Raw genomic sequence first — 57,671 nt, forward strand, 5'->3', positions numbered from 1 at the left:
GTCCTTTTATGAGCAGTTGCGCACAGTTTATGCTCGCATGACAACTTCTTTTGATCGGTTAGGCATTTTTTATGCTCGGATGGATTTCTTTGATTGGATAACGTCCTTTTATGAGCGGTTGCGCACCGTTTATGATCGCATCGCATGCAATCATTGATTGGATTCCAACTTGGCTCAGATAGTGTCCTATAGGAAGAGGAGGACCTTCTTGACACACATGCTCCATGCCTTTGCTAAAGTGTCGTTCCAATATAAAAAAGATCCAAGTCAGAAGAGTTATTCTTCAGAGCTTGGATCTTTTTTGGGATTAAAAAACTCAGGAGTCTTTTCCATTTGGTCTAAGAAACTTTGAGACTTTAAACGGATTCCAACTTGTTCACTATAAATCGTGCGCACAATTTTTTTAATGAATCCTTTCGTTTCTTTTTTCAGTGTTAGCTTTCCAACCTGACTTATTGGAACTGTATAAAAAGTACGAATTAGCTTTACCTGTGCAGGCGTTAGCCGTATTAAATAGGGATCTACGGAGAAGCACCTGTGGCAAAGAAAGCCAATTTGTGCAAAGGAAAATGCAAATTCTCCATCTGTTGCACCACAGTTGGAGCATTGATGTAGAACAGGATAGATCCCTGCAATCGGAAGCATTTTCCATTCGACAAATAAACTAATCGCTTCTGGGTCGTATTCCTCCGAAATTGCTTCTAGCGCTTCTTGCAAAATGGTAAACACATATGGCTTTGGAGACTCATCTTCTATTAACTTATCAACAAGTTCCATAATGAAGCTGGCATATGCAGTAGTAAAAATATCCTCTCGTATCACACGCATTGAGTCGATAATTTCCCCTTGTTGCAAGGTCCCCATGCCCTTTCCCTGCTGAATCAAAAAATACGCATAGGTGAATGGCTGAGATATAGAAGACAATCGGCTCGTTGGTTTTTTAGCTCCACGAGCCATTGCTGCTCTCTTTCCTAATTCACGGGAAAATATCGTTACGATTTTATCCGTTTCTCCGTATGGTGAAGTCCGTAAGACAATCCCTTCTACTTTTTGAAGCAAAAGCCTTCCCTTCCTTCTGACTGTCCAACTACATGATTAATACTCATCTTCTCTAAATCCGTAGTCTCGTAAATGTGTAGATTTATTACGCCAATCCTTTTGGACTTTTACCCATAATTCTAAGAACACTTTTGTACCTAACAACATTTCGATGTCATGGCGGGCTCTTGTACCAACTTCTTTTAATAACGCACCTTTTTTCCCAATGACAATTCCTTTTTGGGAATCTCTTTCTACAATGATCGTTGCCATTACTCGGATCATATCTTTTTCGGTATCTTCTTCTTTTTTAATTTTATCGATAACTACTGCAATCGAATGCGGTATTTCTTCACGTGTTAAATGCAGTACTTTTTCACGGATTAATTCAGAAATAATAAATCTTTCTGGGTGATCCGTTACTTGATCTGCTGGGTAATATTGTGGTCCTTCTGGCAAGTACTTTTGAATCGTTTCCAATAAACGATCGACATTATTTCCTTGCAAAGCAGAAATCGGAACAATCTCTGCAAAATCATACTTGTCTTTATACGATTCGATAATTGAGATCAAATCATCGGGATGTACTTGGTCGATTTTATTGATAATTAAGAAAACCGGTGTTTCATTGTTTTCAAGCATATCAATAATGAATTCGTCTCCTTTACCTCTTGGCTCTGTCGCATTGACCATGAATAAAATAGCATCCACTTCACGAAGTGTATTTTTAGCTACTTTCAACATGAAGTCGCCAAGCTTGTGCTTAGGTTTATGAATACCGGGAGTATCGATAAAGATCATTTGGCTTTGCTCTAATGTTAAAACACCTTGTACTTTGTTACGAGTCGTTTGGGGCTTATCACTCATGATGGCGATTTTTTGGCCAATGACTCTGTTTAAAAAAGTGGATTTTCCTACATTTGGACGTCCAATAATCGAGATAAATCCTGATTTAAAGTTTTCATTGTTTTGCTGCATAATCTAAATCCTCCGTCGTAAATGCACCCGGAAGCAATTGTGCAACCGTTGTTTCTAATACATTTCCTTTTAAATTTGTTAAGTATACGGGCATAGTCGGCTCACAGAATTCTGCTAGTACTTGTCTACATGCTCCGCATGGAGAAACTGGTCCTTCTGTATCGCCTGAAACTGCGATAGCAGCAAATTCCTTTTTCCCTTCAGATACCGCTTTAAAAATTGCCGTACGCTCCGCACAGTTAGTTAATCCAAATGACGCATTTTCAATATTACATCCTTGAATAACCTCTCCATCCTTCGTCAATAATGCAGCTCCAACAGGAAATTTCGAATATGGCACGTATGCTTTTTCTCTTGCAGTTATGGAAGCTTCTAGTAACATTTCTTTGTTCATCTCATTCACCTCTAAAATATAATTCCCGACCATTTCGGGATAAATATGATCAAACCAACGATTGCTGTGCAAAATGCATACACTAGACAAGCTCCGGCAGCTATATCCTTTGCTTGTTTTGCCAGAGGGTGTAACTCAGGTGATGCTAAATCCACGACACGTTCAATCGACGCATTTACTAATTCTATCATGAACATACCGCAAATTAACATCACAACGATTATCCATTCCCACTTAGATAACCCCGTTAACATGCCCGCGATTAAAACGACGACCGCAGCCAAAATATGAAAGCGAAAGTTTTGTTCCGTTTTGACGACATGGATAACACCTTGGAACGCATATATAAATGATTTAAAAAATTTATGAAAGTTCATGGCCTTCACGCTTTAAACCAAAAGCTTGTAAAATCTTTTCTTGTAAACCGAACATTTCTTTTTCTTGTTCCTTTGTACCATGATCGTAACCAAGTAAATGTAAAAAGCCGTGGACAGCTAGAAAGCAAAGTTCTCGTTCGAATGTGTGTCCATAAGCTATAGCTTGCTCCGTTGTACGTTCAACCGAGATAATAATGTCCCCAAGCATTGGAGGAATATCGGCATCTTTTATCTCTATTTCTCCTTCTCCCATCTCCTCCATTGCAAAGGAAATAACATCTGTTGCTACGTCTTTATGACGGTATGTTCTATTTATTTCTTGAATTGCGTCGTTTGTTACAAACGTAACACTTACTTCACTATTTTCTTTTACTGCTAATTGATCAGCCGCAGAAATTAATACTTTCTCAACTAATGCCATCGTTTCTTCAGATATTGTATTGGTTTCATCCATTAAATCTATTTCTAGCATTCAGTTCACTCCTCTATTTGGGATATTCAATACGAGAATGGAATGTACCATTCATCGTGGTACAGAAACTTTCTTCCATTTTTTTTATTTCTTTTAATGAAAGGTCACATTCATCAAACTGTCCATCTAATAATTTGTCTTTAATAATAGATTGGATTAGTTGTCGAATTTTTTCTGCATTTGGTTCTTTCATGGAACGTACAGCAGCTTCTACACTGTCCGCAACCGAAATAATAGCAATTTCCTTCGTTTGCGGTTTTGGCCCCGGATAACGAAATTGTTCCTCTGAAGTTTTTTCATCCATTTCTTTTGCTTTATAGTAAAAGAACTTTAACAAGCTTGTACCATGATGTTGTTCAGCCACATCAACTATTTCTTTAGGCATTTTATACTTCCGCAATATTTCAGCACCATCTACAGCATGTGCAATAATAATATCACGACTTGATTCAGGTGGTAAATTATCATGCGGGTTATAACCATTCATTTGATTTTCGATAAAAAAACCTGGCCGTTTAGTTTTACCGATATCATGATAATAACAGCCTACACGCGCAAGCAAACCGTTAGCTCCGACTGCTTCACATGCCGAGTCTGCTAAGTTTGCTACCATCAAACTGTGATGATAAGTGCCGGGAGTCTCCGTTAATATTTTTTTCAATAACGGATGATTCGGATTGGATAGCTCGATAAGTCGCATGGTAGACAAAATTCCAAAGACCGATTCGAAAAAAGGTAATATCCCAATTGTTAATGCTCCAGATAATATCCCGGACAAAACCGCTGCTCCTACATAAAACATAATATCGGTAAATTCATACGTCGTTTTCGTCATTAATAAATAAAACATAATAAATAGCATATTCATCAATGACACGACAAAACTGGCTCGGAATATTTGGGAATTATTATGCGTTCGCTGCATCGCAAAAATACCCGCTATCCCCCCAAATAATATGTATAACGAAATTTCCATTTGAAACACATTTGTATAACCTTCTTGGAATATAATCCCTGCGTACGCAGACACAACAAAACTAGTTATAAATGCTGCACGCTCATTTACTAATAGATAGACAAACATTGAAACCATTGCAGTAGGAAAGATAAATGCAATTACTACATCAAAATTATAGGATACAGATTGGATCACTTTCATTATTAACACAGAAACGATTAAGCTAGAGGCAACAACAGTCAAATTTTTTGCGTTATTAATTGTTCTCTCTCTTCGACGAATCGTTTGTGCAAATAATACCCACATCGTCAGAACGACAAACAAGCCAACCCCTATGAGCGGTTTGTAGGAGGCCTTATCTGTAAGCATACCTAGTAATTCCAGCTGTCTGAATACTTCTTTATCTATTAGTTCTCCTTTTTGCACAAGAATTTGCCCCTGTAAAATTCGAGTAGGCTCTACACTTGCCCTTGCTTGTTCGATACGTAATTTTGTAAGCTCTCCATTTTCGATTTCTGTCGCTACAATTGCACCGCGCGCTAAATTAGTGAGCACATTCATATATTCTTTTGAAAATGAGAATGTTTTTGCAATCTGCGCAGCTATTTTTTCACGTTCTGCCGCAATATTTTCTGATCGTATCGGTTCATCCAGTATCTCTTCTAAGGCAGAGGATAATTTCCCCTTTGACTCGCTCAAAACGGATGGAGACTGTTTTAGTAATACAGTTAACATTTCATCGTTTAATGGAATTATACTTGCATTTTCCGCTAAGACTTCCATTTCTTCTTTTAGTTTTTCAAGGGATGAAACGGTTTCCTCTTGTTCTTGGTTACCCGGCGTACTTTTTTTAACTTCTAGCACACTATCAAAAATTGATTTGATAATGGCAGCCTGATTATCAGCAGTTTCGTCTTGAAACTGATAAACTGGTAAAACTTCCGATTCTACTTTTTCACGTTCTTCATCTGTCTTCACAGGATCTTCCATTGTTTTAACAGAACGAATCGTTTCTGGTGAGAGCTGGAATCGTTCAATATCATATTTACTTTCTTTCACATTTCCGATTAATAAAAAGAACATACATAACGCTGTTAAGAGAATGATAACTAAAGGGAGATATTTGTTATCGCGCCATTCTCTCCATTTTAACAAAATGGTTTTCACTTAAATTTCAACTCCTTCACAGCTTGTCCTTTTATTATACCGTAAAGTTAGAACTATTCATTAATGATTCCTTAAAATTAACAAAAGCAACAGTCTTTAGTGACCGTTGCTTTTATTTAATACAATACTAAGACACATCTTTTCATTCCATCAAAAATGAAGAACAACTGTTTCGGTTCTCTTTAGGGAGAGTGCGTTCTAAGGAAGTGTCCGCTTGGATTTCCGCTGCAGGACGGACGCTTTTTAGTGGGGTGAGTGATGAGCCTTCACCGCCCGCTTAGACGTTCGTTGTGAAGTCTCCTCTTACTTACTTGATCCCACTGGAGTCGCCGTCCTTTTCGCTCCAATCCATCCAAATAGACGCTTTTATCTGTATTTATTAGCCATTAAAAGTTAGGAAATGGCTTAGCGAGACCAATTAGCTCGTGAAAGCAACCAATTCAATTGGCAACGCAACCAGTTAGAGCTTGAAAGCAATCAAATAGGCAACGAGCGCAACCAATTCTCCACGAAAATGCTAAAGGGTACTAATTATTATGCACTTTCCATGAAGATCCGCTTAATTTAAATGGAGCCTTTGTTCCGCTGTGAACAAATGAGACACCCCAACGACGCCTAAGCGGCGAGGTGGCTCATCGCTCACCCGGCGGAAATCGTCCGCAAGAAGAGAAAATAATAGCGGTCACTCAAAACGCACTTTCCCTATTAGCGGCACACATTAATCTTATTATATTGTCCAAGTTTGAAAATTTATGATCATAAACTACCGTGCTATTAGGGTTGTTCTTCGTATGCTTGAATAATTTTAGCTACAAGAGGATGACGAACAACATCTCCTTGCTCTAAATATTGAAAATGGATTCCAGAAACATTGTGTAAAATCTTCTCGGCAACAATTAAACCGGACTCTGCGCCTTTTGGTAAATCTATTTGCGTTTTATCACCAGTAATAACCATTTTAGAACCAAATCCTAAACGTGTTAAAAACATCTTCATTTGTGCTTTAGTCGTATTTTGTGCTTCGTCTAAAATAACAAAAGCATCGTCTAATGTTCGACCGCGCATATATGCAAGCGGAGCAATTTCTATTGTGCCACGTTCCATTAAGCGATCCGTCTGTTCCGTTCCAAGAACGTCATGTAAAGCATCGTATAACGGTCGTAAGTAGGGGTCTACCTTCTCTTTTAAGTCACCGGGTAAGAAACCTAAACTTTCCCCCGCTTCCACTGCAGGACGTGTTAAAATGATTTTTTTGACATGCGCATTTTTTAATGCTTGTGTTGCCATCACAACTGCTAAATACGTTTTTCCCGTTCCAGCAGGTCCAATACCAAAAGTTAAATCGGTATGACGTATTCCTTGAATATATTCCCGTTGGCCGATGGTTTTCGCACGAATTGCTTTGCCTTTTGTATTTCTTGCAATTTCTTCATCATACAGACTTGAAAAGTATTCAATCGTTCCATTTAAACTCATTTCGATCGCAGAGGAAACATCCCGTAAGTTTATATTTATCCCTTTGCGAATAACTGAGAGAAGTTGTACAATTAACTTTTTCGCATCTTCTACATTTGCTTCTTCCCCAATAACTTGAATCTGTTCTCCTCTTGTGATGAGTTGTACCTTTAGTTCCTCTTCAATAAGCTTGACATTTTTATCTGATATTCCGAGAAGCATTACGGCTTCCGTAGGATCTTGCAAATTTATATCTAGTTGTGTTTGTTCGCTCATGCTTCGTCTCCTTGGGGTATAACTTGTGGTATTGCAATGTTTTCATTTACTAATAATAAGATCTTCCCTTTTACTTTATCATTTTGTATAGATACCTGCAAAACTTTATCTTCTAATATTTGTGTACCTGCGGGCAAATCATTAATAATTTTTTGAAATAATAGGGGACGTATTAATCGTTCAATCGACTTTTCATTTAATTCGAATGACTCTTCTATATTTTTTTGAACATATCCGGCTTCTACATACTTTTGAAGAAAAGAAGGTAGCGCAATTTCTTTCCAATAGGCTAATTTTTCTTTGCCCTTTCTTTGAATGATTAGCTCTCGTTCATTTGGCTTCATAATCACCACTTTTTTTGGAAGTTCAAAACTGAGTTCAATCCAATAGCTCGCATATACCTTTCCTTCTGCACTCGTTATAATTCTTTTATCTCCTTGCGTTACAAACCCATTTACAAGGGTGTCCCCTTTTTTTACAGAGATATGTTTTCCTACTGCCCTTACTCCTTTTACTATCTCAAAATCTGTTATGATACCACTTCTTTTCGCGATTAAATGAACTGGAGGCCCTTCTTTTATCTCTCGTTCGGATTGAATTGGCGCCAACATAGGAGAAACTGTAAGCGTAGATCCTGATTGAGTAAAATGCACCCATGAATACTCTTTGTACTTCAATAAGATCTTTTGCCTTATTTCTTGTTCAGATGGTAAGGAAGAAGCAAGCATTTTCTCTCGGATATTCATCTCTTTTAGTTGTTCATATAACAAGACATTGCTCTCTGGCGAATCGGAGTCAATATGAATTGTCCAAATAAATTGTGACAAAATGACTGGTATAATTAAAAATAAAGCAACCCCTATAAGGGAGAATGAATAAAGAGAAATAATACCCTTTTTTGTTTCATCCACTAAATGAACAGGTATTTTCAGCGCTTTTCTAACTTTTCGGAAGGCTTTTAAATCCTTCCTTTTAATGGAGAAATATAAATACTTATCGCTGCTATACACACTATATATTTCAATGTTTACAGCAAATAAACGTTGAAACAACATATGTTGGTCCGTTTTCACCGGGATTTGAATTCGGATAAGTTGAGCCATTACGTACGATCCTTCCTAGTTAAATTGAAAAAGTTAAGCTGTTCTACCGTCAAATGGAGTCGATTAGCCGATAGTGATTTTATTTGTAGGCTATCGGCGTTAATTTCCAATAAATAATTATCATACGAACACACTACGCTGTTTTCTTTCAAGCTAAGAAGGGTAATTTCGTAGTCTAAAATAATATCACTAAAATTTTCAACCATAATACTCGCATGGAGTGGAAATAGCTGTTTCATAAAAAAACACCCCTTTACATGAATTTATGCATGTAAAGGGGTGTTCATGAGTTATCTTTTCGATTTTGGAGGTGCTAATATTTCTGATAATATAATAGCTCTTGCCAGCTCTTCTTTTGTATCTGGTAAAACGCTATCCATAACGCTTTTCGAAGTGGTTAACTCCCTTTTTTTCCCTTGATGAACACTTAAGCGTCCTGAAGATCTTGGCACGCCTTGATCTCTACTCACTTCACGTTGAACTTTTTCCTCGATTACCGGAACAACAGGCTCTTCCTTCAGAATCGGAACTCTGCGTTTAAGCTCTTCCTGCTGAGCTTGTTTAAATTCCTTTGCCAGTTCCCCTAAATTCTTGAAAGGATTGTCTGTAAAAGGTTTTTGCTGTGGAGCTCTTTTAACAGGCTTTGGAGCTTTTTGTTCTTGTTTTTTCTTCCCAAAAATTGTACTGATAATTAAGGATATAACTACTAATATAATACCTTCCAAGGAGAAGACCTCCTTTCCACTTTATGACTAGTCTTTCAACTCTTCAGTAGAAGGTTTATCTCCTCCAACTTTGCTGATAGAGTCTCTCATACCAGTATCCGCTTGGATATTTTTATAGTTCATATAATCCATTACACCAATATTTCCATCTCTCAAAGCTTCTGCCATCGCAAGTGGAACTTCCGCTTCCGCTTCTACTACTTTTGAGCGCATTTCTACTACTTTTGCTTTCATCTCTTGCTCAGAAGCCACAGCCATTGCGCGACGTTCTTCTGCTTTTGCTTGTGCAATTTTTTTATCTGCTTCTGCTTGCTCTGTTTGTAATTCTGCCCCAATATTTTTACCTATATCAACGTCCGCAATGTCAATCGATAAGATTTCAAATGCAGTTCCAGAGTCAAGACCTTTAGCTAGAACTGTTTGAGAAATTAGATCTGGGTTTTCCAATACTCTTTCATGGCTAGTACTAGAACCGATAGTAGAGATAATCCCTTCCCCAACACGAGCAACGATTGTTTCTTCCCCTGCACCACCGACTAAGCGGTCAATATTTGCACGAACAGTAATACGCGCTTTCGCTTTTACTTCAATCCCATTCATAGCAACCCCAGCGATAAACGGAGTTTCAATTACTTTAGGATTTACGGACATTTGAACAGCTTCTAATACATCACGTCCAGCAAGGTCAATTGCTGCAGCTCGTTCAAATGTCAGTTCGATATTTGCACGATGTGCTGCTATAAGTGCATTTACTACACGGTCTACGTTACCACCTGCTAAATAGTGGCTTTCTAACTGGTTAATTGCCACTTTCAATCCGGCTTTATGTGCTTTAATAAGTGGGTTTACAATACGTGATGGAATTACCCGACGTAATCTCATCCCTACAAGTGTGAAGATACTTATCTTCACCCCTGCTGCTAAAGCTGAAATCCAAAGTGTAATTGGGAAAAACGTGAAGAATACCGATAGCACGATAAATGCTAAAACGATAATTACAATTAATCCAATAGTGCCTCCTGTAAAAACCATTATGTTGCCTCCCCTTCTACGACTTCTCGTACGACAATCCGAGAGCCTTCTACTTTAATAATCTTGACTTGTTTATCCTTCGCCACAAAACTTCCATCGGAAACCGCATCAATTCGCTCATTGTCGATACGTATAGTTCCAGCCGGTCTAAGAGGTGTCATTGTAACGGCCACTTTTCCTATTAAATCAATCCGATTTTCATTGGACACATAACCTTGTTCGGTCGTTGTAGCATCCGACAATATGATTTTGTTTAAAGCTTTCATCTGTTTTCCAAAGAACTTCATAATAATCACCATTCCCACTATAGCTACTGTTAAAGCAATTAATACAGCAATACTCATTTGCACAATATTGCCTCCTGCTAGTATTATACTAAAAATAATAGCACCCGCACCTAATATACCACTAATTCCTCCAGGTAAAAAGAACTCCGCAATAATTAACAGAACCCCAATAACAAATATAATAACTGTTTCATAGCCAGCGAGACCGGCAAAAAGGTGCCCAAAAAAGAATAGTCCGAGTGAAATAAGACCCATAGTTCCAGCAACCCCAAAACCAGGAGAGTACAGTTCAACTATCAAACCTAAACTTGCAATCGATAATAAAATTGGCACGATAATCGGATTGGTTATAAATCTTGCAACCGATTCCATAAATGTTTCTTCTGTTTCAATGACTTTTGCATTTGCAAGATTCGTCCGCTCTAGTAATTCCCCGAATGATTTTACTGTTCCGTTAGAATAACCTACTTCTAAAGCGTCGGCAGAAGTAAGCGTTAATAATTCTCCTGGACCTGCTCTAAATTCGGATAAATCTACGGAATCATCTACCATTGCTTGTGCATATTTTGGATTCTTACCTGTGAGTTCGGCGGCATTGATCATCTTCGCCTTCCAAGCACTTCTCGCTTTCATATCCGCAGCATTTCCGCTGCCGTCAATAACAGCAGCTGCCCCCATTGTTCCGCTTGGAGACATATAAATTTCATCTGTATGTAATGCTAAATAAGCTCCCGCAGATAATGCTTCTGAATTAATATAAGCTATTTTACGTATCGATGTGGCGTCAAGTAGGTTAGTAATTTTCTCTGCAGAATCTACAAAGCCGCCTGGTGTATTCAATTCAAATATAATGGCTTCTGCTCCTGATTCTTCTGCTTCCTGAATAGAACGTTTTAGAAAAGCATACAACCCTTTCTCCACTTCCTTATGAACTGGTATCTTATAAACAGTCGGTATATCTGCAGTGAAAGAAGGAACTACCATGAAAAAGGAGACTAACAATAAACAAAAAGAAATAATGTACCGAGACAATTTCATCCTTAAACCTCCCTTCTTCTATATGTATATTATTCTTTACGGAATAGAATAAAAAAAGTTTCATAAAATTAAAATAAACCGAGAAAATAAATTTTCTCGGTTTACATAATTGTAAATGTTAATCATACAGTACGTGTTTTGAACGTAGGGATGGTTGGGATTAATTTACCACTTACGTTTACGTGCAGCTTCTGATTTCTTTTTACGTTTCACGCTTGGTTTTTCATAAAACTCGCGCTTTCTTACCTCTTGAATTGTACCACTTTTAGATACAGTACGTTTGAAGCGGCGAAGAGCATCTTCAAGCGATTCGTTTTTACGAACGACAGTTTTTGACATCTCTTTTTCCCTCCCTCCGAACACACGTCAAGCACATAACCTAGTGTTATGTACTAAAAAATTATACCGTATACTTTTCACTTGGTCAATACTTTGACTTAAAATTTAAATTGATTTAGTATAATTTAAAATCTATACGGAAATACGCAAAGATTTAAATTAATAACTAGAGTTACTTTCTAACCCTTGTACAATTTCTACTCCAGAACTTGCACCAATTCTAGTCGCTCCAGCTTCCACCATTGCTTCTAAATCTGCTAGGCTGCGTACGCCTCCCGAAGCTTTAACCCCAAGTTCTGGACCAACTGCCTCGCGCATTAATTGTACTGTTTTTACAGTAGCTCCACCAGTAGAAAAACCTGTAGAAGTTTTAACAAAATCTGCGCCCGCTTTTTTGGATAATTCACTAGCTTTTGTAATTTCTTCATCTGTTAAAAGACAAGTTTCTAAAATTACTTTCACTATTGCTTTTCCTTTTGCAGCTTCTACAACTGCCTCAATATCTTTTTGAACTAAGTTATAATCTTGATCTTTTAATGCTCCTACATTTATAACCATATCAATTTCATCAGCACCGTTTTCAATGGCGTTTGTTGTTTCAAATGCTTTAACTGCTGATGTATTAGCACCGAGAGGGAACCCGATAACAGTGCATACTTTTACCGGTGAATCTTTTAAAAGGTCCGCGCTCAATTTAACCCAAGTCGGGTTAACACAAACCGAGGCAAATATAGTTGTTTTTGCTTCCTCACAAAGTTTTTCAATTTGTTTTTTCGTTGCATCTTGTTTTAATAATGTATGGTCGATTAATGCTGCAATATTTTCAGTCATTAGAAAAGCTCCTTCCAAGTTGTACGTACCTCTTAATCATAATCTGAAACGAGAAAAAAAGCCAGTGAGAATCTCACTGACTTATACTAACTCTTCTACTTGGTCCAATACACGTACAAATTGGCCTTCATTATACGGATATCCAGACTTCGTAATTTTCACGCGAACTAATTTTCCGATTAAGTCTTCCGTGCCAGGGATAATAACTTTTAAATAATTATCCGTATAGCCTTCATATAAATTAGATGTTGAATCTAGTTTATATTTTTCTTCAGGAATAATCTCTAATACTTCTCCTTCAAAACGAGAAGCATACTCTACAGCAAGTTGATCGTTTAATGTGATTAATCGATGAACCCGTTCATTTTTTATTTCTTCCTCTACTTGATCTTCCATTCTAGCTGCTGGAGTACCAGTACGTTTAGAATAAGGGAAAACATGAAGCTCAGAAAATCTTTGGTTGCGAATAAAGTTATACGTTTCCATAAACTCTTCTTCTGTTTCACCAGGAAAGCCAACAATTACATCCGATGTGATGGCTAAATCGGGAAGTGCTTCTCTTAAGCGATCTAATCGATTTGCAAAAAACTCCATCGTATATTTTCTGCGCATTCTTTTTAAAACAGTATCTGAACCCGATTGAATTGGAATGTGTAAATGTCTTACAACAATTTTAGAGTCTCTTAAAACATCGATTACTTCATCCGATAATTGACTCGCTTCGATGGAACTAATACGTAAACGTTTCAAGCCTTTTACTTTTGATTCTATATCTCGCAAAAGTTGAGCCAAATTATAATCTTTTAAGTCTTCTCCGTACCCACCAGTATGTATACCAGTTAAGACGATTTCTAAATAACCGGCATCTACAAGTTGTTGTGCTTGTCGAACAACTTCCTCTGGATCTCTAGAGCGCATTAAGCCACGAGCCCATGGAATAATACAAAATGTACAGAAATTATTACAGCCTTCTTGGATTTTTAAGGAAGCACGTGTACGGTCGGTAAAAGCTGGAACATCTAATTCTTCGTATACACGGTTTTTCATAATATTACCGACTGCATTAATCGGTTTACGTTCCTTTTTATACTCCTCGATATAGCCTAACAATTTCGTACGTTCCTGTGTTCCCACTACAATATCTACCCCTGGAATTGCCATAATTTCAGCGGGGGAAGTTTGTGCGTAGCATCCAGTTACACAAATAACGGCATCTGGGTTTTGGCGCACTGCACGTCTAATCACTTGTCGGCTTTTTTTATCGCCAGTATTTGTTACAGTACATGTATTTATCACATATACGTCTGATTGTTTTTCAAAATCGGTACGATCATAGCCATTTTCTTTAAATAATTGCCATATAGCCTCTGTTTCATAGTGGTTAACTTTACAGCCTAATGTATGGAATGCAACGGATGACAAGTCCTCACACCTCTTTCATTCATATTCATAGGAAATCGCAGCAAGCGCATATAACGGTGCTGTTTCAGTTCGTAAAATCCTCGGTCCAAGTGCAATAGGTTGAAATTCATTTTCAAGCAGTAGTTGTACTTCTTGTCGTTCTAGTCCACCTTCTGGACCGAATACGATTAGTATCGATTGTTTATCATACACCTTTTTTAATTGGTCGGCAAATCTTTGTCGCTCTGAAAGCTTGGCATCTTCCTCGTCTGCAACAAATTTAACATCGTAGGATTTGGAAATGTCCAATAGCTCCTGTAAAGTAACAGGTTTATGTATTTGCGGTATAAAGTTTCGATGTGATTGTTCTGCAGCTTCTTTTGCAATTTTTTGTAACCGTGTTATTTTTTTTTCGTTTTTTTGCTTGTCCCATTTTACAATAGATCGTTTCGCTTCAAACGGGTAAAGTGTATGCATGCCCAGCTCTGTTGCTTTCTGGGTTATCAATTCTAGCTTATCCCCTTTTGGAAGCCCACAAACGATGGAGACTTTTACCGGCAATTCAGTAGATTGACCATGTATTTTTTGTATGCGCAAACGAACTATTTGGGATGTCCCTTCAACGATAGCCATTGTATAAGTTTGGCCTTCAGATACTACATAAACTTCGTCACCAGGTGACATGCGCATCACTTGAATCATATGATGCGCATCATCACCACTAATCGTTATTGTATTATTTTCTTGGATTGGTTCATTCGTAAAGTAACGTTGCATGAAGAGAATCTCCTTACTTAACTGGTTTTTTTGAAATGATTGTTACCCAGTCTTCCATCATCATCACTTCTTCGATTTCAAATCCTGCTTGTAGCAAGGAATTTCGAACATCTTCTTTTTTCGTTGCTATAATACCGGAAGTGATAAATAGTCCGCCATCTTTCACGATAGAATATGCATCATTCGTAAAGGTCATAATAATCTCTGCTAATATATTCGCAACAACAATATCCGCCTGTTCCTTCACATTATCTAGCAAATTACCATGTGTAACTTGTACGACATCCTCTACTTTATTTAATGCAATGTTTTCTTTGGCAGATTTAACTGCTACTTCGTCCAAATCTAGTGCATGAATGGAAGTAGCCCCTAACTTTGCGGCTCCAATAGATAGTACGCCAGAACCTGTGCCGACATCTATTAGTGTAAAAGATGGTTGCACTGTTTTTTCAAGTGCTTGTAAGCACATAACAGTGGTAGGATGAGTTCCTGTTCCGAAAGCCATACCAGGATCTAATTCGATGATCAATTCATCTGAATTTACCCGTTCATATTCTTCCCAAGTTGGGACAATTGTAAAACGATTTGATATTTTTACTGGATGATAATATTTTTTCCAGGCAGTAGCCCAGTCTTCTTCATCTACTTCTTGTACAGTTACTCTATTATGACCAAGATCGATATTAAAGTTTTGTAAGTTGTTAATCGCAAGTTTGATCTCTTCCACTGTTTCCAATAGAAAACTAGTTTCGGCTAAATAAGCTTTTACACGTACCCCATCTACCGGAAAATCATCTGGATTCAAACTATAGATTTCTCCAAACACATCTTCTCTTTCTCTTAATAATTCTTCTGAGTCTTCAATTACTACTCCACTAGCACCCGCCTCATGCAAAATATTACTTATTGCTTCGACCGCTTCATTCGTAGTATGGATGGATAGTTCGGACCATTTCACTTGCGCCAACTCCTTTATTCGCCTTTTATCGTTCTTTTGATTTTGTCAAATAATGAACTGCCTTGCTCTTCTGGGATGTCTCCGCTGATTTCTGCGAATTCACGTAGTAATTGTTTTTGTTTTTCCGTTAGCTTCTTCGGTGTTACAACTTTAACAATTACATGCTGGTCTCCTGTACCATAACCGTGGACATTTTTTACCCCTTTTCCTTTTAAACGGAATTTCGTTTGAGATTGAGTTCCAGCAGGAATTTTTAGTTTCACTTTTCCTTGAACGGTTGGTACTTCGATTTCATCACCTAGCGCTGCTTGGGCAAAAGTTAATGGCAACTCGTAGTAAATATCATCACCATCACGTTCAAACCGTGGATCTGCTTTTACGCGGAATACGATATATAAGTCTCCAGCAGGACCGCCATTCACCCCTGGTTCCCCTTGCCCACTTACACGAAGTTGTTGACCATCGTCCACACCTGCAGGAATCGTCACTTTAATTTTTTTGCGTTTATTAACTGAACCTTTACCGTGACAAGTTGAACATTTTTCTTTAATGATTTTCCCAGTACCTTCACAGTAATGACAAGCACGTTTTGTTTGAATACGACCAAATGGTGTATCTTGTGTCACATTCACTTGGCCTTGGCCATTACAATGCGAACATTTCTCTGGATGAGTTCCAGGTTTAGCGCCTGTTCCAGAACATGTGTCACATGTTTCTTCTTTTGCTATTTCAATTTCTTTTTCCTTACCAAATACGGCTTCTTCAAACTCAATAGTCATTGAGTACTGAAGGTCATTTCCTTTTCTTGGGGCATTAGGATCGCGTCTTCTCGAACCACCGCCTCCTCCGAAAAACGAGCTGAAAATATCTTCGAAACCGAAGCCATCTCCGCCACCAAATCCACCAAAGCCTTGGTTAGGACCCGCATGACCAAATTGATCATACTGTGAGCGTTTTTGTTCATCACTTAACACTTCATATGCTTCGGAAATTTCCTTGAATTTGTCTTCTGCACCAGCTTCTTTATTGATATCTGGATGGTACTGTTTAGAAAGTTTTCGATATGCTTTTTTTATCTCATCTTGAGAAGCGCCTTTTGCTACACCAAGCACCTCATAATAATCACGTTTATCCATTGTTCACTCTCCTGCTCTGTTAAACTGCACGTAAAAACTATTGTAACACGTATAAATAATCTAGTCTAAACAGTTACAAATATGGAAGCCTAGACGTAAGAAAAGCCAAAGCCGATTACGGTCTTTGACTTTTCCTTACCGACTAACTTACTTGTTGTCTTTATCGTCGTTTACTTCTTCAAATTCAGCGTCTACTACACCGTCATCAGATGGTCCAGCTTCCCCACCGCCATTTGCAGCAGCTTCTGCTTGAGCTTGCTCATAAAGCTTCATCGTCAATTGTTGAACGATTTCATTTAACTTATCTTTTTTCGTTTTAATTTCTTCCAAGTTTCCAGCTTCAAGTGCAGCTTTTAACTCTTCTTTTGCATCTTCAGCCGATTTTTTCTCGTCATCAGAAACTTTATCTTCTAAATCTTTTAATGTTTTTTCAGTCATAAATACTAATTGGTCCGCTTCGTTTTTCACTTCAGCTTCTTCTTTACGAACTTTATCTGCTTCTGCGTTCGCTTCTGCTTCTTTAACCATACGATCGATTTCTTCATCAGATAAAGATGAGTTCGATTGAATCGTAATATTTTGTTCTTTCCCAGTTCCAAGGTCTTTCGCTTTAACATTTACGATACCATTTTTGTCGATATCGAATGTTACTTCGATTTGTGGAACACCACGTGGTGCTGGTGGAATGTCCGCAAGTTGGAAACGACCAAGCGTTTTATTATCCGCTGACATTGGACGTTCACCTTGTAATACATGAATATCCACTGCTGGCTGATTGTCTGCAGCTGTTGAGAATGTTTGAGATTTTGAAGTTGGGATTGTCGTATTACGCTCGATTAACTTCGTGAATACTCCACCCATCGTTTCAATCCCTAAAGAAAGTGGTGTAACGTCAAGTAATACAACGTCTTTCACATCTCCAGTTAGAACTCCACCTTGAACAGCGGCACCCATTGCTACAACTTCATCAGGATTTACACCTTTATGTGGTTCTTTCCCAGTTTCTTTTTTAATTGCATCTTGTACAGCAGGAATACGAGTAGATCCACCAACAAGGATTACTTTATCGATTTGTGAAGCTGATAACCCAGCGTCTTTCATCGCTTGACGAGTTGGTACCATAGTACGCTCTACTAAATGAGCAGTTAAATCATCAAATTTCGCACGAGTCATTGTTACTTCTAAGTGAAGTGGTCCAGCTTCTCCTGCAGTAATAAATGGTAGTGAAATTTGAGTAGATGTAACACCAGATAAATCTTTTTTCGCTTTTTCAGCAGCATCTTTTAGACGTTGTACGGCCATTTTATCTTGTGATAAGTCGATACCGTTTTCTTTTTTGAATTCTTGTACTAAATAATCCATTAATACTTGGTCAAAGTCATCTCCACCAAGACGGTTGTCTCCAGCTGTTGCTAGAACTTCAAATACTCCATCTCCAAGTTCTAGGATAGATACGTCAAATGTACCGCCACCTAAATCATACACTAGAATTTTTTCATCATGATCCATTTTATCTAAACCGTACGCAAGAGCAGCAGCAGTAGGTTCGTTGATAATACGTTCTACTTCAAGGCCAGCAATACGACCAGCATCTTTAGTAGCTTGACGCTCTGCATCATTGAAGTAAGCTGGTACTGTAATTACAGCTTTTGTTACTTTTTCGCCTAAGTATTCTTCCGCAAATCCTTTTAAATACTGAAGAATCATCGCAGATACTTCTTGTGGTGTATACTCTTTATCTTCTGCAGATACTTTTTCATTCGTTCCCATTAAACGTTTTACAGACGCGATTGTGTTTGGGTTTGTAATAGATTGACGTTTTGCTACTTCTCCAACTTGACGCTCGCCATTTTTAAAAGCAACTACAGATGGAGTCGTACGATTACCTTCTGGATTTGGAATTACTTTTGGTTCTCCACCTTCTAATACTGAAACACATGAGTTTGTTGTTCCTAAGTCAATACCAATAATTTTAGACATAAATAGTTCCTCCTAATTTGTAACTGAGCACAGTAATTATTTTATAGTATCTATGAATGCTTCCTTCAAATTGGTAGAAAGTTATTCGTTTACTTTCACCATCGATGGACGAAGAATTCTATCTTTTAACTTATACCCTTTTTGTAATTCTTGAAGCACGATCCCCGACTCTTTCGTATCGTCTTGTTCTTGCATCACAGCTTGATGAAAGTTTGGATCGAACGGAACGCCTTCTGCTTCAATAGGTTCAAGGCCTTCTTTAGAAACCGCATCTAGTAAAGATCGATATACCATTTCTACACCCTTTGCTAAAGAAGCAGCCTCTTCAGAAGTCGCTTCGACTGCTAAAGCGCGTTCGAAATTATCCAGCACTGGCAAAATGTCTGTTAAAAGAGACTGAGCGCGGTATTTATAATCCGCTTCTTTGTCTAATTGAACTCGACGCTTATAATTTTCAAAATCTGCACGAAAGCGAATCGCCTTGTCTTGTTCTTCTTCTAGCTGTTGTTTTAGAAGTGTGACCTCGTCGATTTCTTCCGTCACTTCCTCAACTGTTTCAGCTTGTTCTACATGCTCTTCTAAGTTTTCAGTTTCTAGTTCTTCTACAATCTCATCTTTTTTTTCTGTCATTCCTAGCAACTCTCCTTATCCATGGGGGCCATGTAAAATTCTCGACAATTCTCTCGATAAATCGCCACTCATCACATCTAGCAATGAAACAACACGTCTGTAATCCATCCGAGTAGGCCCAATAATAGCAATCGAACCCATTTGTTCCGCTCCAATTTCATAGGAAGCTGTTATGATACTACAGTCTTCCATAGCTAGATGGTTGTTTTCAGAACCGATACGAATTTGAATCCCCTTTTTATCTAAATGAAATAATCCAGGCATTTGATTTACATGATCCATCCAGTACATGATACTTCGTGCTTTTTCTACATCATTAAATTCCGGTTGATTTAACAGTTGCATTTTCCCACCGTAGTAAACTTTATCTTCATGTTCTATTGTCATTGCTTTGTTTAATGATCCAAACAAGTCATTCAAACGGCCATTATTTTGACGTACAACAGCTAATGTGACAGCTTCTAATTTTGCAGGCAGTTCATGTAAATGAACACCTACTAAACGTTCGTTAATCAAATTGACCATTCGTTCAATATCCGATGCGCTAAAGTTTTCAGGTATGGAAAATACACGGTTTTCTACATGTCCACTATCTGTCACAATAATAGCGACAGCGGAATCATCCGTTAATGGTACAACGGAAAACCGCTTGACACGATGTTTTCTCACATCTAAGCCTAACATAATAGAGGTATAATTCGTTAGTTCGGACAAAATTGCCGCAGATTTTCGAATTATTTGTTCCGTCTCTACCATTCGTTCTTCAAAAATAGAGCGAATTTGTTTAATCTCGTTTTTGGATATCCGTTGGGGAGTTAACATATTGTCTACATAATAACGATAGCCTTTTTGTGAAGGCACACGACCAGACGAAGTATGTGTTTTTTCTAAAAAGCCCATTTCTTCTAAATCCGCCATTTCATTTCGAATAGTAGCAGGACTAAATGGAACTTCCTCCTTTTTCGAAAGCTGACGAGATCCAACTGGTTGAGCGGTTTCGATAAAATCATCTACCGTTACTTGCAATATTAATAATTGCCTGTTAGTTAGCATGACTATCACCTCTGTTAGCACTCGTTAATAGAGAGTGCTAATACTTATATAGAAAATTTATCAAATCTCTAGAGAACTGTCAATGATAAAGCTTAGCTTTTAAGAAAATATTGAAAAACTTCATTTCCGACAAAACGTCCACGGTGTGTAAGCTTGATAAAACCATTTGCAATAGTAACGAACTCTTTTTCTAAGAGCTCTTCAATTTCGTTTCCGTAGACCTCTTGTAAGGGCTGTCCATATCTTTGTTCGAAACGACTCAATGAGACACCTTCATTTTTCCGTAGACCTAAAAACATTTCTTCTTCCATTTTTTCGACTGGTGAAACTTCTTTTTGCATCATGATAGGTTTTTCATTTTGTTCGATTGTATCCATATATTTTTTTAATGGCCCGTGATTGGAGTACCGAACACTCTTTAAATACCCATGTGCTCCCGCTCCAAATCCAATATATTCATCATTGTTCCAATAGAGCAAATTATGTTTTGACTCTTTTCCATTATGCGAAAAATTGCTAATTTCGTATTGTGAATAACCATTTCGCATCATCTCATCCATCAAATAACTATACATTTCGGCTTCTAAGTCTTCTCCCGGCAATGAAAGTTTCCCTTTGGATAATAAATTGTAAAAAATAGTTTTTGGTTCGACTAACAAAGAATATGCCGAAATATGGGGAATTTTTAAGCGAAATGCTTCTTGGAGAGAGATTTTCCACTGTTCCATCGTTTGATTCGGCAATCCATACATAAGATCAATACTAATAGACGGAAAATCCGTTTGTTTTGCATATTCAATCACTTCATAAACATGTTCATTGGAATGTGTTCTTCCAAGCACTTTTAGCAATTCCTGGTCAAACGTCTGCACCCCCATACTTAATCGGTTTACACCATATTTACGCATAAGCTGCATCTTTTCAAGCGTTAATTCATCTGGATTTGCTTCCGATGTAAATTCAACAACATGCTTCATTGGTATATGTAGATGAATTAATGTAAATAAACGATCCAATTGCTCAACAGATAAAGAAGTCGGTGTTCCACCACCGATGAATACTGTTTCAATGGATGCTTCTTTTAAATCATTTGTCCATAAAGCCATTTCTTTACCGAGCGATTCAATATATTCATCTACTGGTTGATTATGAAAAAAGAATTTATTGAAATCACAGTAATTGCAGATTTGATGACAAAAAGGAATATGAATATATACACCTCGTACCATAATTATTCCTACTCTCTATATAGAAAAAAGGAGGCTATAATTCCATTGCCCCCTACCTTCTGTTTATTTATTCGGCTAGTCCATCTTCAGTAAAGATATGAAAGCTTTTAATGGGTAAGTCGTTCCTCATTGTAGTTTAACGGTTTTTAGTTTTACTTGCAAACCTTTATCATATGTATGTTTATAGTAGTTTAATTCAAATATTATTACTCTTTATGTATATGTATTGTTTGTAAAGAACAGCGTGCAGGCCGTTCATATCTTTTTCGACTAATGGTGCTATTTTAGTTTTAGTTCTTCCAATTAATTTTAGTACATCCCTTAAAACTAATTTTCAAACGAAGTAAAAGCACCTCCGAAGAGATGCTTCCTCCATTTGTTTAGATATATAAATATTAAAAGTTGTATTATGGAGCAATTAGACAAGGGGCTTTAGTGCACACTGGTGGCTTAGGGCTCGAACCACCACCATCACCTATTGGTACTGGTAATGAGAATGCAGCACCTGCACCGCTAGCAAAAGACAAACTTAGCAATAAAACAGCAAAAATAGATAACAATGATTTTTTCTTTTTCATAATCTAATTCCTCCATTTTCCGCATTTTTTGATATTTTCTAAGTACATAGAATAAATTCTTTGAAGAATGATTTTAAACGCAATTATGGCCTTTCTGGACAATTCCCTTTACTATCACATTTCGGCGGCGGCGGTGGTCCGTCACCTTCACTCACGTTCATGGCACTTGCTCCGCTAGCCGATGAGAAACTCAAAATCAATAAAATACCCAAGATTGAAAACATTGACTTTTTCTTTTTCAAAAATTATCCTCTCCATTTCCTAAATATTTTGTTATACACTGTTATATTCTTCACTATTTGCTAAAATCCTTTTACTTTTTTAAAAATTTTAAATTTTTCACAAATTATCTGTATAATATAGTAACAACCTATAGACAAACTCATCTTTTATACGGAAAAGTGTGAATTTGACTCGGCAAGGTCCTTCATTCACTTTCTGCTGTTCTGCCTCAGGACGTGGTTTTCTTAGTTTATCTTTCTCCTGCTAAATTTTTATAAAAATGAATAGTTTATACGAACTTTTTTAATATACTTTTGTCGTCAAGCTATAAATCTTTATCTAAAGTCTTCTCCATTTTCAATATAAAGGCATGCTCCATTTCAAGTATGAGTTTAGAATGTCCAAAGCTCCAAGTCCTAGTTGATAACAAGCATAATGTTAGCTTCAAAATGAAAGTAAAAAAAGACCCTCACTATTTGTGAGGATCTTACAAAATTATGAATGACATTAAATGATCTTGCCAGCATTTTTATATTCCGGTGGCAAGACGGTGGCAAACTGCTAATTTTAACTAAAATGAATAATTGAAAAAGTCGTTCCAACCATTGGTATTGTTTATTTATTCGGCTCGTCCATCTTCAGTACAGCCATGAATGCTTCCTGAGGAACTTCTACTGAGCCTACTTGTTTCATACGTTTTTTACCTTCTTTTTGCTTTTCAAGAAGTTTTCGCTTACGAGAAATATCTCCACCGTAACATTTTGCTAATACGTTTTTACCGATTGACTTAATCGTAGAACGAGCAACAATTTTTTGTCCAATTGCAGCTTGTACTGGTACTTCGAACTGTTGTCTAGGAATTAAGGCTTTTAACTTCTCTACAATTACTTTTCCACGCTCGTATGCAAAGTCTTTATGCACGATAAAACTTAAAGCATCGACTTTTTCGCTGTTGAGAAGAATATCCATTTTCACTAGTTTCGATTCTTTATATCCGATTAGTTCATAGTCAAAAGAAGCGTATCCTTTTGTACTAGATTTTAATGCATCAAAGAAGTCATACACTATTTCTGAAAGTGGAATTTCATAAATAATATTAACGCGAGCAGAAGATAAGTAATCCATCGTGATAAAGTTTCCACGTTTGCGCTGACATAGTTCCATAACCGAGCCAACGTAATCCTCTGGAACCATGATAGAAGCTTTTACATAAGGCTCTTCTATTTTGTCTACTTTTTGTATTTCTGGCATCATCGAAGGATTATCTACTTTGATCGTTTCACCACTTGTTAACTTCACGTCATAAATAACACTTGGCGCTGTAGTGATTAAATCAATTTTAAATTCACGTTCAATACGCTCTTGTATTATTTCCATATGAAGCAACCCTAAGAATCCACAACGATATCCAAATCCTAATGCTTGGGATGTTTCCGGTTCGAATTCTAATGCTGAGTCATTCAGCTCTAATTTCTCAAGCGCATCACGTAAATCGACATACTTAGAGTTATCGATTGGATATAATCCACAGAATACCATTGGATTCATTTTACGATAGCCTGGAAGGGCTTCGGCCGCCGGATTGGATGCTAATGTAATCGTATCCCCTACACTAGAATCTCCTACATGCTTCATGGATGCTGTTAAAAATCCTACGTCTCCAACTGTAAGTTCAGAACGCATAGTAGCTTTAGGTGTAAATACGCCTGTTTCCACTACTTCAAATTCTTTGCCAGAAGACATCATTCTAATTTTATCCCCAGGTTTCACTGTACCTTCAACGATTCGAATATAAACGATTACCCCTCGGTATGGGTCAAATAACGAGTCAAATATCAAAGCTTTAAGCGGTGCTGAAGGATCTCCTGTTGGCGCTGGGACTTTCTCTACGATTTGTTCTAAAATTTCCTCAATCCCTATTCCTGCTTTTGCGGAAGCGTGTACTGCTTCGGATGCATCGAGACCGATAACCTCTTCCACTTCTTTTTTTACACGTTCTGGGTCGGCAGCAGGTAGGTCTATTTTATTGATGACTGGCAAAATTTCCAAGTCATTATCCAATGCTAAATAAACATTAGCTAAAGTTTGAGCTTCAATTCCTTGAGCAGCGTCGACTACTAATATGGCCCCTTCACAAGCAGCTAAACTTCTAGAAACTTCATACGTAAAATCGACGTGACCTGGTGTGTCGATTAAATGGAAGATGTATTCCTCTCCATCTTGCGCTGTATATGTCAATTGAACAGCATTCAATTTAATTGTTATTCCGCGTTCTCGTTCTAGGTCCATCGAATCGAGTAATTGACTTTGCATTTCTCGAGATGTTACCGTCTGTGTTTTCTCTAATATGCGATCCGCAAGTGTTGACTTCCCGTGGTCAATGTGAGCGATAATCGAAAAGTTACGTATTTTTTTCTGTCGTGCTAGTCTCTCTTCATGATTCATACTTGTTCACTCCTAATTAAACTACTTGCATTATAACAGATAAAGATTTGTTTAAAAAATATTTCTATGTACACTCTAAATCATTTTATTTTATAAAAGTGGCTCTACGAAAAAATATATATTTGGCAACTTATTGTTTAATATAGGTTGTGAGCTAGGAAAGTTAATATTAATAATTTTTGCCAGAATTTAATCTTATCAAAATCCCGTACATAATACAATCTACCAATAGATTTTCCATACTAAAAAAGAGGTAAGCCATTTAAAATTTGCCTCACCTCTTTCTAGTATATTTATGATGGTAAATCTTCATTTAACATATTGGATAACGCTTTTGCTAAAATCGCAATTGATCGATTTATTTCTTGCTCGTTGTTATCTATACCACCAAGTTCTACATTAAGTAAATTTGGGGAAAGATCTTGATTGTATACACCATCTACTCCTTTACCTTCTTTAGGTAATATCCCTCGCGATATTCCGGGTACTAATTTATTTAATTGGTTTGAGAGATTTTGGGCAAGTTGCTCGTTCCATCTATAGTTTGGGTGCTCTCGGCCAATAACGAATATAAATTTAGCATAACTTTCTTCTCCACTTTTAAGCGTCGTCACATTTGCTTTTGCAGAATCTCTGTGAATATCTAAAATAATATCATATTTATTTTGTCCTATCGCATTTTGAACTAAAGGACGTATTGAATTATAGTCATCCATTTCTTTCTTATTGTAGTTTTCTAAAAAAGTAGCCTCTAATTGCTGAAAAGCAAACTGGAGATTAATTTGTTCTTGGAAAGTAGTAATATTACTAATTGGATGATAAATTGCGATTTTTTCACCTTTGGCCGCGAGTATAGGCTGAAAAGCTTCTTGTGAATGAGTAAAATAAACAAATGCTTTTTTTGGCTCTATTATTTCTTGAACGACTGGTTGTTTATCCAATTGGGCCGCGTACACTACTGGTATGTCTTCTTTTTTCTTTTCTTCCTGTTCCGTTTGACCAGTTAATAGAGGCGTTTGGATAGTAGCAATAATAATAGGGGCTAAAAATAAGAGTATTAAAATGCTTGTTAAGTTCTTCAGGGATTTAGACATGGATTCCACTCTCCTCACACAATCGTATGTGGGAAAGTGGAATTTTAGAACGACATCATCTACTCGTTATCCATGTTTCTAAGCTGTTAGATAATAAATGCGCATATTGTTCTACCCATGCATCCGTTTCTTTTGGTGTTACAAATAGAGATGGATTTTTTCCTACAAAAACCTCTTCAAATAATTTTCTTTTTTCATCTGTTGGCCAAGTGACCCATTCTCCAAAGATTGGTTGTAACACTTTTTTGTCAATTGTTGGTTTTTTACTAGAAACCATCGGAGTGACGGCTAATGCTGAGGACGGACTTCCCTTCTCTTCTATCTTTGATGCAATATAGTGAATAACTTGTTCCATTGCATCTGCATATAAAACTGGGCCGTCCACAACCATTGGTATCCCAACTGCAGTAACAGGAACGCCGTATACTTCCTCAGAAACTTCTTTACGTTGATTTCCAACTCCTGATCCAGGATGTATACCCGTGTTGGTAAGTTGAATTGTTTTGCAAAGTCGTTCACTATTTCTAGCAGCAAGCGCATCTAAAACAATGATTAAATCGGGCTTAAATGTATTACTTATTGCTTCTATAAAGTCGCTAGTTTCTAAACCAGTTTGACCTGTTACACCAGGGGCATACATAACGACCTTTATATGTTCTTCTGAAGTCAACGCGGAGTTTTGTAATATCTCAATAGCTTTAGGACCTATTGCATCTGGTGTGATCAATGCATTACCAAGTCCAATTATTAGGATTTTGGATGACTTCGTTAATTTAATATCTTTATGCATTTCTTTTAACTTATCGATGAATATTCTTTCCAAGTGTTGAAAGCTTTGATCATCATCTGGACTAACAGTTAAGTCCGTTAATGTAATATATTTTCCTTTCTTCTTTCCTAGTTCCTTTTCTCCGTTTTCGTCTACTTCAATAGAGGTTACTAGTACTGCCCCTTCCCTACTTTCATCAAATTTAATACCCTCTGATTTTTTTAATGTATTCTTATCTTCTTTTGAACGATGTCTAACCATTTCATCCGATTCATCTAATAAATCCGTTCTTCCCCACATATAATTCACCTCCAAATTAGTTTGGACGATGTGTCAAGTAAATATTCTTGCATTTATATATTGCAATTTGTTTTTTCGTTTGTTAAAATAATGCTTGTTGTATTAGACAGTTTCAACAAAGAAAAGTATCATCTCGAGACTATTTTAGGAGGTGAAAGATATGCCAAATATTAAATCTGCAATTAAACGTGTTAAGAAAAATGCAACTTTAAACGCTCAAAACGCAACTGCTAAATCAGCTATGCGTACTGCTGTGAAAAAAGCGGACACTGCTGCACTTAACAACGACGAAAACGCAAAAGAACTTATTAAATCTGCTATCCAACAATTGGAGAAAGCGGCTTCTAAAGGTTTAATTCATAAAAACGCAGCTACTCGTAAGAAAGCTCAATTAATGAAAAAAGCGTAATAATAAAAGACTGCCCGAATCTAATCGGTCAGTCTTTATTTATTTTATCAAGTAGTTTGTATTGATTTATTTCATCAAGAAAAGTTCTAATATTCGATCTCGATTAATATTTAAAGTTTTTAACTGCAAATCTACTGTTGCTAAATTGTTTAAAGTTTGAAGTAATTTTTGCTCATTATGCAACATCGGATTATCAAATAACAATTTCACCCGATAAGGATGAACTTTTAGTTGATTGGCGATTTGTTGTGCATGATAGCCTTTTTTCTTTAAATGCCCTACCTGTACCATTAATCTTACTTGGGTTGCGATTAATGCATTTAATTTTAATGGATCTTCTTTGCGTTTTAAAAGGTCATGGTAAATTTCGATTGCTTCGCTTTTATTTCCCGCAAGATAAGCGCTTCCTAAAGTAAAAACATCTTGTTCTAGTGTACGAACAAGTAGTTTCCTTACAGTCTCCGTATCAATTTCTTCTTTCTCACCTACGTACGTTGCTATTTTTAAGAGTTCTGTTTGTAAATGAACTAAATCGGTGCCACCAAATTCGATGAAACGATCAATTGTCTCTTCTGACATTGTTTTGCCATGAGTAGAAAGTTCATGTAAAACCCAGCTTTTTAAATCATGGGCTTGCAAACTGGTTGCTTCAATCACATTTGCAGTTTGTTTCATTGCTTTTGTTATTTTCTTTCGCTCATCCAATTTTTCATATGGTGCAATAAAAACAGTAACAGCGGTAGGCGAAGGACTTTGCAGCCACTGTTCTAAACTAGCTGTATCATGCAACACTTTTTCTTTTCCTTTTTCAGTCGCTTTTAAAAAAAATGCATTCTTTGCAATAACAAGCTTTTTTTCAGTGAAAAAAGGAAATGTATCCGCTTCATACATTACTTCATCCACATTTTTTTCTTCCAAATCGAAGCTTATTACTTCTACTTCCCCGTTTTCGTTTAATTGTCTTTTGAGTCTTTTTAATGTTTCTTCGATAAAATACGCTTCTGTTCCATATAATAAATATACATCTGATAAATTATTATTTGCTATTTGCATCCATTTTTCTGAAATCATCATAGATCTCCTTGCTACTTTAAGTCTGATTATAGTATAACGTAAAATTAGTGTATAATTTGTGACATTATTGAAGTATATGAAAAAGCAAAGATTCCGTGTAGATTTTTTATAGGGTATCCTATATAATTAGGTTGAAGTAGGAGGGGTAATTATGAATGAATTTGAACAAAATGTACAGTCTAAGCGTAATGACGCAATCGACTCAGGTGTAGGTTTTGGTGTCTCCTTTGGATTTTTTACAATTATGTTCGCTATTGCAGTAATTATTGAGTTTGTTGCTCGATAATAACGGATAAGGGTTTTGTCTAAATTGGACAAAACCCTTTTCTCTGTTTACGGAGCTGTAACAAGCATTTCCCCATTTTTCGTCCATTCGACTTCAATAGTACCATCTTTACCAGTCTGTAAAAAAGGAATGTGAAGGGAATTTAAGCGTCCGACCACATCCGAATGCGGGTGTCCGAATCTATTTCCAAATCCAGCACTAATGATAGAAATCGTAGGATTTGTCATTTCTAAAAAACTCTGTTCACTCGAAGTTTTACTACCGTGATGTCCAATTTTTAGTAGTGTAATATCCTTTAGGGAGCTCGGATACCTCTTTACCAATTCCAATTCTCCTTCTTTTTCCAGGTCTCCAATAAATAATCCATGAAAATATTTATTTCGCATTGACAGGACTAGTGAATCATTATTTCCCTCATAAGTTGTATCCATCGGAGATAAATAGTCAAACTGAAAATAATCGGATTCTATTCTATCGCCACCTCCTTTTTCCAATATAGGAATCTGTTGTTTCTTTGCTTCTTCTATTAGATCACGCATTACATTTTTTTCAAAAGAGCCTGGGGAGATATGGATTTCTTGGACTCGCACTTCACGAAGTATTTCCTCTGCTCCTTCCATATGATCCGCATCTGCATGGGTAATAATGAGCATATCAATTTTTGTAATTCCTTTTCCTTTTAAAAATGGTACGACAACTTGTCTGCCAATTTCATATGGTTCATTCGCAGCTTTCCATGCATCCTGTTCAAAGCGTAATACCCCTCCTGTATCAATCATCATTACCTCACTTCTATAAGGCATTTCAATTAAAATACAATCTCCTTGTCCCACATTAAGGAATGTTATTTTTGTCGAGGTCTCTAAATAAGGGTTGATATGAATCATTCCAACAGTCAAAAAAAGAAGACTGCTACTAAAAATAAGTCCTCTTTTCCGTTCCAACGAAATGAAAAATACAAAGACTGCTATATAAGCTATAATTACCAGTTGGAGTGATGGCTGCATAGGGTTCCAAACCTGATAAGGCAATTCTCCTAAGTAAAATATAAAATCACTTAATAATTTGCGAATTGGTTCATACAATCGAAAGAAAAAATTGCTTGTAGGGGCAGAAATATACGTGATTATTAAAAACAATAGATTAATAGGTAAAATGATAAAAGAAAACAAAGGGACGAACACTAAATTTGCGAGGAAAGAAGAAATGGATATTTCATAAAACTGATAGATTAAAATAGGATAAACTATGAGCTGACAAACAGCTGTAATAATAAAAGATTGGAAAATATAAGACTGATTGTTTTTTAAAATTACACTTGAGTATATAAGAGAAAATGCGGCTAAATAGGACAATTGAAAACCTATTTGATAAATTATCCACGGCGTAAACAGGACAAATCCAATAATGCTTACTGAAAATGCATCATCTATTGCAATCTTTTTCTTGATTAACAAACTGATTAGTACAATTTCCGTAACAGAAACAGCTCTCCAAACAGATGGGGCCCCTCCTGCTATAAAAGCGTAGAGAGGAAGAGAGAATAGTAATAACCAATTGGCCGTTTCTCTACGAATTCCTATTCTTATAAGAATCTCATAAAAGAGCAACACAACTAAAGCAACATGGAGCCCTGAGATGGCAAACAAATGAGTAATTCCTAATGTTCGATAGGCGTCTTGCAGGTCTGATGGCATTTGCTCTCTACTTCCGATTAATAATGCCTCTGCCTCTGATTGCAAAGAAAGCGGAAAAGTGTTTTGAATATGCTGTTTCATTTTGAAGCGCTTTTCCGCCATAAATGTAAAGAAGTTTGCTTGTTTCTCAGTTATCCTATAATTGTCTACTTCTAGTTGACCGACAGCACCATTACTTTTTATATATAGATCCATATTAAAGGCATATTGATGTGATGTAGGTCTTTTTTCCACATGCTTGGCTTCCACTTGAAATACCATGCCAGCAAGTGGGGTATTCAAAAAAAAGCGTTTTTCTTGTTCAGTGTTGATTTTCAATTGAACATACCATTTTTCATGTTCTCCTGACATAGCAAAACCTCGTATATACTGTCCATTAATTCGATAGATATCTGTCCAAGTTATTTCCTTTACACGATTTTCACTTACTTGCTGAGGTACAACAGTTTGTATATAGAAATAAGAAAAAATCCCAAAGACAACAAAACCAGCAATAAATAGTACATGCTTTTGTTTGTATATTAACCAAGCACAAAGAATCACAATTAAAAACAGCAGCCTTACCGATTCATAAGCACTAATTGCAGCGATTACAACAGATAGGGCTATATATATAAGATTTCCTTTAAATACTATACTCCAAATAACTCTGCCACCTTCGTTTCATAAGGTGCCAATTCTTCACTGCTTGCTCCCTTCTCCCGTAACTTTGTCATAAGCTCCACGTAAAGGGCAAGCTTTTCATCGCCTAAAAAGTCAATTTTCCGCTCGTCAAACGGAACTTGAATAATTTCTACACCCGATTGTTTGAGCAATTCGATTGCATATTCGTTGTTTTTATAATCCTCCGCGTAATAGAGTCTTTTAATTCCTGCTTGAATAATGGATTTTGTGCATGGTAAACAAGGAAAATGGGTCACATATAAATCTGCACCGCTTACTGATACACCATATTTAGCACATTGCAGCAATGCGTTCATCTCCGCGTGGATTGTTCGAACACAATGATTATCCACGACATAACAGCCGTGATCAATACAATGATCGCCACCTGAAATAGAGCCATTATATCCCCCTGCCATGATCCGTCGATCACGAACAATCGTTGCACCAACTGCTAATCGAGTGCATGTACTTCTTAATGCAAGTAAATGGCTTTGCGCCATGAAAAATTGGTCCCATGTAATTCGCTCCATATAACTACCTCCAAAATATATTCTTCTTATAGTGTAGTAGTTTGTTACATGAACAGTCAATATAGTCCCTTTTCACTTAACGTCGATAAGAGATTCTAATTTTTCAAATGTCTTTTGTCCAATACCAGTAACTTTCATTAAGTCTCTTTTTTCTTTAAACACAGCAGTATCTTCTCGGTAAGCTATAATAGCTTCTGCTTTTGCCTGACCAATTCCAGGTAAAGTCGTTAGAAGGGACACATCTGCCTTATTAATATTAACTAAATTAGAACTTGTCCCGTTCGAAGTTGCAACATCTTTTGTTTCTTCTATTGCTTCGCCTTCTTCCGGGACATAAATGACCATTTCATCTTCTATTTTTTGAGCATGGTTGATACCTTTACTATCGCTCATAGTCAAATACCCCCCTGCAAGTTCAATCGCTTTTAAAACGCGATCACCTTGGGAAAGTTCATATACTCCAGGCTTCTGGACAGCGCCTTTTACCTCTACAAATATAGCTATGTCCTCTACGTATTCAGTTGTTTCTTCTTGCTCTAAAAAGGGATCATTAAATGGGATAGGTTGTATACTATCAGCTGTGGGGGGTGCTGATTTGAATTGTGATTGTATGACGAAAAATAATAGTAGCATGATGACTGTTGTTGGGAGCAACAGCTTTTTCTTGTATTTCTGAATGAATGAACGAAACAGAAATATCATCCTCTCGTAATAAGAGGTAAATTATATGGAGTTATAAAAACTATACTAAATTTACCTCTCTTTGGAAAGGACTATTTTACTGCATGTATAAAATAACGCTCGATTTCTGCCTCTTCCTGTTCTTCAAAAACTGATGTAGAGAAAGTAATGGAAGAAAATCCAATTTGTTTTAATAGCGCAGTGTATGACTCTAATGGATATGTTCGTTGGTAATGAGTCTCCTCAAAACGCTCATAATAACCTGATTCATCTCGCACAAAAAACGTAATATCATGATAGATAGAATGGTCTTCTTCTCCTGACTCAGTATGCCATATATACGCAACATCCTCATCTTCATAGGTAAAGGGACCGTTTGGATAAATAACATCCATTTTATAAAGGGAATGAACATCAAAAAATAACTGTCCACCCGGAGTTAATACATCAAAAATTCGCTTAAAGGTTTGTTTCACTTCATCGAATGTTTCTAAATAGTTTAACGAATCAATTGCGATGACTGCTACATCCACTTTATCGATACCATCTATTTCCGCCATAGACTGGCAAATAAAAGAAATGGATGTACCTTCCTCCACACTGCGGTTTTGAGCAATTGTCAGCATGGATTCGGATAAATCAATACCAAATACTTCATAACCCGCCTTCGCAAATTGCACGCTCAAAACTCCAGTACCGCACCCGATATCAACTAGTCGTTGCCCAGCAGATACCGGTGCAAATGTTTGCACCCATTCTGCATACTTATCATAAGCTATATCGGACATGAGTGAATCATATATATTAGCAAATCGATCGTACATGGTCATTATGCATCTTGCCCTACTTCGATCATTGGTGCATCTCCCCATAGACGCTCTAAGTTATAATAAGCTCGCTCGTCTTTGTGGAATACATGTGCCACAACATCACCCATATCAACTAATATCCATCTAGCCTCATCGAAACCTTCTAAACGTTTCACATGGTAACCTGCAATCGTTGCTTGCTCTTCTAACTCCTTTGCAATCGCCTGTACTTGACGATCTGAGTTCGCATGGCAAATTAAAAAGTAATCTGCTAGCAAAGATACCCCTTGCATATTCAATACAACGATATCCTCCGCACGTTTATCGTCTGCTGCTTTAAAAGCAATTTCTACTAATGATTTTGTAGTGGTCATTCGTTCACTTTTCCTCTCTTTTGTATCAAATCATTGTAACAATGAAATGAATCCGGAAATACCGGTTGTTTTTTTTCTATTAAAAATGTCACACTATGCTGGATACAGCTTAACATTGCATCCTCTAAGTCCTTTTCCGCTTTTTCTCTTAGTAAGTCTACTCCTGGAAAATTACGGCTAGGTTCTATCATATCGGAGATATAAATAATTTTTTCAAGTGGTGACATTCCTGCTCGACCTGTCGTATGGTATTTGATAGCTTGCAAAATATCTTCATCCTCAATTTGGAACTCAGTTTTTGCTACGTAACTACCGACCGGTGCGTGCCATAGTTCATGATGGAAATCTAATAAAGTAGGATCCATTTTTTCGGAAAGTATAATGTTTCTTAACCATTCTTTCCCTGCATATTTCACACTATCATGCAAAATACCCGCTATTTCTGCTTTCTCAGTATCTTCACCATATTTTTTTGCTAAATGAATCGCCGTCATCGCTACACCCCTTGTATGGATATAGCGTTTTTCTGGCATCCTGCTTTTCATCTGGTCCAATAACTGCTCAAATTTCATACAACTTCTCCTTTTGGATGAAATCCTTCACCTTATCAGGAATTAGAAACTTGGTCGTTTCACCATTCCCCACTCGCTTTCGTAAAAGTGTGGAAGATAATTCAATTTGGGGGATCTCCAATATACTAATAGGATATGCAGTTTCAATCGTCGTATTTGGTCTAGGTACTCCTACAAGTTTTACTTTTCGAACTAGCTCATCAATACGATGCCATTTCGGTAAATACTCCACTTGGTCACCGCCGATGATGAAGTAAAATGTAACATCTGGCTCTCGCTGCCGTAATATCTCCAACGTATCAAATGTATAAGAAGTACCGCCACGCTCTAGTTCAATTGTTTCCACTGACATATTAGGAACTCCTTCAATTGCAAGGTTTACCATCATTAGTCGTTGTTCTGCTGTTATACGCTCGTCCATTTGTTTATGTGGAGGGGTTGCATTTGGCATTAATCTCACTTCATCAAGCGCTAATGCATGTAATGCTTCATTTGCAATGATTAAATGACCAACATGCGGCGGATTAAAAGTCCCACCTAAAATCCCTACTTTTTTTCTCATGCACGACTCGCTTTAGGAAGCTCAATTCGTTTATTATTCTTTGATGCTTTATACAATACAACCGTTAAACCGATCAATTGTACTAATTGCGCAGAAGTTCCTTTTGCTAGTGCTTCAGCCACTTCATGCTTCTCTTCTTCACAATTTTGTAAAATGCTTATTTTTATTAATTCACGAACTTCCAGAGCTTCGCCAATTTGTTTAATCATTGCATCGTTGACTCCACCTTTACCTACCTGGAAAATTGGCGATAAATGATGCGCCTGACTGCGTAAAAATCTTTTTTGTTTACCTGTTAACATAATTTCCTCCTAATTGCTCGGTTAAACGCTCCACCATTCTGTCCGTATTAGGCATTATGCCGTTCCAATAAGAAAAGGCAATTGCCCCTTGGTGTACGAGCATTCCTAGTCCATTTATCGTGCGGACCTCGTATTTTTTTGCTTCCTCTAGAAAAGGGGTAACTAAAGGATTATATACAATATCAGCAACAATTGCATGGTTTTTTATATGATTTAGCTGAATTGGCAATATTGCTGTATTATTTTTCATTCCTTGCGGAGTGGTTTGAATGATAATGTCGAACTTACCTAGACCTGCTTCTGCTTCTTGTAGCGTTATTGCTTCCCCATATTGTAATTCTTCCACAAGTTTTTCGGCATTTGCATACGTACGATTTGCTATTGTTATATTAGTAAAGCCTAATTGTTTAAATGCATGTACGATTCCTCTTGCTGCGCCACCTGCTCCCAGCAAAAGAATTCGATTTTCTATATGAAGCGGTCCGAGTGATTGAATAAAGCCCAAGCCATCTGTATTATAACCAACAAATCGACCTTCCTTCGTTTTCACCACTGTATTAACCGCACCAATACCTGTTGCAGATTGATCGATTTCATCTAAAAAAGGGATAATTGCCTCTTTATAAGGGACAGTCACATTCCAACCACTGCAACCCAACAGTTTAAGTGCATTTACTGCTTCTGCGAGCTTCCCTTCTTCAACTTGGATAGGAATATAGGTTGCGTCCATATTATGTTCTTGAAGCCAACTGTCATGCATAAATGGAGAAACAGAATGTCCAATTGGATTTCCTATTACAGCAAACCATTTTTTCATCCGAAAACCTCCTAAATAAGGGACGGACGAATGGATACTTCCACACCAGCTGGTGCATGCGCAGCAACAATCACTCCACCATGCTGGACAGTTATCCATCCCAATCCCGAGAACACAATATCTGTTTTAGGATCATTAATTTTAAATTCATGACGTACTAAAGGTGGCAATAAATCAACAAACTCCTCTGATGGAGGGGAAAGCAGCTTGCCTTTATGTTCTTTATATAAACTATCCGCATTCTCTAGCTTCGTACGGTGAATCGGAATGTCATTTGCTATATGGCAAGTAAAAGCAGAGCGATCCCCTTTGATAAAGTCGAAACGGGATAACCCACCTAAAAATAATGTTTGTTCACTATTCAACTGGAACACTTTTGGCTTAATTTCTTTTTTAGGCGTGATAAATTTGAGCTCAGTTGGATCTAGATAATGTGCCATTTGATGATGATTTATAATACCTGGTGTGTCATACAATGCTTTTTTATCGTCTAATGGAATTTCAATCATATCAAGCGTCGTTCCAGGAAAATGGGAGGTTGTAATTACTGCATCCTCTCCAGTTGCTTGTTTAATGATGCGATTGATAAACGTTGATTTACCAACATTTGTACATCCAACGACATATACATTTTCTCCATTACGATAATGTTCAATCGCTTCCATCGCCTCAGGCATGCCTGTCCCTTTATGTGCGCTTACAAACAATACATCGATCGGAGCCAAACCTAATTTTTTTGCCTCTTGCTTCATCCAGTTGATCACTTTGTTTTTCTTCACTGACTTAGGGAGTAAATCTGCTTTATTCGCAATCAATAAAATAGGATTATTTCCTACAAAACGATGTAATCCTGGAAGCCAGCTACCATTAAAATCAAAAATATCGACAATTTTAACGATCAATCCCTTTTGCTTTCCTAAGCCATTTAATATACGTAAAAAATCATCATCCGTTAAAGAAACTGGCTGTAACTCATTATAATTTTTCAAACGAAAACATCGTTGGCAAATAATATCTTCTTTTTCTAACGAAGAAACTGGAGCGTATCCTGGTTCTCCTACTTTTTCGGTTTGAATGATTGTTCCACAACCGATACATTTTGGTGCTTCTGTCACACTTCTTCCTCCCAAGTAACTTGACCTTTTTTATCAAGATAATTAAATATTCTTCGTTCAACCATACGGTTAAATTTAGTAACAAATCCATCTGATTTTGCAACCGGAATAACTAAAATCGTATGAAGCTTTTGTCGGTTTCCACCGAATACATCCGTTAGAAGCTGGTCTCCAATAACTACAACTTCTTCCCGCTTTATAGCCATTTTATTTAGGGCTTGCTTAAAAGCTTTACCTAATGGTTTTCTAGCCCGAGAAATAAATGGGATTTCAAGTGGATCTGCGAATGATTTAACTCGCAGTTCGTTGTTGTTTGAAACAATTGTCACTTGGATTCCAGCTGCTTTCATGCTAGTAAACCATTCGATTAATTTTGGTGTTGCATTGGGACGGTCCCACTCTACTAATGTATTGTCTAAATCTGTAATAATAGCTTTTACACCTTTTTCTTTTAACATTTCAGGTGTTATGTGAAAGATGCTTCTCACAAATTCACTTGGTATAAAATATGAATACAAAGACGAACACTCCAATTCGGCGCTTTTTCTTTTACGATTATAGCATATTTGCCACAATCTCACCCATTCGAACAAATTTCCCGGATTTCACATCGGCGGAAAACGCAATACTATTTTCTTCAAATAGCATAACTACCGTAGATCCAAATGAGAAATAACCAACTTCTTCTCCTTTTTTCCATACTTTAGAAGTATTGGTTAGCTCAATCGAATTGACAAACATTGCCCCAACTTTAATATGAAAACAATGCTTATCATTGGGCATTTGAATTTCTGTTAACAAGCGATAATTACCACTAATTGCTTGTTTACCATATTGAAGACCCCATTTATTAACCGGATATGATTTTTTTCCAAGAATATACTGCTGAATAACCTTACCATCAACCGGTGCATGTATACGGTGATACTCGGCTGGGCTTAAATATAATACTATATACTTTCCATTTTCAAATTGACTAAAAGTTGTTGATGAGCCAAGTAAATTACTCAATGTATACGATTTATTTTTCACAGAAAAGGTTCCATTTTGTGTTATGTTACCAAAGGTTTCGATTGTGGCATCTACTGGGCTAACAATACTTGAAGCCGCATCATGTATTGGTCTACTTTCTTTTGTCACTTCTCGTATGAAAAAATCATGCAAAGTTGAAAATTCATCTATAGGTCGAGAAACATCTTGTAAAGTTATATTAAAATATTTAATATAAGAAGGTATCATTGTTTTACTAATCTTTGATTGTGAAAAAGTTTGCATAATGAAGGATGTCCATTTACCATTCGTTAATTCAATCATCGATTGATATAATTTTTCTCTCATTTCTATCTCCCCGTGAACAATGGCTTACAATTTTTACTTAATCGAAGTATAATGAACAAAATAGTTTGTTTGTAAAGGAGTGACTTACATTGTACTTACAAAGTATTATGTCAAATACAATAAAAAAATTGAGATCACATGCAGCAAATATGATCACTATTGGAAATCTTGCTTTTGGTGGCGCGGCCATTATGGCTACGATGAACGACTCTTACACATTTAGTGTATTATTTATATTTGTTGCAGGTTTACTAGACAGATTCGACGGTATGGTTGCAAGAAAGTTCCATGTTGAGTCGGAACTTGGAAAACAGTTAGACTCAATGAGTGATATTATTTCCTTTGGTGTCGCTCCAGCATTGTTAATGTATTCTCTTATTTTACATGAGTATAGCCTTATTGGAATGGCATTTACTGTGATTTATATCGCATGTGGTGCATTCAGGCTCGCTAGATTTAATATTTCAGAATCCAATGGTTTTTTTACGGGACTTCCCATAACGGTCGCAGGAGTTATTTTAACGTTATCTTATTTTGCGATTGAGTTTATACCCTCTGTTTCGTATATGTTTTTAACTATAATTCTAGCCTTGTTAATGATAAGTACATTTACTTTAAGAAAAGTATAAAAGGAAGAGTTTGAAAGCGGCTGCTTATTGCAGTCGTTTTTTTCATATTCCTGCGTTTTTCGACATATACTTAGCTTATAACTAGATGGAGGTGAATAGTATTTCTGGTCTTTTGACTGCATTAATAAGTGTTGTCTCAGATCTTCCTCTTGTTCTCGGTTACTTAAAAGGGCAGGCATTTCATCAACCATTTACCCCCGAAGAAGAAAAAGTGATGATTGATCGTTTTTTAGACGGGGATTTATCCGCAAGGGATGAGCTCATTGAACGTAATATGCGCCTTGTAGCCCATGTCGTAAAAAAATTTCATCCAAAACACGAACTTTTAGATGATTATATTTCCATCGGGACGATTGGATTGATGAAAGCTGTTAATAGTTATACACCTACAAAAAAAACAAAACTAGCAACATATGCAGCTAGATGTATAGAAAATGAAATCCTTATGTATTTACGTTCATTGAAAAAAGTACAAAAAGACGTTTCCTTGCATGAGCCAATCGGAATGGACAAAGATGGTCATTCCTTAGAAATAACTGATTTACTACAAAACATGGATAAAAGTACCGACGAGCAACTTGTCGATGAGGAAGATACAAACAGATTGTATACACACTTATCTCATTTAGAAAAACGAGAGTTAGAAATTGTTATTCGAAGATACGGTTTACTGGGGCATGAACCAATGACCCAAAAGGAAATCTCCAAGCAATTGAAAATATCGAGGAGTTATGTCTCACGAATTGAAAAACGTGCACTTGTAAAATTATACCAGTCTTATATTCATGAAAAAAACTCTTTTGATGTATCAAACACCAAAAGAGCTTAGAAGAACTTAATCTTCGCTTGTCTCTGCTATCATGATAAATGATAAAACTGCAGTAATTAAAATTGCCATTCCCATAATGAAAATCATTTAAATCTCCCCCTCTACTATAGTAGAAATACTGGTACCCTCATCATAGCATACAATTGAAAAATTATTAATAAGAAAAGTGAAAGGAACTCAGTTATTATGTCCATTACAATGATTTTTAGAACCCATGCTCAACACTTTTCCAATAAGTAAAAAATGGAACGGGCATCTTTTGCTTGTTCAACAATTAACTGACACAATTTTTAAAAATGATAAGTAGTATAGAGATAATGCACGTAAGGAATTGGTCGCTTGGATTTTCGCAGAAGGGCGGTCGCGTTCCACGGGGTGAGCGCTGAGCCTTCACCGTCCGCTTAGGCGGACGCTTGTGAAGTCTCATCTGCCTCACTTAATCCCGTTGGAGTCGCCGCCCTTCTGCTCCAATCCATTAAATAAATTTCTAGCTAATTTGACTCCATGTTTTACACACCAACTTAAGGAATAAATGTAAACACTAAATTCCACTAAGCGGATTAGCAAGGCATAGCACGCTTTGAACAAGACATAGTCAATTTAGTAAGTAGATAGCTCGTTTTATCCCTAGTAATGGTGCAAATCTTTGTCGTCTCCCTACAAGTGACTTTCCACATGAAAAGTAGTTACGTTAAACAGTCGCTTGGTTGCTTTCTACTGCAACTTGGTTATCATTGGCAATTTACTAGCGGCAAATAGGACATTACTTCATTTTTTTGTGTCAGAGTAAGTAAGCCGTTTCTCATTGATTTTCGTAGTAGGCGGCGACTCCTGCCGGATGAGTGGGCAAATGAGACATTCCAACGAACGCGCAAGCGGCGGGAATGGCTCATCGCTCACCCGGCGGAAAGCGACCGACTGCTGCGAAAATCATAGCGGTTACTTTACGACGCATTATCTTTAAAAAGTAAATGAACTTAGGTATAGTTTAATTAAAGCTTTTCAATTACATGTAAGACAATTTCAGTTGAGTGCTTCGCTGCAACGGGTAAGAATTCATCAAAACTGATAGAAGATTCTTTACCTGCTATATCTGATAAGGCACGAATTACGACAAAAGGTACTTCGAATTGATGACAAACTTGAGCTACAGCTGCTGCTTCCATTTCACAGGCTTTCATTTGTGGGAAATTTGCACGAACTGCTTCTACTTTTTCCGGATTATGCATAAAAATATCACCCGTTGCAATTAACCCGGTTGCCGCTTGGTGTTCGCCAATTTCTTGTACTGCTTCTTCTGCAAGTTTCATCAAATATTCGTCCGATTTAAAAGCGGCCGGAAGCTGAGGAACTTGTCCAATTTCATAACCAAATGCGGTCACATCTACATCATGATGTCTTACTTCATCTGAAATAACGATTGCCCCCACTTCTAAGGTTGGGTCATATCCACCAGCGGAACCTGTATTAATCACATAATCTGGTTTAAATTCGTTTAATAAAATAGATGTAGTCATTGCGGCATTTACTTTGCCGATTCCACTCTTTAAAAGAATTACCTCATGATTTTTATATGATCCTACAGTGAATTCACTGTTTGCGATTATTTTTGTTTCTGCATTTCCTATTTCCTGACGTAATAATTCTACTTCTTGCTCCATTGCACCAATAACTGCGATTTTCATATGATGTTACCCCTCTCTAAAAGCACTTCTTTTAAAATAAGACAAAGACGCCCTTTAAGTCAAGAGGCGTCTTCTAGTGATGCTAACTTTTCTTTTTTCGTTGGCTTCCATCCTTGACCATCTATCCACTCTAAAGAGATACGATAAATTTCTTTTCCGTCTTTAGAAGTTACCGTTCCAATAGACTTTTGAGGACTTCCACCATTACCTAAAAACTTCACATACATATTATTAGGATCTAATCCAGAAGCATACGATAAAGCTTTCACCTTTTCTGCCCAGTCTACAGATGAACTATCATAGCTTGAAACATGTTCACCCGTTTGTGTTGTTCCTATTGGTTCCCACTCAGAATCCTCTTCTACCGTTCCGATGTTGGAATCGTTAGATTGCTCTGTTGTTCCGGAATCAGATTCATCATTTTCCTCGACTGAATTGGTATTCTGATTTTCATTCTCGGTAGATGAAGAAGTGTTTGTCTCATTTTGATTAGTTGATTCATTTGAATCTTCTTTCTCTATTTCACCGACTTCTTCTACAGTGTCATCTTGTTTTTCGGCAGTATCTGATACAGTTTGTTCCACTGCAGATTCTTTTGGTTCATCACCTGTAACTATTTTGACAACTACTACAATGATTAATAAAAGTACTATTCCTATTAGCACATTCAAAATTGTATTTGTTTTTTTCTTTCGAGTTTGTCTCATATTCATCCGACGATTATTTTCAGGCATACAATTCCTCCTCCATTACTTAGAGAATATATGATAATAAGACGTTTATAAAGCATATTTAGTTTCAATTATCATAAAAAAAGAGGTAAACTTGGTCGTTTACCTCTTTTTTTGTTTTATGAAATTGATTTTATTTCTACGTCCATCTCTCCACCAGGTGTGACTATTTTCACTTTTTCACCGATTGTTTTACCAAGTAATCCTTTGGCAATAGGTGAATCATTTGAAATAAGGCCTTCCAGTGGATCGGCTTCCGCTGAACCAACAATTGTGTATGTCTCTTCATCACCATCAGGGAATTCGATGAATGTTACCGTTTTCCCAAGAGATACAGTATCGTTATTGCCTTCTTCCTCAATAATAACTGCATTTCGAATCATCGACTCTAAAGTAGAAATTCTACCTTCTACAAATGCTTGGTCTTCTTTTGCAGAATCATACTCCGAGTTCTCTGATAAGTCCCCAAAGCTTCTTGCAATTTTAATACGTTCTACTACCTCTTTACGTTTAACCGTTTTTAATTGCTCTAATTCTTCTTCTAATTTTTGTTTACCAGCAACGGTCATTGGATATTGTTTCTCTGTTGACACTCCCATACACTCCTTTAAATACACACTTAAAACATTGGTCATGTATCATTCATATGCTGTGTTTTAAAATGATATGAATTTCATGAAATAATTGTCAATCCACAATCATCATATTATACAATTACGTCCGTTTCAAGAATAGTTTTTATTTTTGTAACCATTAAATCGATTGCAACTTCATTTTGACCGCCTTCAGGTATAATAACATCTGCATATTTTTTGGTCGGCTCTATGAATTGATTGTGCATCGGACGTACTACGGAAAGGTACTGTTCTACTACAGATTCTACTGTACGACCCCTTTCGTGGATATCTCTTAAAATACGGCGAATAATTCGTAAGTCTGAATCCGTGTCTACAAACAATTTAATATTCATCAAATTACGCAGGCGCTCGTCCTCTAATACTAAAATACCTTCCAAAATAATTACATCTTTTGGTTCAATTGTGATTGTTTCTGACGAACGCGTATGTTGGGCATAGTCATACACTGGTTTTTCAACTGCTTTGTTATTCAATAAATCATTAATATGTTGTATGAGTAAATCATTATCAAAAGCAAGTGGATGATCATAGTTTGTGTTTAAACGTTCTTCAAATTTTAAATGGCTTTGGTCTTTATAATAATAATCTTGTTCGATTACGACAACTGAATGATCTTTGAATACATCGCTGATCGCATTTGTAACACTCGTTTTCCCTGAACCAGAACCACCAGTGATTCCAATGATAAGAGGAGTTCGACTTGACATTATTTTAGCCCCTTTCTCATCATGTTATTTGGGTACAGCTTAACAGGACATGTAAACTGTACAATTTCTAAAGGATGTCTTGCCGCATCTAGGCGATTTCCTTTTTCGTTTGTTATTTCATCGATTATCACGCGAATATTTTCTATTTCTGGTCCGAAGAATTCTACTTCGTCGCCAGGTTTAAAATAGTTCCGTTGTTGAAGCGTTACGACTTGTGTTTCTTCGTTATAATCCAGCACGAGACCTACAAAGTCGTATCCAAGTTTTTTATCGTGGACACCATACATTTGTTGCTCAACACCTGGTTCGCCTTCAAAGAAAGCAGTATCGGTTTCACGATTTGCGCATTTTTCAAGTTCTTCTAACCAAGCTGGGTGCATAACAAAGTTCTCTGGATCAGCACAATATGCATCAATTACTTTACGATATACACTCACCACAGTAGCGATATAATGAATGGACTTCATCCGTCCTTCAATTTTCAATGAATCTATCCCTAATTCAATCATTCTTGGGATGGACTCGACAAGTTTTAAATCTTTAGGACTCATTGCAAAAGGAATATCATTTTCCTCAAATAAAGCATGTTCTTCCTCATTGTTTTGTTCATATAAATCATAATCCCAACGACATGATTGGCAGCAACCACCGCGGTTGGAATCGCGTGCAGTCATATGATTGGAAAGCGTACACCTGCCACTGTATGCAATACACATTGCCCCGTGAATAAATGTTTCTATTTCGATATCCACTTTCTCTTTCATTAATTGAATTTCATCACCGCTCGTCTCACGTGCAAGCACAACACGATGCAGACCCTCTTCTTTCCAGAACTGTACTGCTTTCCAGTTAGACAAAGATTGTTGTGTACTTAAGTGCAATTCTAGCTTTGGTGCGTACTTACGGCAAGTTTCAATAATTAATGGGTCTGCAACAATGATACCGGTTACACCTGCAGACTCAATTCCTTGTAAATATTCTTCTAAACCGTCCATATTCTCGTTATGCGCGAAAATATTTGTGGTTACATATATTTTAGCTCCATATTTGTTTGCAAACTCGACACCTTCTCGCATTTCCTCCAATGAAAAGTTTCCTGCATTCGATCGAAGGCCAAATTCTTGACCACCGATAAACACAGCATCTGCTCCATAATGAATAGCAATTTTCAACTTTTCCAAATTACCTGCTGGTGCTAATAGTTCTGGTTTTTTTGTAATAACACGTTTACCATCTATAAGTTCGCTTATGTTGTCAAATTTAGTAATTACCACTTCTAACCTTCCTTTCTGTCGTGATTAAATTATTATTTAATCTTACGTACCCTTTTATCTTTCTTAATAGACGGTTTCTTTGAAAAAGAATCCCGTATCTAAAGGTCTAAGTGAAGGTTGTATTCCGACTATTTTATTGTATAATTCCTTTTTTATTTCTTTGTAAGCTGACTTTGAATCATAATAAGCATCTATTGCTTGTCTATAATAGCCCGTTACAGTTGTAACATAAGATGGATCATGCAAAATTCCATCTATTTTCAAACTATCTATTTCAGCATCTAAAAATTCATCTAATTCATCAATCATACACATATCATTGGGGCTAAATATATGCGTACCATTTTGATCCTCATAGATAGGATACTTATTCGAACGTTCTTTATCGTGCAAAAACATATTTTTATTTTTTGCACGATTTTCTACTTCCATCGCTTTATCTTGAAACAAGAAATAATTTCCTAGTAGGGAACGTTTAGATTGGAACATACAAGTCATTCCATGGATTTGCACCTCAACCTGAACATCCGCGTTTTCTTTAATTTCCACAATTTCATCTAAACTTAGCTCTCGAGCTAATACTGCACGAGTCGCGCCACGCTTACCCCAATAATTTGCCGTAAAATAATTCGTTGCTGTTTGTTCTGTATTCCAGTGAAGTGGAATGGAGACTCCTGATTCTCTTCTAGCAATGATAACTGCTGGGTCACCAAATGTTATTCCATCTACACCAATTTCTTGTAGTTTCGTCAAATAGGGAACGAGTGCATCCATTTTGTCGTTATGGAAAATTCCGTTCATCGCCACATATAATTTCTTATTATGTTCTTTTGTTAGGTTTCTTGCAACTTCCATATCCCTAATCGTAAACTCTCCGGCTAAACGCAAGCCATAAAACTGTTCACCGACTAAAAAAGCATCTGCTCCTGCTTCGATTAGCTCTTTCATGTGTTCTATATTTGCTGGGGTTACTAAAAGCTCTGTCCTATTCATCTCGTCACCTCTTAATACTTACTAGCATGCCATCTCCGACTGGTAGAAATGCAGTGTCATAGTCAGCATGATTCATCAGCCATTCCATAAACTGATGTTGGTTACGTACCATCGTTCTTTTTCGCCTAGGCACTTCACTCATCGGAAGTTCGGATAGCCCGTTTAACAATAAATTATCACAATAAATAACGCCCCCATCATTTAGAAAAGGTGCGTACTTTTCGAAGAAGTTTTTATACTGTCCTTTTGCTGCATCAATAAAAATAGCATCGAATGTTCGATGGCCTAATTGTGCCGCTGAAATTTCTAGTGCATCTCCTGTGATAACTTGTATGCGATGTTGCAAATTGCCACGTTCAATATAGTTTTTTGCAAGCTCTGCTTTTTGAATGTCACGTTCTAATGTTACAATTGTTACCTCTTCAAGCTTCGTCGCCATTCGCATAGCAGAATAGCCTATAGCTGTCCCTAGTTCCAAAATTGATGCTGGTTTTTGTAGAGAAAGTAGTTGGAGCAAAGATTCCATTCCCATTAACTGCATAATGGGCACATGGTTTTCTTTTGCATACTGTTCCATTTCCGTGAATATAGCAGATCGAGGTTTTATAAAGTCTTTTAAAAAATCATCACTTACATTCATTCCAAGCTAACTCCTTTTGAATAAATAAAAAAGTACATACTTTTTTATCTAATAACTGTCTAGCTGTCATCTCTTGCTGCACTTCTTATGTAAAAAACATAACTTATAATAGCATAGAAGGAGAAGGAATGCGACTTCATTCCTTCTCCTACAGTGTATTATTTTAGAAATTCGTCTACTTTTTGAAGATGTTGTTCATATGTTTCTGAAAAATGGTTACCGCCGTTTTTATCTGCAAGGAAATAAAAATAATTGGTTTTCGTCGGATTTAACACTGCTTCGATAGACGATTTTCCGGCATTCGCTATCGGACCAGGTGGTAAACCTTTGTTCTGATACGTATTATATGGGTTGTCCACTTCTAAATCCTCAAATAGAACACGGTCCTTGTGACTGCCTAATGCGTACAATACGGTCGGATCCGTTTGTAATGGCATATCAGCGTTTATTCGATTATAAAAGACACTTGCGATCGTTTCTCGATCTGTTTGTGCCGTTGCCTCTTCCTCTAGCAAAGATGCAAATGTTAACAACCAATGTACCGATTTCTCCTCTGTTTGAAGAAGATCATAATATCCAGAAACTGTTTTTTCTGTAGTGGCAATCATTGTCTCTGCAATCGTCTCCAAAGAAGGGCTTTTTTCAAAAAATGGATACGTCGCAGGGTATAAATATCCTTCTAATGCATACCTAACATTTTCTGCTTTAATCTCCTCGGAGAGTAAATTCGGGTATTTGGTCATCATTCTATCGACAAACTCATCACTCGTTACAAGCTTAAAGAATTCATCGGCCGATTGCCCCGTTTTCTTTTCAACAACTTGTCCTATTTGTTCTAATGTTAAACCCTCGGGTACGGTCAAAGTAAATACTGGTTCCCTATATACTTTTCCAGTTTTTAAACTTTCAATAATCTCATCTAAAGTCATCGCTTTCGTTAAACTATATTGTCCTGCCTGAAAGTTAGATTCATTATTGAATTTGGCATAGTATTTAAATATTTTTGCGTTTTTAACAATTCCTTTCGCTTCTAGTGTCGCAGAAATGTTATCTAGACCCGAACCAATTGGTATATCCACATCTACAATCGCTTCAGATGTTGGATCCACAGGCTCTAAAGCGCTTTTTACGTAATTATAAGCAATGTAACCACTTATCCCGCAAACAATAAGTAGAAATACGACAATCGTTAAAACAATTCTTCTGACAAGTTTCACTTCTTTTTTCTTTTTTTTCATACGATCAAACATTATCTCTTTTTTTGATTCATTTTCCACGGGTTCCCCCCCTTATTCCAATTCATTATACTAGATAATGACCAAAAAGAAAAAGAAGGAATGAGGAGTACCTCTTTCCTTCTTAATTTGTCGAATTATTAATCTTCGTCTTCTTCATCTAAAAATGTGTTTAACATTTCTTCGATCATATCCCACTCAGCATCTGTCTCGACTGGAAGTAATTCTCCATCTTCGCCATTTTCATTAGGAGTGAATGAGGAAGCATGAATTTCGATTTCTTCATCTTCATCTTCCTCTGCTCCTATAGGATAATAAAGTACGTAGGATTTTCCAAACTCTTCTGATTCAAATGTGAACAGTACATTGCAAAGCTGTTCGTTTCCATTATCATCTACAACTGTAATATTTTCTTGACCATGATCCATTTGCAGTCACCTCATCTATTTTTTCTATCTAGATAGCCTTGTAAAATCATTACGGCGGCCATCTTGTCAATTACTAGCTTCCGCTTTTTACGGCTAACATCTGCATCTATTAACATACGTTCTGCAGCCATTGTTGTCAATCTTTCATCCCACATTGTGACGGGAAAATTGTATTTATCGGTTAACATCTTCGCATAGTGCTCCGATGCTTCTGCACGAGGACCAATGGAATTATTCATGTTTTTAGGAAAACCAACAACGAATTCTGTTACTTCATGTTGTTTTACTAATTCATCAATACGATCCAAACCAAAATCTAAATCGTCTTCATTAATTTTGATTGTTTCGATACCTTGTGCCGTCCAGCCAAGCGCATCACTGATCGCAACTCCCACTGTTCGAGAACCGACGTCTAAACCCATTATTCGCATGTTTAAGCCTCATTATTTTTTTTAATATAAAACTTTACCAATTCCTCTAAAATCTCGTCACGCTCTAGTTTTCTAATCATATTACGTGCATCTTGATGGCGAGGAATATAAGCTGGATCACCAGATAGTAGATAGCCTACAATTTGATTGATAGAATTATACCCTTTTTCTTCTAGTGCAGAGTGCACTTGTAGCATCACATGTTTTACTTCCTGTTCCATCGATTCTTCAGGAAAATTAAATTTCATCGTTTTATCAAATGAACTCATGATCAGCACCTCGCTTTCGATTTTAGTAGGCAACTTTACATATCTTAATCTTCAGTATAACCGAAATTGGAAATAGTATCAAATATACCAACATATCAAAATTCGCCTTCATATATGCCGGACACAAATCTACGGCATCCACCAGAGCCTTTCTACCTGCACTTTAAGTCCCGAGATCCGCTGAATGTAGTTAGATAGATTTAATATATTCAAACACAGAGTTTAACGCTGACTCAAGCTTACTTCCGTCTTTTGCACCAGCCATGGCAAAGTCGGGACGTCCGCCACCTTTTCCTCCGCATGCTTCTGCTACTAGTTTGACGATATTACCTGCATGATAGTTCCCACCGACTAAATCTTTTGTCACTCCCGCAGAAATCATTACTTTATCTCCATCAATTGCCCCAAGAACAATTACAGCTTTATCTAACTTTTGTTTTAGGTCATCCATCATTTGACGCAATTGGTTATTGTCTTTTGCATCTACTTTTACAGAGAGCACAGTAACATCATTTATTGTTTGTGCAGAAGATAACACGGAAGAAGCCTGGCTATTTGCAATTTTCGCAGAAAGTGATTCATTTTCTTTTTGTACATTTTTTAATTCTTGGAGCGTTTGAGCAACTTTAGCTACTAGATCTTTTGACTGAGCCTTCAATAATTGAGCCGCATCTGCAAGTATATGTTCTTCTTCTTTTACAACTTCAAAAGCACCTTTGCCGGTCACAGCTTCAATACGGCGCGTACCTGCACCAATACCGCTTTCAGATAGAATTTTAAAGAATCCAATTTCTGATGTATTTTGTACGTGAACACCACCACAAAGTTCTAGTGAGAACGGTCCCATTTGAACAACACGGACAATATCACCATATTTTTCTCCGAATAATGCCATTGCACCCATTTTCTTAGCATCTTCGATATTATGGTACCCAATTACTACCGGTATATTATCCCACACTTTTTCGTTCACTATACGTTCAATTTTCTCCAACTCTTCTTTTGTAACTTGACCGAAATGGGAAAAGTCAAAACGTAAACGATCCGGGCCTACATAGGAACCAGCTTGGTTGACATGCGTTCCTAAAACTTCTTTTAACGCTTGATGCAACAAATGGGTAGCGGAGTGATTTTTAATCGTATGCCCGCGTAATGATGAATCTACTGTTGCTGTAACAATTGCATCACTAATCATTTCACCGGATTCGATAACTACTGTATGCAAGTTTTGTCCATTTGGTGCTTTTTGCACGTCTTTGACAAATCCTCTAAATGTCTCATTTTCAATTATTCCATGATCGGCAATTTGACCACCGCTTTCTGCGTAGAAAGGTGTTTGCGTTAATACAACTTGTACCTCATCACCTTCACTAGCGGATTTCACTAGCATTTGTCCATGAATAATCGAAGTTATTTTTGTTGAAGTAGCTAATGTGTCATATCCGATAAATTCACTTTCATCGTGAAGATTGCTAAACACTTCAGACTGTACTTGCATAGAATCGACATTTTGTCGAGCAGCACGAGCACGATTGCGCTGAGCTTCCATTTCTGTTTTGAACCCTTCATGGTCTACCGTCATATTTGCTTCTTCTGCATATTCTTCTGTTAATTCGATAGGGAAGCCGTACGTATCATATAAAGTAAAAGTAGTCGTTCCAGGGATAAATGTTTCCCCTTTTGCACGCTGTTCTTCTATTACTTTTTCTAAAATAGTGAGACCATCATGAAGTGTTTCATGGAAGCGTTCTTCTTCTGTTTTAATCACACGCATGATAAAGTCTTGTTTAGCCTTAACTTCTGGATAGAACTCTTGCATAATTTCTCCAACAACCGGAACAAGCTCATATAAAAATGGTTTGTCGATACCTAGCTGTTTTGCAAATCGCACAGCACGTCGAAGCAGTCTTCTAAGTACGTATCCTCTACCTTCATTTGATGGAAGGGCTCCGTCTCCAATCGCAAAAGCAACCGTACGAATATGGTCTGCAATTACTTTGAAAGCTATATCATCTTCTTTGTTTGAACGATAAGTTTTTCCAGAAATCCCTTCTGTTTGACGAATAATTGGAATAAATAAATCAGTGTCAAAGTTTGTCGGAACATCTTGTACAACACTCGCCATACGTTCTAATCCCATACCTGTATCAATATTTTGTTTTGGCAGTGGGGTGTACGTATGATCTGGATTATGGTTGAATTCGGAGAATACTAAGTTCCAAATTTCTAAATAGCGATCATTTTCTCCACCTGGATACAGTTCTGGATCATTTATATCGTTACCATAAGTTTCTCCGCGGTCATAGAAAATTTCGGAGTTCGGACCACTTGGACCTTCTCCAATGTCCCAGAAATTACCCTCTAATCGAATAATTCTTTCTTCGGGAATACCAATTTCATTTTTCCAAATATTATATGCTTCTTCATCTTCTGGGTGGACGGTAATAGATAACTTTTCTGCCTCGAAAGCCATCCATTTATCACTCGTCAAAAATTCCCATGCCCATTCGATCGCTTCTTTTTTGAAATAATCACCGATCGAGAAGTTCCCTAACATCTCAAAAAATGTATGGTGTCGAGCAGTTTTCCCTACATTCTCGATGTCATTTGTACGAATCGATTTTTGAGCATTTGTAATGCGTGGGTTTTCCGGCACAACACGTCCATCAAAATATTTTTTTAAAGTTGCAACTCCACTGTTTATCCAAAGTAATGATGGATCATTAATTGGCACTAGGGGTGCAGATGGTTCCTGTGCATGGCCTTTTTCGATAAAAAAGTCTAAATACATTTGTCTAATTTGAGCGCCTGTTAACTGTTTCACTGTAATTCCTCCTAATTTTGAAATGCGTACAACTCTTTTTTGAACGAAAATAAAAAAAGCCTCCATCCCCAAAAAGGGACGAAAGCTATTATTTCGCGGTACCACCCTAGTTACATATCGGCTTTTTGCCAACATGTCTCTTAAGAAGCCTTAACGCGGCAAAACGGCAGGTTTTAACTGCACTCAGGAGTAGCTTTCCTAATTGTTGGGTTCTGAGAATTCTTTCAGCCGTGGAATCCCTCTCTAGTCAGGCAACAATAGTACTTTCTCCGTCAACATTTTCGTTATATGCAATTGATTATAAGAAACTCTGGTCCCAATGTCAATTGTCTGCATCCATAAATTGATAAGGACTAATTCCTTTCATGCCAAAGAGGGGATCAATCGAGTGATAATTATCGGCCGATAAAAAAGTGGCATCTGCAATTATTTCTACATTATTATCCTCATTCTTATTTTCCAATTCGTCTTGTACTATCGTTTGCTCTTCATCGCCAGTTAACCGTTCTTTTAATGTTGTTAAGCGTTGCAAATCGTCTGTTCTTTCCACACCAAACTTAAATACTTCTGGATCTCCACATAGAATAAGAAAGTTTTTAGCACGTGTAATTCCTGTATATAATAGGTTTCGACGAAGCATTTTCATATAGCTTCTCGTTACCGGCATAATAACTGTTTGGAACTCACTTCCTTGCGATTTATGTACAGAGCAGCAGTACGCTAATGTGATTTGGTTCAAATCGTTTTTTTCATATGTTACTTCAGTTCCATCAAACGACACGACAAGCATTTCTTTTTTTTCTACTGTTTCAGCCGCTTTAAATATACTAACAACTTCTCCCATATCTCCGTTAAACACATTGCTTTCCGGCTGGTTGACGAGTTGAAGCACTTTATCACCAATTCGGTAAATGGTTTCTGCGAAAATCATTTCTTTTCGCTTACCATCCGGATTGGGATTGACCATTTCTTGAATCATTTTATTTAAAGCATCAATTCCAGCAGGACCTCGATACATGGGCGCTAAAATTTGAATATCCCGAATCGAATGTCCTTTTGATAAAGCACTTTTGAGCACTTGTTCCACTACTTTAGGTATTTGCTCCGTCGAAGCTTTAATAAAAGAACGGTCTTTTGTTTTATCTAATAGAGTCGCTGGAACCGATCCTATTTTCATTTCATGCGCCAATTCAATGATGGAAGATCCTTCCGATTGCCGATAAATATCTTTTAATTCAACGGTAGGTATCCGTTTAGATGCGAGCAAATCTTTTAGTACTTGCCCAGGTCCGACCGGTGGCAACTGATCCTGATCTCCTACAAAAATAACTTGTGCATCTTTAGGAATTGCCTTTAACAATTGATGCCCAAGCCACGTATCAAGCATGGAAGTTTCATCTATGATGATTAATTTCCCTTCGATTTCTTTTCCTTCTACATCTTCATCTTCTTGTCCTGTAAAGCCTAGCAACCGGTGAATAGTCATCGCGGGTAATTCAGTTGATTCACTTAGCCGCTTTGCCGCCCTACCTGTTGGTGCTGCTAAAACGATCGGAAACGGCTTTTTGTCTTTCGCCCACTCTTTTGGATCGAGCGACAAACCATGAAGCTCTCCATATAGCTCTACAATCCCGCGGACTACCGTTGTTTTCCCGGTGCCTGGTCCTCCGGTTAACAATGTTATACTAGCATTTAATGCTGTCTCAATTGCTTTGACTTGCGTAGATGCGTATTGGACTCCTAATCGTTCCTCGATAGCCCCCAAATGTTTTTTCATTTCTGCTAACGGAAATTTATGGTGAGAATCATTTTGAGCAAGCAATGTTTCTATTTTAGATCCAATTCCAACTTCTGAATAGTACAGGGAAGGAACGTAAAAGCGATTTACCTCTCCCACAATCCGACTTTCTTCCGCAAGTTCGATGCAACATTTTGTTATTGATTCAAACGGTATTTCTTCCCTTTGAGCACTTTCCAATAACTTTTTCACTGACTCCAACAGCTCTTCCGCATATAAAAAGACATGTCCCTCGCTTAAAGAGGCAGTTTGCAATAAATGAAAAATCGCCGCTTTAATCCGGTCGGGGTGATTCCCTTTAATACCCAATTTATAACCAAGTTCATCAGCACGTATAAATCCAACGCCTTCTACTTCTTCAATTAGCCGGTATGGATTTTTTGTTAAAACAGTTAGCGTTTCTTCTCTGTAAGACTGATAGATTTTCATTGCGACTTGCGGTCCAAAACCCCATTCATTTAGTTGGATCATCACTTTTTCTAAACCTAAATTTTGCTCTAAAACAGCTCGTAAAGTTTGTTTTTTCTCTTCTGCAAGTCGTGGAATAACATCTAAAGCTGCTGGGTCATCCAATATTCTATTAATTGCATTTGGGCCAAGCTTTTTCACGATTGTTTCTGCTGTTTTACGACCAATTCCGGGGAACATATCACTCGATAAATAATGGACAATCCCCTGCTCAGTAGCTGGTACTTCCTTTTGAAAGGTTTCTACCTGAAATTGCACTCCGTATTTTGGATGATTTTTAATGAATCCAGTAAATTTATATGCTTCTTCTAAAACAAGTGAAGGAAAATAACCTGTGACGATTATTTCCTTATCGGTATATGTAGTGTTTGTAGATTTAATCTTTAGTTTGATAATAGAAAATAGATTTTGGGGATTATGAAAAATAGAGACAATAGGACGACCCGTTATAAACTGTTTTTCATTGTTCATTTCGTTTGTCACACTACCGCCTCCAAAATTTTTCCATATTAATTGCGAAGAGAAATCATATCAAATACATATCGTGCTTGATCATAAGTTGGTTGAATTGTAAATGCTGCTTTAAGATGGTATAAAGCAGTTTCTGTATCCGACGTTGAAACCGCATATAAGACACCTAGGTTATAATGGGCATCTGCATTTTCGGCATCCGCTGCTATAATATCTTTTAAAATCGGCTCGGCCTGTTCGAACATTTCCATACTTGCAAGTGCGATGCTAAATGTTAATGCAATTTGAGTATCCGACGGCGCTAACTCATAAGCTCGTTGTAAATAAGGTAAAGAAAGCTTTGTTTGCCCTTCTTTTTCCAAGCTTTTTCCAAGCATAAAATAGGCATCTGGACCTTCAATACCATTTGAAATAGCCTTTTCATATAGCTTTGCCGCTTCTGCAAAACGTTCCGTATTATAGTATAAATTTGCTAGACTATAAAATGCAGTGGCAGCATGTTCATCTAAAGTAATGGCTTTTTGAAAAAAACGCTCTGCACGTTCGTTTTCATTCATAGAGGCAAGAAGATTGCCAAAATTAATATAGCCGATCGCTTCTTCTGGGCTTTCTTCAATCGCTTTTGTAAATAACTCGACTGCTTTTTCATAATTTTCTTCTTGAATTGCTTGAATTCCTAGTTCATTGTAATTCATACAAGTTCCTCCCATTACCCAACGTAATCCAGTTTTAACCCATCTTTAAACACTTCATCAATTGTTGCTCCACCTAAGCACTCGTCTCCTTGATAGAGAACAACAGCTTGGCCAGGTGTAATCGCTCGAACCGGTTGGTCGAATGTTACAAGAATTTTGTTTTCAGAAAGTAGTTCTACATGGACACCGACATCTTCTTGGCGGTAACGGAACTTAGCTGTACAATCAAAGGACTGTTGTTTTTCTAATGTAGTCGTGAAGGATAGATCAGTAGCTGTTAAACTAGTTGAAAACAATGCATCATTATTTATATTCTGGCCAACTAACAGAACATTTCTTTCTAGGTCTTTTCCGATAACAAACCATGGATCCCCAGAACCGCCTATGCCTAAGCCATGACGTTGTCCGATAGTATAGTACATTAACCCGTCATGATGTCCCATCTGTTTCCCATCCATTGTTTCCATGACTCCTTTTTGGGCTGGTAAATATTGACCTAAAAATTCTTTGAAATTACGTTCACCGATGAAACAAATTCCGGTAGAATCTTTTTTGGTCGCGGTTGCCAGACCTTGTTCTAAAGCAATTTCTCTTACTCTTTTCTTTTCTAAATTGCCAATTGGAAACATTACTTTCTCTAATTGTTCTTGGTTCAATTGATTCAAGAAATACGTTTGATCTTTGTTCGCATCTTTTCCACGTAACATACGTGTTTGTCCATCTCTTACTTCTACCTGTGCATAATGTCCCGTTGCTAAATAGTCTGCCCCCAAAGCTAATGCATGTTCCAAAAATGCTTTGAACTTAATTTCTTTATTACACATTACATCTGGATTTGGTGTTCTTCCAGCTTTATATTCTTCCAAGAAATACGTAAATACTTTATCCCAATATTGTTTTTCAAAATTGACTGCATAGTATGGGATACCGATTTGATTGCACACTTTAATAACATCTTCATAATCTTCTGTCGCTGTACATACGCCAAATTCGTCGGTGTCATCCCAGTTTTTCATGAAAATACCGATAACATCATAACCCTGTTCTTTTAACAAATAGGCGGCAACCGATGAATCCACGCCTCCAGACATTCCAATAACTACTCTTGTATCTTCTATTTTTTTCACTTTAACTCACTCATTTCAATTATTCTTTCCACTCACCGAATAATTTTACTTATTCTATTTGCAGCTTCTACTACTTGCTGCTCTGAATTATTTTGTCCAAAACTAAAACGTACAGAATTTCGAAGTTCTGGTGTATTTTCACCGTACATTGCAACTAATACATGCGAAGGATCAATAGAACCAGCTGTACATGCAGAACCACTAGAGGCATCTATTCCTGCTAGATCAAGCTGCACTAAAAATGTCTCTACGTCTGTTTTGGGAATGCTAATGTTCAGTACATGGGGCAATACAGATTCTGTTGACCCATTTATAGTGAATTGGACTCCATTACTCTCCAGTTCATGCAAGAAGACTCGTTTTAATTTATTATAATGGGCAAAGCTTTCTTCTAGCTGCCCTTGCTTAATCTCCACTGCTCTAGCAAATGCAACTACTGCGGGAACATTTTCTGTCCCTGCACGTCTTTTACGTTCTTGTTGCCCTCCATAAAACAAAGGCTTTAACGTAATACCTTTTCGTGTGAACAAAAAGCCAATTCCTTTTGGGCCATTAATCTTATGACTAGACACACTTAGTAAATCGACATGTAATTCATTCACGTCGATTTTCATGCTACCATATGCTTGAACTGCATCTGTGTGGAAATAGGCAGGATGGTCTTTTAACAACTCTCCAATAGATTGAATTGGTTGAATCGCACCAACTTCATTGTTTGCATACATAACAGAAACTAAAATAGTATCGTCTCGTAGGGAATTTTTCAAGTCATTAATATCAATAAGCCCTTCTTTGTTCACTGGTAAATATGTCACTTCAAAGCCTTCTCGTTCTAATTGCTCACAAGCATGAAGTACAGCATGATGCTCTATTTGCGTTGTAATAATATGCATACCTTCACTTTTTCTTGCATAAGCCGTTCCAAAAATAGCATAGTTATCCGCTTCTGTGCCACCACTTGTGATCGTAATTTCTGTTTCATGACCACCGATACTTTGGGCAAAAACAATTCTCGATTGGTCAAGTTTTTTTCTAGCCCCTCTGCCTGTTTGATGGATGCTTGAGGCATTTCCGTATTCTTCTTTTATTTCGTCAGTAAATGTTTGAATAACTTCTTCCGCCATTGGTGTAGTGGCTGCATGATCTAAATAAATTCTAGTCATTTTTAAGACTCCTTAAATATAAAACATATATCCAGTATCTTCTGGATTGTCTTCCGTGTATTGAGCTAAATCCTCGATTGTCGTCGTGTCTAACACATTTTTTACCGCATCTCGAATACGCATCCATAATTCACGTTGTGGTGGTTCTTCTTCTTCAATTCCTTCGACTATTTGAATTGGACCTTCCAACACTCGAATCACATCGCCAGCAGTAATCTCACTTGGCTTTTTAGGAAGCATATATCCTCCATAAGCTCCGCGCACACTTTTAACGAGCCCTGCATTTCGTAATGGAGAAACAATTTGTTCTAAATAAGCTTCTGATAAATTATGCTCTGCTGCTATTTGGCGAAGCGCAATAG

60 protein-coding genes and 1 other annotated feature (1 of these 61 cut by a window edge) are annotated in these 57,671 nt (G+C 37.1%); of the genes, 4 read left to right on the forward strand and 56 right to left on the reverse strand.

Annotated elements, in window-relative coordinates:
* Positions 1 to 276: 276 nt before the first annotated feature.
* The 26 genes from recO to gpr all read right to left on the reverse strand — a co-directional run bounded on the left by recO (position 277) and on the right by gpr (position 27,042).
* Positions 277 to 1,059, reverse strand: a complete 783-nt coding sequence (gene recO, locus FS486_RS09635; protein WP_144511122.1) for a DNA repair protein RecO — start codon at positions 1,057 to 1,059, stop codon at positions 277 to 279.
* A gap of 36 nt (positions 1,060 to 1,095) precedes the next feature.
* Complete coding sequence (gene era, locus FS486_RS09640; protein WP_144511123.1) at positions 1,096 to 2,016, reverse strand: GTPase Era; 921 nt, start codon at positions 2,014 to 2,016, stop codon at positions 1,096 to 1,098.
* A complete protein-coding gene (locus FS486_RS09645) occupies positions 2,000 to 2,410 on the reverse strand; it encodes a cytidine deaminase (protein ID WP_144511124.1) in 411 nt (136 codons plus the stop codon). The genes era and FS486_RS09645 overlap by 17 nt, the downstream gene beginning before the upstream one ends.
* A gap of 11 nt (positions 2,411 to 2,421) precedes the next feature.
* Positions 2,422 to 2,787: a diacylglycerol kinase family protein gene (locus tag FS486_RS09650; RefSeq protein WP_144511125.1), complete on the reverse strand. Its 366-nt coding sequence runs from the start codon at positions 2,785 to 2,787 to the stop codon at positions 2,422 to 2,424.
* Positions 2,774 to 3,259 carry an rRNA maturation RNase YbeY gene (gene ybeY / locus FS486_RS09655; RefSeq protein ID WP_144511126.1) on the reverse strand — a complete coding sequence of 162 codons (486 nt, stop codon included), beginning with the start codon at positions 3,257 to 3,259 and terminating at the stop codon, positions 2,774 to 2,776. Before ybeY ends, FS486_RS09650 begins: the two co-directional genes overlap by 14 nt.
* A gap of 13 nt (positions 3,260 to 3,272) precedes the next feature.
* The gene (locus tag FS486_RS09660; RefSeq protein ID WP_260858072.1) at positions 3,273 to 5,384 is read right to left on the reverse strand and encodes an HD family phosphohydrolase; all 2,112 of its coding nucleotides are present in this window, start codon (positions 5,382 to 5,384) and stop codon (positions 3,273 to 3,275) included.
* A 774-nt stretch (positions 5,385 to 6,158) separates the two neighbouring features.
* A complete protein-coding gene (locus FS486_RS09665; protein ID WP_144511127.1) occupies positions 6,159 to 7,115 on the reverse strand; it encodes a PhoH family protein in 957 nt (318 codons plus the stop codon).
* Complete coding sequence (locus FS486_RS09670) at positions 7,112 to 8,218, reverse strand: sporulation protein YqfD (protein ID WP_144511128.1); 1,107 nt, start codon at positions 8,216 to 8,218, stop codon at positions 7,112 to 7,114. Before FS486_RS09670 ends, FS486_RS09665 begins: the two co-directional genes overlap by 4 nt.
* Complete coding sequence (locus tag FS486_RS09675; RefSeq protein WP_144511129.1) at positions 8,218 to 8,457, reverse strand: hypothetical protein; 240 nt, start codon at positions 8,455 to 8,457, stop codon at positions 8,218 to 8,220. Before FS486_RS09675 ends, FS486_RS09670 begins: the two co-directional genes overlap by 1 nt.
* Positions 8,458 to 8,508: 51 nt before the next feature.
* Positions 8,509 to 8,943, reverse strand: coding sequence for a hypothetical protein (locus FS486_RS09680; protein WP_144511130.1), 435 nt, complete (start codon positions 8,941 to 8,943; stop codon positions 8,509 to 8,511).
* Positions 8,944 to 8,970: 27 nt separating this feature from the next.
* The gene (floA, locus tag FS486_RS09685) at positions 8,971 to 9,975 is read right to left on the reverse strand and encodes a flotillin-like protein FloA (protein ID WP_144511131.1); all 1,005 of its coding nucleotides are present in this window, start codon (positions 9,973 to 9,975) and stop codon (positions 8,971 to 8,973) included.
* The gene (locus tag FS486_RS09690) at positions 9,975 to 11,300 is read right to left on the reverse strand and encodes an NfeD family protein (RefSeq protein ID WP_144511132.1); all 1,326 of its coding nucleotides are present in this window, start codon (positions 11,298 to 11,300) and stop codon (positions 9,975 to 9,977) included. The genes floA and FS486_RS09690 overlap by 1 nt, the downstream gene beginning before the upstream one ends.
* Positions 11,301 to 11,465: 165 nt before the next feature.
* Entirely contained in the window at positions 11,466 to 11,639 is a 174-nt protein-coding gene (rpsU, locus tag FS486_RS09695; protein ID WP_004227078.1) for a 30S ribosomal protein S21, read from the reverse strand.
* A gap of 159 nt (positions 11,640 to 11,798) precedes the next feature.
* Entirely contained in the window at positions 11,799 to 12,470 is a 672-nt protein-coding gene (gene deoC / locus FS486_RS09700; protein WP_144511133.1) for a deoxyribose-phosphate aldolase, read from the reverse strand.
* An 81-nt stretch (positions 12,471 to 12,551) separates the two neighbouring features.
* On the reverse strand, positions 12,552 to 13,892 hold the full coding sequence (gene mtaB / locus FS486_RS09705; RefSeq protein ID WP_144511134.1) for a tRNA (N(6)-L-threonylcarbamoyladenosine(37)-C(2))-methylthiotransferase MtaB: 1,341 nt from the start codon (positions 13,890 to 13,892) through the stop codon (positions 12,552 to 12,554).
* A gap of 15 nt (positions 13,893 to 13,907) precedes the next feature.
* Positions 13,908 to 14,648, reverse strand: a complete 741-nt coding sequence (locus tag FS486_RS09710) for a 16S rRNA (uracil(1498)-N(3))-methyltransferase (RefSeq protein ID WP_144511135.1) — start codon at positions 14,646 to 14,648, stop codon at positions 13,908 to 13,910.
* Positions 14,649 to 14,661: 13 nt separating this feature from the next.
* The gene (gene prmA, locus FS486_RS09715; protein ID WP_144511136.1) at positions 14,662 to 15,606 is read right to left on the reverse strand and encodes a 50S ribosomal protein L11 methyltransferase; all 945 of its coding nucleotides are present in this window, start codon (positions 15,604 to 15,606) and stop codon (positions 14,662 to 14,664) included.
* Positions 15,607 to 15,620: 14 nt separating this feature from the next.
* Positions 15,621 to 16,742 carry a molecular chaperone DnaJ gene (dnaJ, locus tag FS486_RS09720; protein WP_144511137.1) on the reverse strand — a complete coding sequence of 374 codons (1,122 nt, stop codon included), beginning with the start codon at positions 16,740 to 16,742 and terminating at the stop codon, positions 15,621 to 15,623.
* A gap of 147 nt (positions 16,743 to 16,889) precedes the next feature.
* On the reverse strand, positions 16,890 to 18,722 hold the full coding sequence (dnaK, locus tag FS486_RS09725; RefSeq protein ID WP_144511138.1) for a molecular chaperone DnaK: 1,833 nt from the start codon (positions 18,720 to 18,722) through the stop codon (positions 16,890 to 16,892).
* An 81-nt stretch (positions 18,723 to 18,803) separates the two neighbouring features.
* Positions 18,804 to 19,352 carry a nucleotide exchange factor GrpE gene (gene grpE, locus FS486_RS09730; protein ID WP_144511139.1) on the reverse strand — a complete coding sequence of 183 codons (549 nt, stop codon included), beginning with the start codon at positions 19,350 to 19,352 and terminating at the stop codon, positions 18,804 to 18,806.
* A 15-nt stretch (positions 19,353 to 19,367) separates the two neighbouring features.
* Positions 19,368 to 20,405, reverse strand: coding sequence for a heat-inducible transcriptional repressor HrcA (gene hrcA, locus FS486_RS09735; RefSeq protein ID WP_144511140.1), 1,038 nt, complete (start codon positions 20,403 to 20,405; stop codon positions 19,368 to 19,370).
* 92 nt (positions 20,406 to 20,497) lie between these two features.
* Positions 20,498 to 21,634: a radical SAM family heme chaperone HemW gene (gene hemW, locus FS486_RS09740; RefSeq protein ID WP_144511141.1), complete on the reverse strand. Its 1,137-nt coding sequence runs from the start codon at positions 21,632 to 21,634 to the stop codon at positions 20,498 to 20,500.
* Between the two features lie 407 nt (positions 21,635 to 22,041).
* Complete coding sequence (locus FS486_RS20125) at positions 22,042 to 22,212, reverse strand: hypothetical protein (RefSeq protein WP_186321411.1); 171 nt, start codon at positions 22,210 to 22,212, stop codon at positions 22,042 to 22,044.
* 837 nt (positions 22,213 to 23,049) lie between these two features.
* Positions 23,050 to 24,879, reverse strand: a complete 1,830-nt coding sequence (gene lepA / locus FS486_RS09745) for a translation elongation factor 4 (protein WP_144511142.1) — start codon at positions 24,877 to 24,879, stop codon at positions 23,050 to 23,052.
* Positions 24,880 to 25,172: 293 nt separating this feature from the next.
* Entirely contained in the window at positions 25,173 to 25,973 is an 801-nt protein-coding gene (spoIIP, locus tag FS486_RS09750; RefSeq protein WP_144511143.1) for a stage II sporulation protein P, read from the reverse strand.
* Positions 25,974 to 26,028: 55 nt separating this feature from the next.
* On the reverse strand, positions 26,029 to 27,042 hold the full coding sequence (gpr, locus tag FS486_RS09755) for a GPR endopeptidase (RefSeq protein ID WP_144511144.1): 1,014 nt from the start codon (positions 27,040 to 27,042) through the stop codon (positions 26,029 to 26,031).
* Positions 27,043 to 27,202: 160 nt separating this feature from the next.
* Here gpr and rpsT point away from each other — a divergent pair, with 160 nt between their 5' ends.
* Positions 27,203 to 27,451, forward strand: a complete 249-nt coding sequence (rpsT, locus tag FS486_RS09760) for a 30S ribosomal protein S20 (RefSeq protein ID WP_144511145.1) — start codon at positions 27,203 to 27,205, stop codon at positions 27,449 to 27,451.
* Between the two features lie 66 nt (positions 27,452 to 27,517).
* Here the strand turns inward: rpsT and holA are convergent, their stop codons facing one another.
* Entirely contained in the window at positions 27,518 to 28,522 is a 1,005-nt protein-coding gene (gene holA, locus FS486_RS09765; RefSeq protein WP_144511146.1) for a DNA polymerase III subunit delta, read from the reverse strand.
* A 154-nt stretch (positions 28,523 to 28,676) separates the two neighbouring features.
* Between holA and FS486_RS09770 the strand changes: the two genes are divergently transcribed.
* Positions 28,677 to 28,811, forward strand: a complete 135-nt coding sequence (locus tag FS486_RS09770) for a YqzM family protein (RefSeq protein ID WP_144511147.1) — start codon at positions 28,677 to 28,679, stop codon at positions 28,809 to 28,811.
* Positions 28,812 to 28,858: 47 nt separating this feature from the next.
* On the opposite strand, the gene FS486_RS09775 is transcribed toward FS486_RS09770, so the two are convergent.
* The 12 genes from FS486_RS09775 to FS486_RS09830 all read right to left on the reverse strand — a co-directional run bounded on the left by FS486_RS09775 (position 28,859) and on the right by FS486_RS09830 (position 38,274).
* On the reverse strand, positions 28,859 to 31,051 hold the full coding sequence (locus FS486_RS09775; protein ID WP_395940845.1) for a DNA internalization-related competence protein ComEC/Rec2: 2,193 nt from the start codon (positions 31,049 to 31,051) through the stop codon (positions 28,859 to 28,861).
* An 89-nt stretch (positions 31,052 to 31,140) separates the two neighbouring features.
* Positions 31,141 to 31,704, reverse strand: a complete 564-nt coding sequence (locus FS486_RS09780; RefSeq protein WP_144511148.1) for a ComE operon protein 2 — start codon at positions 31,702 to 31,704, stop codon at positions 31,141 to 31,143.
* A gap of 72 nt (positions 31,705 to 31,776) precedes the next feature.
* Positions 31,777 to 32,406 (reverse strand): helix-hairpin-helix domain-containing protein, encoded by a 630-nt coding sequence (locus FS486_RS09785; RefSeq protein WP_260858073.1) that lies wholly within the window; start codon positions 32,404 to 32,406, stop codon positions 31,777 to 31,779.
* Positions 32,407 to 32,477: 71 nt separating this feature from the next.
* Positions 32,478 to 33,215, reverse strand: coding sequence for a class I SAM-dependent DNA methyltransferase (locus tag FS486_RS09790; RefSeq protein ID WP_144511149.1), 738 nt, complete (start codon positions 33,213 to 33,215; stop codon positions 32,478 to 32,480).
* Complete coding sequence (gene rsfS / locus FS486_RS09795) at positions 33,215 to 33,568, reverse strand: ribosome silencing factor (protein WP_144511150.1); 354 nt, start codon at positions 33,566 to 33,568, stop codon at positions 33,215 to 33,217. The genes FS486_RS09790 and rsfS overlap by 1 nt, the downstream gene beginning before the upstream one ends.
* Positions 33,565 to 34,140: a bis(5'-nucleosyl)-tetraphosphatase (symmetrical) YqeK gene (gene yqeK, locus FS486_RS09800; RefSeq protein WP_144511151.1), complete on the reverse strand. Its 576-nt coding sequence runs from the start codon at positions 34,138 to 34,140 to the stop codon at positions 33,565 to 33,567. Before yqeK ends, rsfS begins: the two co-directional genes overlap by 4 nt.
* Positions 34,130 to 34,702 (reverse strand): nicotinate-nucleotide adenylyltransferase, encoded by a 573-nt coding sequence (locus FS486_RS09805; RefSeq protein ID WP_144511152.1) that lies wholly within the window; start codon positions 34,700 to 34,702, stop codon positions 34,130 to 34,132. Before FS486_RS09805 ends, yqeK begins: the two co-directional genes overlap by 11 nt.
* Positions 34,699 to 35,004, reverse strand: a complete 306-nt coding sequence (gene yhbY, locus FS486_RS09810; RefSeq protein ID WP_144511153.1) for a ribosome assembly RNA-binding protein YhbY — start codon at positions 35,002 to 35,004, stop codon at positions 34,699 to 34,701. Before yhbY ends, FS486_RS09805 begins: the two co-directional genes overlap by 4 nt.
* Entirely contained in the window at positions 34,991 to 35,821 is an 831-nt protein-coding gene (aroE, locus tag FS486_RS09815) for a shikimate dehydrogenase (protein WP_144511154.1), read from the reverse strand. The genes yhbY and aroE overlap by 14 nt, the downstream gene beginning before the upstream one ends.
* Before the next feature lie 11 nt (positions 35,822 to 35,832).
* The gene (gene yqeH / locus FS486_RS09820; protein WP_144511155.1) at positions 35,833 to 36,936 is read right to left on the reverse strand and encodes a ribosome biogenesis GTPase YqeH; all 1,104 of its coding nucleotides are present in this window, start codon (positions 36,934 to 36,936) and stop codon (positions 35,833 to 35,835) included.
* Entirely contained in the window at positions 36,933 to 37,454 is a 522-nt protein-coding gene (locus FS486_RS09825; RefSeq protein WP_144511156.1) for a YqeG family HAD IIIA-type phosphatase, read from the reverse strand. Before FS486_RS09825 ends, yqeH begins: the two co-directional genes overlap by 4 nt.
* Before the next feature lie 37 nt (positions 37,455 to 37,491).
* A complete protein-coding gene (locus FS486_RS09830) occupies positions 37,492 to 38,274 on the reverse strand; it encodes a phosphatidylserine decarboxylase (RefSeq protein WP_144511157.1) in 783 nt (260 codons plus the stop codon).
* Positions 38,275 to 38,381: 107 nt separating this feature from the next.
* Between FS486_RS09830 and pssA the strand changes: the two genes are divergently transcribed.
* Both pssA and sigK read left to right on the forward strand, forming a co-directional pair.
* Positions 38,382 to 38,903, forward strand: a complete 522-nt coding sequence (gene pssA / locus FS486_RS09835) for a CDP-diacylglycerol--serine O-phosphatidyltransferase (RefSeq protein ID WP_144511217.1) — start codon at positions 38,382 to 38,384, stop codon at positions 38,901 to 38,903.
* 100 nt (positions 38,904 to 39,003) lie between these two features.
* The gene (gene sigK, locus FS486_RS09840; protein WP_144511218.1) at positions 39,004 to 39,732 is read left to right on the forward strand and encodes an RNA polymerase sporulation sigma factor SigK; all 729 of its coding nucleotides are present in this window, start codon (positions 39,004 to 39,006) and stop codon (positions 39,730 to 39,732) included.
* Between the two features lie 992 nt (positions 39,733 to 40,724).
* Here sigK and mtnN read toward each other — a convergent pair.
* The 17 genes from mtnN to cymR form a co-directional block, all read right to left on the reverse strand.
* Positions 40,725 to 41,417 carry a 5'-methylthioadenosine/S-adenosylhomocysteine nucleosidase gene (gene mtnN, locus FS486_RS09845; protein ID WP_144511158.1) on the reverse strand — a complete coding sequence of 231 codons (693 nt, stop codon included), beginning with the start codon at positions 41,415 to 41,417 and terminating at the stop codon, positions 40,725 to 40,727.
* 59 nt (positions 41,418 to 41,476) lie between these two features.
* On the reverse strand, positions 41,477 to 42,151 hold the full coding sequence (locus FS486_RS09850) for a YrrS family protein (protein WP_144511159.1): 675 nt from the start codon (positions 42,149 to 42,151) through the stop codon (positions 41,477 to 41,479).
* A gap of 116 nt (positions 42,152 to 42,267) precedes the next feature.
* Positions 42,268 to 42,741 (reverse strand): transcription elongation factor GreA, encoded by a 474-nt coding sequence (gene greA, locus FS486_RS09855; RefSeq protein ID WP_144511160.1) that lies wholly within the window; start codon positions 42,739 to 42,741, stop codon positions 42,268 to 42,270.
* 113 nt (positions 42,742 to 42,854) lie between these two features.
* On the reverse strand, positions 42,855 to 43,493 hold the full coding sequence (gene udk / locus FS486_RS09860; RefSeq protein WP_144511161.1) for a uridine kinase: 639 nt from the start codon (positions 43,491 to 43,493) through the stop codon (positions 42,855 to 42,857).
* Positions 43,493 to 44,761, reverse strand: a complete 1,269-nt coding sequence (locus tag FS486_RS09865) for a peptidase U32 family protein (protein ID WP_260858075.1) — start codon at positions 44,759 to 44,761, stop codon at positions 43,493 to 43,495. Before FS486_RS09865 ends, udk begins: the two co-directional genes overlap by 1 nt.
* Positions 44,762 to 44,830: 69 nt before the next feature.
* Positions 44,831 to 45,760, reverse strand: coding sequence for a peptidase U32 family protein (locus FS486_RS09870; protein WP_144511163.1), 930 nt, complete (start codon positions 45,758 to 45,760; stop codon positions 44,831 to 44,833).
* Positions 45,761 to 45,764: 4 nt separating this feature from the next.
* Positions 45,765 to 46,400, reverse strand: coding sequence for an O-methyltransferase (locus FS486_RS09875; protein WP_144511164.1), 636 nt, complete (start codon positions 46,398 to 46,400; stop codon positions 45,765 to 45,767).
* Positions 46,401 to 46,558: 158 nt separating this feature from the next.
* Positions 46,559 to 47,677, reverse strand: coding sequence for an endolytic transglycosylase MltG (gene mltG, locus FS486_RS09880; RefSeq protein WP_144511165.1), 1,119 nt, complete (start codon positions 47,675 to 47,677; stop codon positions 46,559 to 46,561).
* 98 nt (positions 47,678 to 47,775) lie between these two features.
* Entirely contained in the window at positions 47,776 to 48,063 is a 288-nt protein-coding gene (locus FS486_RS09885; RefSeq protein ID WP_144511166.1) for a DUF1292 domain-containing protein, read from the reverse strand.
* An 11-nt stretch (positions 48,064 to 48,074) separates the two neighbouring features.
* Positions 48,075 to 48,494, reverse strand: a complete 420-nt coding sequence (gene ruvX, locus FS486_RS09890) for a Holliday junction resolvase RuvX (protein WP_144511167.1) — start codon at positions 48,492 to 48,494, stop codon at positions 48,075 to 48,077.
* A 2-nt stretch (positions 48,495 to 48,496) separates the two neighbouring features.
* Positions 48,497 to 48,763 (reverse strand): IreB family regulatory phosphoprotein, encoded by a 267-nt coding sequence (locus tag FS486_RS09895; protein WP_053588802.1) that lies wholly within the window; start codon positions 48,761 to 48,763, stop codon positions 48,497 to 48,499.
* Between the two features lie 190 nt (positions 48,764 to 48,953).
* A complete protein-coding gene (gene alaS, locus FS486_RS09900; RefSeq protein WP_313956988.1) occupies positions 48,954 to 51,554 on the reverse strand; it encodes an alanine--tRNA ligase in 2,601 nt (866 codons plus the stop codon).
* 104 nt (positions 51,555 to 51,658) lie between these two features.
* Positions 51,659 to 51,872, reverse strand: a binding site (T-box leader).
* Positions 51,873 to 51,909: 37 nt separating this feature from the next.
* Complete coding sequence (gene recD2, locus FS486_RS09905; RefSeq protein WP_144511219.1) at positions 51,910 to 54,324, reverse strand: SF1B family DNA helicase RecD2; 2,415 nt, start codon at positions 54,322 to 54,324, stop codon at positions 51,910 to 51,912.
* Between the two features lie 38 nt (positions 54,325 to 54,362).
* Positions 54,363 to 55,019, reverse strand: coding sequence for a tetratricopeptide repeat protein (locus FS486_RS09910; RefSeq protein ID WP_144511169.1), 657 nt, complete (start codon positions 55,017 to 55,019; stop codon positions 54,363 to 54,365).
* Positions 55,020 to 55,033: 14 nt separating this feature from the next.
* Complete coding sequence (gene mnmA, locus FS486_RS09915) at positions 55,034 to 56,146, reverse strand: tRNA 2-thiouridine(34) synthase MnmA (protein ID WP_144511170.1); 1,113 nt, start codon at positions 56,144 to 56,146, stop codon at positions 55,034 to 55,036.
* A gap of 32 nt (positions 56,147 to 56,178) precedes the next feature.
* The gene (locus tag FS486_RS09920) at positions 56,179 to 57,309 is read right to left on the reverse strand and encodes a cysteine desulfurase family protein (RefSeq protein ID WP_144511171.1); all 1,131 of its coding nucleotides are present in this window, start codon (positions 57,307 to 57,309) and stop codon (positions 56,179 to 56,181) included.
* Between the two features lie 12 nt (positions 57,310 to 57,321).
* Positions 57,322 to 57,671, reverse strand: the 3' portion of a protein-coding gene (cymR, locus tag FS486_RS09925; RefSeq protein WP_144511172.1) for a cysteine metabolism transcriptional regulator CymR. Its footprint extends 73 nt past the window's final position; only the last 350 of its 423 coding nucleotides appear in the window; its start codon lies beyond the right edge, outside the window; its stop codon occupies positions 57,322 to 57,324.

Origin of the sequence: Bacillus sp. FJAT-22090 (genome assembly GCF_007676755.1) — a bacterium.
GTDB lineage: Bacteria > Bacillota > Bacilli > Bacillales_A > Planococcaceae > Psychrobacillus.

Coding starts and splice junctions, on each gene's coding strand:
- FS486_RS09675 (WP_144511129.1), bottom strand. CDS start 8,457: ATGAAACAGCTATTTCCACTCCATGCGAGTATTATGGTTGAAAATTTT.
- FS486_RS09920 (WP_144511171.1), bottom strand. CDS start 57,309: ATGACTAGAATTTATTTAGATCATGCAGCCACTACACCAATGGCGGAA.
- FS486_RS09770 (WP_144511147.1), top strand. CDS start 28,677: ATGAATGAATTTGAACAAAATGTACAGTCTAAGCGTAATGACGCAATC.
- rsfS (WP_144511150.1), bottom strand. CDS start 33,568: ATGACCACTACAAAATCATTAGTAGAAATTGCTTTTAAAGCAGCAGAC.
- rpsT (WP_144511145.1), top strand. CDS start 27,203: ATGCCAAATATTAAATCTGCAATTAAACGTGTTAAGAAAAATGCAACT.
- FS486_RS09875 (WP_144511164.1), bottom strand. CDS start 46,400: ATGAATGTAAGTGATGATTTTTTAAAAGACTTTATAAAACCTCGATCT.
- FS486_RS09645 (WP_144511124.1), bottom strand. CDS start 2,410: ATGAACAAAGAAATGTTACTAGAAGCTTCCATAACTGCAAGAGAAAAA.
- FS486_RS09895 (WP_053588802.1), bottom strand. CDS start 48,763: ATGAGTTCATTTGATAAAACGATGAAATTTAATTTTCCTGAAGAATCG.
- FS486_RS09805 (WP_144511152.1), bottom strand. CDS start 34,702: ATGAGAAAAAAAGTAGGGATTTTAGGTGGGACTTTTAATCCGCCGCAT.
- recD2 (WP_144511219.1), bottom strand. CDS start 54,324: ATGAACAATGAAAAACAGTTTATAACGGGTCGTCCTATTGTCTCTATT.
- FS486_RS09870 (WP_144511163.1), bottom strand. CDS start 45,760: ATGAATAGGACAGAGCTTTTAGTAACCCCAGCAAATATAGAACACATG.
- holA (WP_144511146.1), bottom strand. CDS start 28,522: ATGATTTCAGAAAAATGGATGCAAATAGCAAATAATAATTTATCAGAT.
- grpE (WP_144511139.1), bottom strand. CDS start 19,352: ATGACAGAAAAAAAAGATGAGATTGTAGAAGAACTAGAAACTGAAAAC.
- rpsU (WP_004227078.1), bottom strand. CDS start 11,639: ATGTCAAAAACTGTCGTTCGTAAAAACGAATCGCTTGAAGATGCTCTT.
- pssA (WP_144511217.1), top strand. CDS start 38,382: ATGTCAAATACAATAAAAAAATTGAGATCACATGCAGCAAATATGATC.
- alaS (WP_313956988.1), bottom strand. CDS start 51,554: ATGTATTTAGACTTTTTTATCGAAAAAGGCCATGCACAGGAACCATCT.
- era (WP_144511123.1), bottom strand. CDS start 2,016: ATGCAGCAAAACAATGAAAACTTTAAATCAGGATTTATCTCGATTATT.
- FS486_RS09670 (WP_144511128.1), bottom strand. CDS start 8,218: ATGGCTCAACTTATCCGAATTCAAATCCCGGTGAAAACGGACCAACAT.
- mtnN (WP_144511158.1), bottom strand. CDS start 41,417: ATGAAAATCGCAGTTATTGGTGCAATGGAGCAAGAAGTAGAATTATTA.
- FS486_RS09710 (WP_144511135.1), bottom strand. CDS start 14,648: ATGCAACGTTACTTTACGAATGAACCAATCCAAGAAAATAATACAATA.
- yhbY (WP_144511153.1), bottom strand. CDS start 35,004: ATGTTAACAGGTAAACAAAAAAGATTTTTACGCAGTCAGGCGCATCAT.
- dnaK (WP_144511138.1), bottom strand. CDS start 18,722: ATGTCTAAAATTATTGGTATTGACTTAGGAACAACAAACTCATGTGTT.
- FS486_RS09850 (WP_144511159.1), bottom strand. CDS start 42,151: ATGCCTGAAAATAATCGTCGGATGAATATGAGACAAACTCGAAAGAAA.
- deoC (WP_144511133.1), bottom strand. CDS start 12,470: ATGACTGAAAATATTGCAGCATTAATCGACCATACATTATTAAAACAA.
- gpr (WP_144511144.1), bottom strand. CDS start 27,042: ATGTGGGGAAGAACGGATTTATTAGATGAATCGGATGAAATGGTTAGA.
- dnaJ (WP_144511137.1), bottom strand. CDS start 16,742: ATGGATAAACGTGATTATTATGAGGTGCTTGGTGTAGCAAAAGGCGCT.
- FS486_RS09785 (WP_260858073.1), bottom strand. CDS start 32,406: ATGATATTTCTGTTTCGTTCATTCATTCAGAAATACAAGAAAAAGCTG.
- FS486_RS09885 (WP_144511166.1), bottom strand. CDS start 48,063: ATGGATCATGGTCAAGAAAATATTACAGTTGTAGATGATAATGGAAAC.
- udk (WP_144511161.1), bottom strand. CDS start 43,493: ATGTCAAGTCGAACTCCTCTTATCATTGGAATCACTGGTGGTTCTGGT.
- FS486_RS09650 (WP_144511125.1), bottom strand. CDS start 2,787: ATGAACTTTCATAAATTTTTTAAATCATTTATATATGCGTTCCAAGGT.
- FS486_RS09790 (WP_144511149.1), bottom strand. CDS start 33,215: ATGACCATGTACGATCGATTTGCTAATATATATGATTCACTCATGTCC.
- lepA (WP_144511142.1), bottom strand. CDS start 24,879: ATGAATCATGAAGAGAGACTAGCACGACAGAAAAAAATACGTAACTTT.
- FS486_RS09665 (WP_144511127.1), bottom strand. CDS start 7,115: ATGAGCGAACAAACACAACTAGATATAAATTTGCAAGATCCTACGGAA.
- FS486_RS20125 (WP_186321411.1), bottom strand. CDS start 22,212: ATGAAAAAGAAAAAATCATTGTTATCTATTTTTGCTGTTTTATTGCTA.
- ybeY (WP_144511126.1), bottom strand. CDS start 3,259: ATGCTAGAAATAGATTTAATGGATGAAACCAATACAATATCTGAAGAA.
- spoIIP (WP_144511143.1), bottom strand. CDS start 25,973: ATGTCTAAATCCCTGAAGAACTTAACAAGCATTTTAATACTCTTATTT.
- hrcA (WP_144511140.1), bottom strand. CDS start 20,405: ATGCTAACTAACAGGCAATTATTAATATTGCAAGTAACGGTAGATGAT.
- FS486_RS09690 (WP_144511132.1), bottom strand. CDS start 11,300: ATGAAATTGTCTCGGTACATTATTTCTTTTTGTTTATTGTTAGTCTCC.
- FS486_RS09910 (WP_144511169.1), bottom strand. CDS start 55,019: ATGAATTACAATGAACTAGGAATTCAAGCAATTCAAGAAGAAAATTAT.
- aroE (WP_144511154.1), bottom strand. CDS start 35,821: ATGAAAAAATGGTTTGCTGTAATAGGAAATCCAATTGGACATTCTGTT.
- FS486_RS09830 (WP_144511157.1), bottom strand. CDS start 38,274: ATGAGAGAAAAATTATATCAATCGATGATTGAATTAACGAATGGTAAA.
- FS486_RS09780 (WP_144511148.1), bottom strand. CDS start 31,704: ATGGAGCGAATTACATGGGACCAATTTTTCATGGCGCAAAGCCATTTA.
- hemW (WP_144511141.1), bottom strand. CDS start 21,634: ATGGTACGAGGTGTATATATTCATATTCCTTTTTGTCATCAAATCTGC.
- yqeK (WP_144511151.1), bottom strand. CDS start 34,140: ATGAAATTTGAGCAGTTATTGGACCAGATGAAAAGCAGGATGCCAGAA.
- ruvX (WP_144511167.1), bottom strand. CDS start 48,494: ATGCGAATAATGGGTTTAGACGTCGGTTCTCGAACAGTGGGAGTTGCG.
- floA (WP_144511131.1), bottom strand. CDS start 9,975: ATGGTTTTTACAGGAGGCACTATTGGATTAATTGTAATTATCGTTTTA.